The following is a 57,671-nucleotide window of genomic DNA, read 5'->3' as shown; positions in this document are numbered from 1 at the left end:
GATGGCTGGCGGTTTTCTCGATGCGCTTGAGCTCGGCCACATGGCCGACGTAGATCATCACCGGCAAGGTCTTGTGGAACTGGGTGACTTCCAGTGCCAGGTCGGTACCGCCGGCCAGCAGCCGCGCTTCGGGGTGCGAGCTGTACAGGTCGGCCAGGTCGGCCACGGTCAGTGGTACCAGGCAGCGCTTGTCGCCACTGTTCAGTTCGCCGGTCTGGGTTGGGGCAATGGCCTTGAGGCGGCTGATGGTCTGTGCCTGCTGGGCATCGAACTGGTCGCGGCAGGGCTGGCGGCAGCTCTGCTCGGCGGCGTCGAGGATCGGCCGGTAGCCGGTGCAGCGGCACAGGTTGCCGGCCAGGGCTTCCTGGGCCTGGTGCAGGTCGGGGCCGCTGCTGTTCTTCTGCAGGGCGAACAGCGACATGACGAAGCCGGGTGTACAGAAGCCGCACTGCGAGCCATGGCAATCGGCCATGGCCTGTTGCACGCTGTGCAGCTGGCCCTGGTGCTTGAGACCCTCGACGCTGATCAGTTGCTTGCCGTGCAGCGACGAGACGAAGGTCAGGCACGAGTTGAGGCTACGGTAGCGGATGCTGTCGTTGCCCTGGTCGTCCTGGGTCAGTTCGCCGACCACCACTGTGCAGGCACCGCAGTCACCACTGGCGCAGCCCTCCTTGGTGCCAGGTTTGCCCAGGTGCTCGCGCAGGTACTGCAGCACCGTCATGTTCGGGTCCAGGGCATGCTCACTACGCAGCTCCTGGTTTACGAGAAACTGGATCACGGGGATGGCCTCGCAATGGTTTTATTGTTGTTGGGCGGACTCTAAGCAAGAGCTGTCCAGCTGGTCAATATTTTTCTGACTCAAAGGTCAAGAAATTGCTCATGTCCAAGCCCGGCCGCACACATTGCCCATATTCCAAGCATAGATCGCGCCGGGCGTGTGGTTGCCTTGCAGGTCAAATAAACCGCCAGGCCCCTCTGCGCGATCAGCGGCCAAGTACGCTACAATCCGCTCCTTGTGCCCAGTTCAATGATTTTGAAGGAAAACCATGACGTTCAAGGCCCCGGACAGCCTCTCCGAGCAGATTGCCGATTACCTGGCCGAACGCATCATCCGTGGCGAGCTGGCGCCAGGCGAGCGTATCCAGGAGCAGAAGGTCACCCAGGCACTCAACGTCAGCCGCGGCTCGGTGCGCGAGGCGCTGCTGATCCTCGAACGCCGCCACCTGGTGGCGATCCTGCCGCGCCGGGGTGCCCATGTGACCGAGCTCGACGAGCGCAGTGTGCGCAGCCTGTGCGCACTGATGGGCGAGTTCTACATCCTGCTGGGTAACGCGGTTGCGCAAAAATGGCGCACCGATGCCGACCTGCGCCCGTTCCTGGAGATCCAGCAGCGCCTGCAGCGAGCCCATGACCAGCTGGACATCAAGGCCTTCGTCGCCGACAGCTTCGCAGTCATGCGGGCGGCCTACCCGTTCGCCGACAACCCGTTCCTGCAGGAAACCGTGGAAAACCTGCAGCCGGCGATGAGCCGTGCCTACTACCTGTCGCTGGACCAGCGCCAGGCCAGCATGATCGACTATCTGGACCTGTTCGCCCGCCTGCTCGACGCCGTGATCGCCCGTGACCTGCCGCGCATTCGCGAGGTGCTCACCGCCTATGGCCAGCGCAGCTGCGAACTGGTGCTGGCGGCGTTGGCCCGAGGCTGACCGATGCGCCTGAAGTGCATTCGCCTGGCCGGGTTCAAGTCGTTCGTCGACCCCACCACGGTCAATTTCCCCAGCAACATGGCGGCCGTGGTCGGCCCCAACGGCTGTGGCAAGTCCAACATCATCGATGCCGTGCGCTGGGTGATGGGCGAGAGTTCGGCGAAGAACCTGCGCGGCGAGTCGATGACCGATGTCATCTTCAACGGCTCCAGTGGCCGCAAGCCGGTCAGCCAGGCCAGCATCGAGCTGGTGTTCGACAACAGCGAAACCACCCTGGTCGGCGAATACGCCGCCTACGCCGAGATCTCGATCCGCCGCAAGGTCACCCGCGACGGGCAGAACAGCTACTACCTCAACGGTACCAAGTGCCGCCGGCGCGATATCACCGACATCTTCCTCGGCACCGGCCTGGGGCCGCGCAGCTACTCGATCATCGAGCAAGGCATGATCTCCAAGCTGATCGAGGCCAAGCCCGAGGAGCTGCGCAACTTCATCGAGGAAGCCGCCGGTATTTCCAAGTACAAGGAACGCCGCCGGGAAACCGAGAGCCGCATCCGCCGCACCCAGGAAAACCTGGCGCGCCTGACCGACCTGCGCGAAGAGCTGGAACGCCAGCTGGAGCGCCTGCACCGCCAGGCCCAGGCGGCCGAGAAGTACCGGGAATACAAAGCCCAGGAACGCCAGTTGAAGGCGCGCCTGTCGGCCTTGCGCTGGCGTGATCTGGACGAACGGGTGCGCCAGCGCGAGGCGGTGATCGGCGACCAGGATGTGTCCCATGAGGCGCTGGTGGCCGAGCAGCGCAATGCCGATGCCAGCATCGAGCGCCTGCGCGATGGCCATCACGAATTGTCCGAACGCTTCAACCAGGTGCAGGGCCGCTTCTACTCGGTGGCCGGTGACATCGCCCGGGTCGAGCAGAGCATCCAGCACGGCCAGCAGCGCCTGCGCCAGTTGCAGGATGACTTCAAGGAAGCCGAGCGCACGCGCCTGGAAACCGAGTCGCACCTCGGGCACGACCGCACCCTGCTGGCTACCTTGGGCGAAGAGCTGGCAATGCTCGAACCCGAGCAGGAAATGACCTTGGCCGCTGCCGAAGAAGCCGCTGCTGCCCTTGAAGAGGCCGAGCTGGGCATGCACGGCTGGCAGGAACAGTGGGACAGCTTCAACAGCCGTTCCGCCGAGCCGCGCCGCCAGGCCGAAGTGCAGCAGGCGCGTCTGCAGCAGCTGGAAGCCAGCCTGGAACGCCAGGCCGAGCGTCAACGTAAGCTGGGCGAGGAGCGCGAGCTGCTGGGCAGCGACCCGCAGGATGCGGCCATGCTCGAACTGGCCGAGCAGCTGGCCAGTAGCGAAATGTTGCTGGAAGAGTTGCAGTTGGCCGAAGAGCAGATGGTCGAGCGCCTGGAAGGCGCGCGTGAACAACTGCGGCAGGCTACCCAGGCTCAACAGCAGGCGCAGGGCGACCTGCAACGCCTGGGTGGCCGCCTTGCCTCGCTCGAAGCCTTGCAGCAGGCGGCCCTTGAGCCGGGTGCAGGTGCTGCGGACTGGCTGCAGGACCAAGGCCTGGAGCAACGGCCGCGGCTGGCTGAAGGGTTGCGGGTTGAGCCGGGCTGGGAGCTTGCGGTAGAAACCGTGCTTGGCGCCGACCTGCAGGCTGTACTGGTGGACGACTTCAGTAACCTGGATTTTGCCGGCCTGGAGCAGGGCGAGTTGCGCTTGCTGCTGGCAAGCGGTACCGGCTCGTCGCTGCCTGGCAGCCTGCTGGAAAAGGTCGAAGGCCGCGTCGACCTGGCGCCCTGGCTGGGCCACGTCAAACCCGCGGAAAACCTTGCCCAGGCACTGGCGCAGCGCGCCTCGCTCGGCGAAGGCCAGAGCCTGGTCAGCCGCGATGGCTACTGGGTCGGCCGACACTTCCTGCGGGTGCGCCGTGGCGGCGAAGCCGAAGGCGGCGTGCTGGCACGCGGCCAGGAGATCGAGCGCCTCGGCCAGGAGCAGCTGGAGCAGGATGCGGCGCTGGAGCAGTTGGAACAGCAACTGCAGGCCCTGCGCGAGCAGCAGCTGGACCTTGAAGAACAGCGTGAACAACTGCGCCGTCGCACCCAGGAAGAAAGCCGCCTGCATGGCGAACTGAAGGCCAACCTGTCGGCTGGCCGCGCACGTGCCGAGCAGGTCGAACTGCGCCGCCGGCGCCTGCAGGAAGAGCTGGCCGAACTGGAAGAGCAGCGCGCTCTGGAACATGAGCAACTGGGCGAAGCCCGCCTGCTGCTGCAGGAGGCCCTGGAGCTGATGGCCCAGGACACCGAGCAGCGCGAGCAGTTGATGGCCCGCCGCGACACTTTGCGCGAAAGCCTCGATCGGGTGCGCCAGGAGGCCCGTCAGCACAAGGATCACGCCCACCAGCTGGCTGTCCGCCTGGGCTCGCTGCGTGCCCAGCACGACTCCACCCGGCAGGCACTGGAGCGCCTGGAGCAGCAGGCCGCGCGCCTGATCGAGCGCCAGGAGCAACTGAGCCTGAACCTGGAAGAGGGCGAGGCCCCGCAGGAAGAACTGCGCCTGAAGCTGGAAGAGCTGCTGGAGCGGCGCATGAGCGTCGACGAGGAAATGCGCCAGGCCCGCCTGCACATGGACGAAGCCGACCGCGAACTGCGTGACGCCGAAAAGCGTCGTACCCAGGCCGAGCAGCAGGCCCAATTGCTGCGTGGCCAGCTGGAGCAGCTGCGCCTGGAGTGCCAGGGCCTGGATGTGCGGCGCAAGACCTTGCAGGAGCAGTTGCTGGCCGACGGCTACGACCTGCAAGGTGTGCTCGCCACTCTCGAGGCCGAGGCCAGCGAGCAGGGTACCGAACAGGAGCTGGAGCAGCTCGAGGCGCGTATCCAGCGCCTGGGGGCGATCAACCTGGCGGCCATCGAAGAGTACGAGCAGCAGTCCGAGCGCAAGCGCTACCTGGACGCCCAGGACGCCGACCTGGTCGAAGCCCTGGAGACCCTGGAAAACGTCATTCGCAAGATCGACAAGGAAACCCGCAACCGCTTCAAGGATACCTTTGATCAGATAAATGCCGGATTACAGGCACTTTTCCCAAAAGTTTTCGGTGGTGGCAGCGCTTATCTGGAACTGACGGGCGAAGATCTACTCGATACAGGGGTAACGATCATGGCGCGACCACCGGGCAAGAAGAACAGCACCATCCATCTGCTGTCCGGCGGCGAGAAAGCACTGACCGCATTGGCGCTGGTGTTTGCCATCTTCAAGTTGAACCCCGCACCGTTCTGCATGCTCGACGAAGTCGACGCGCCGCTGGACGATGCCAACGTCGGGCGCTACGCCCGCCTGGTCAAGGAAATGAGTGAAAGCGTGCAGTTCATCTACATCACCCATAACAAGATTGCCATGGAGATGGCGGATCAATTGATGGGGGTGACCATGCATGAACCGGGCTGTTCACGTCTGGTTGCCGTCGATGTGGAGGAGGCCATGGCCATGGTCGATGCCTGATGCTCGACGATAAGGGCATATTCCGTAGCGAAATGCCCCCGCCATGTGCGACAGACGGTGTAAAGTTGTCTTTGGTCGTGCTAGCTTAATGTCACTCGTTTTTTGCGTGGGTAAAACGCCTGTCAGAACATAGAGTTGGCGCCACGTGTTAAAGGGCTTTGAACCCTTTGTTTTCAAGCATATTTTTATAGAGGCACGGGATTACATGGAAATCGGTCTGCGCGAGTGGCTGATCGTCATCGGCATCATTGTCATTGCCGGGATTCTTTTCGACGGCTGGCGCCGCATGCGCGGCGGGAAAGGCAAGTTGAAATTCCGTCTGGATCGCAGTTATTCCAACCTGCCGGACGAAGAGGGCAATGCCGAAGTGCTTGGCCCGTCGAGGGTGCTGGATACCCACAAGGAGCCTGAGCTGGACGAAAGCGACCTGCCGTCGCTCAGTGCTTCTGCGCGTGATCGCGAGCGCGAGCCCAAGCCGGCCAAGGCTGCCAAGCGCGGCAAGCGCGCCACCGCTGCTGCGGATGCACAGCAGGGCGACCTGAACCTCAGCGCCGAGCCACGCGAGCCCGACCTGTTTGCCGACAGCGATGATGACTTTGCCGCAGAAAATACCCGCAGCAACGGTGCGGCGCCTGCCAGCAGCAGCGTCAAGGAGCTGCCGCCGGCCGAGGAAGTGCTGGTGATCAGCGTCATCTCCCGCGACGAGGGTGGCTTCAAGGGCCCGGCGCTGCTGCAGAACATTCTGGAAAGCGGCCTGCGTTTCGGCGAAATGGACATCTTCCACCGTCACGAGAGCATGGCCGGTCACGGCGAGGTGCTGTTCTCCATGGCCAACGCCGTCAAGCCCGGCGTGTTCGACCTGGACGACATCGACCACTTCAGCACCCGCGCGGTGAGCTTCTTCCTCGGCCTGCCGGGCCCGCGTCATCCGAAGCAGGCCTTCGACGTGATGGTGGCTGCGGCGCGCAAGCTGGCGCACGAACTGAACGGTGAGCTCAAGGACGACCAGCGCAGCGTGCTGACCGCCCAGACCATCGAGCACTATCGCCAGCGCATCGTCGAGTTCGAGCGCCGTGCGCTGACCCAGAAGCGCTGACAGATCCAGACGAAAGAGCAGCCTCAGGGCGTGCTGGTCGGTTCGGGTGTTGTTATCGCCTGTTCCGGCCCCTTCGCGGGTAAACCCGCTCCTACAGGGACACCACAGCCCTTGAGGTTTGTGGTGTCCCTGTAGGAGCGGGTTTACCCGCGAAGAGGCCGGCACAGGCAATAAATACCTCAAACCCCCGGCACCACCCCAGGCTGCTCTTTTGCTTTGCAAGAGAAGACAGATCCCATGACCGCCGAAACCCGTATCCACGAACTGCGTGCCGAGCTCGACCAGCACAACTACCGCTACTACGTGCTCGATGAGCCAAGCGTGCCCGATGCCGAATACGACCGCCTGTTCAACGAGCTCAAGGCGCTTGAAGCCGAATACCCGCACCTGGTAACCCCTGACTCGCCCACCCAGCGTGTCGGTGGCGCAGCCCTGGCCGCGTTCAGCCAGGTCCGCCACGAAGTGCCCATGCTCAGCCTCGGCAACGCGTTTGAAGAAGCCGACCTGCGTGAGTTCGGCCGCCGCGTGGTAGACGGCCTCGACCAGCCCGGTGCGGTCGACTACAGCTGCGAGCCCAAGCTTGACGGCCTGGCCGTGAGCTTGCTGTACCGCGACGGTCTGCTCGTACAGGGCGCCACCCGTGGCGACGGCACCACCGGCGAAGACATCAGTGCCAACGTACGCACCGTGCGCAACATCCCGCTCAGGCTGCAAGGCGAGGGATGGCCTGCGGTGCTGGAGGTGCGCGGCGAGGTGTACATGAGCAAGGCCGGTTTCGACCGTCTCAACGCCGCCCAGGCTGAAGCCGGCGGCAAGACCTTCGCCAACCCGCGCAACGCCGCCGCCGGCAGCCTGCGTCAGCTGGACCCGAAAATCACCGCCAGCCGCCCGTTGGAGTTCTGCTGCTATGGCGTCGGCCAGGTGTCCGCGAGCATCGGCGACAGCCACATCGGCATCCTCGAACAGCTCAAGGCCTGGGGGCTGCCGATCAGCCGCGAACTCAGGCATGCCGCCGGCATCGAAGAATGCCTGGCCTACTACCGCGACATCGGCGAGCGACGCAACAGCCTGCCCTACGAAATCGACGGCGTAGTGTTCAAGGTCAACAGCCTGGCCGCCCAGCGTGAACTGGGCTTCCGCGCCCGTGAGCCGCGCTGGGCGATTGCCCACAAGTTCCCGGCCATGGAGGAGCTGACCGAGGTGCTGGATGTCGAGTTTCAGGTCGGCCGCACCGGCGCGGTAACGCCCGTGGCACGCCTGAAACCGGTCAAGGTGGCCGGTGTGACCGTGTCCAACGCTACCCTGCACAACATGGACGAAATCGCCCGCCTGGGCCTGCGCGTTGGCGACACGGTGATCATCCGCCGCGCCGGTGACGTGATTCCGCAGGTGATGCAGGTGGTGCTGGAGCGCCGCCCGGAAGATGCGCGCCCGGTGCAGGTGCCGAGTGAGTGCCCGGTATGCGGCTCGCAGGTCGAGCGTACCCAGTTGGTCAAGCGTAGCAAGGGCAAGGAAACCACCAGCGAGGGGGCGGTGTACCGCTGCGTCGGTCGCCTGGCCTGTGGCGCCCAGCTCAAGCAGGCAATCATCCACTACGTGTCGCGCCGCGCCATGGACATCGAAGGCCTGGGCGAGAAGAGCGTCGAGCAACTGGTGGACGAAGGCCTGATCGGCTCGCCGGCCGACCTGTACAAGCTGGAATTCGACCAGATCGTCGGCCTGGAAGGCTTTGCCGAAGTGTCCAGCAAGAAGCTGCTGGATGCCATCGAAGCCAGCAAGCGCCCGGGCCTGGCGCGCTTCATCTACGCCCTGGGTATCCCGGACGTAGGCGAGGAGACGGCCAAGGTGCTGGCCCGTTCGCTGGGCAGCCTGGCGCGCGTGCAGCAAGCGCTGCCGCAAGTGCTCACCTACCTGCCGGACATCGGCCTGGAGGTGGCGTACGAGATCCACAACTTCTTCGAGGACGAGCACAACCGCAAGGTCATCAAGCAGTTGCTCGACAGCGGCATGCAACTGCAGGACGAAGGCGAGCTGGCTGCCGAGTTCGCCGCCAGCACCACCCTGGCCGGCATGATCGCCAAGCTCGACATCGCCTCGGTTGGCCCGACCGGTGCCGAGAAGCTGGTTGCCAAGCTAGACAGCCTGGACAAGATCATCGCCGCCGACGGTATCGACCTGCGCCAGGCCCTGGCGGCCAAGCAGGCCGAAGCCGTGCGCGAGTTCTTCAAGGATGAAGCCAACCAGAAGCTGGCCCGGGACATCGAGGCACAGTTGCTGGCGTTCGGCATGCACTGGAGCAGCGAGAAGAAAGTGGCCGAAGGCTTGCCGCTGGCCGGCCAGACCTGGGTGCTGACCGGCACCCTGGAGCGCATGAGCCGCGACATCGCCAAGGAAAAGCTGGAAAGCCTGGGGGCCAAGGTGGCCGGTTCGGTTTCCGGCAAGACCCACTGCGTGGTGGCGGGGCCGGGGGCGGGGTCCAAGCTGGCCAAGGCCAGTGAGTTGGGGGTGAAGGTGCTTGATGAAGATGCCTTCGTCACTTTCCTGGGCGAACAGGGCATCGCTGTCTAACGCCCTGCGCAATCCCCTGTGGCTTGCGCGGTCCTTGTGGGAGCGGGCATGCCCGCGAACACGGGCGAAGCCCGTGCCATCCACCGCGTTACCTGCTTCGCGGCGGTTCGACGCCTCGACACGCCCGCTCCCACAAGTCCTGCGCTGGTCTTGCTGTCAGCGTTAACCCTGTAGGAGCGGATTCACCCGCGAATTGGCAGCCCCAGACCACCCGGCCCGGACAAGTCATTGAGAAATGATGACTTTTTCTCCTCCAGAGGTTGTATCTGCCCCCAAGACCGGTACAATGGCGCCACTCGCTGTTCAGCGAGCCTTGTAGTGGTGGCCCCATCGGTCCCCCCGCATTGATTACCCGTTAACCTGGTCAGGCCCGGAAGGGAGCAGCCATAGCGGGAACATCGAGTGCCGGGGTGTGGCTGGTGGGGCCGCCTCCATTTCAGGTCCTTGAATTCTCAAGGATTTCTCGCATTACCCAACTTCGCTCTGGTTTGGCCGCCAGTCCTGCCGCGACCGCGCCGATGCAGCGGAGTAGGCGCTGTCGTCCTACCCGCATCGAAAGCCGCTATCAGCAGGCGTTCATTACTTCAAAGAAACCTGTCTGGTCTCAAGTTTGAGTTCCTTCAGGCGCTTCAGCAGCGTGCTGATATTTGTGCGTGCCGAACCTTCATTGGCCAGGCGCAGGCGCTTGATCGCGATAACGGAGTCGCCAACGCCAGCGGTAAAGGGCGTCCTGATGATCTCTCGGAAAATTACGGTGTTTGTAGCGGACTCGGTCAACGTATATTCAGCCTCGCAGGTAACTTCGAAGTCCAGGCCAAAAATGGGTTGGTCGACGCGTAGCAGGTTGGCGCGCAGGGTGTAGGCGGCAGGTGCTTCGCCAAGCAGGTCAGCACTGGCAAGTGATTGTTTGAGTGCAGCGCCAAAGTCCGGGCCGTCGATTTCCGAAGTCCAGAGCGGGTTGGTGGCGTCTCCGCCATTTACTTCGGTTACCTGAATATTGCGATGCAGGCGTTGATCGTAAAACTGCGCATCGGTCTGGTCGGATGCCACGGACATCCCGGAGATTTGAGCAGGCGAAGCGCACCCTGTGCAAAGGGCAATAAATACCGAGACCAGAAACACACGGAAGTAGGTCACTTTAATAATCCTTGAGTGAGATGCCGGTAGTGCAAGACGAAAGCCATACATCGTGTATGGCTTCAACTATGGAAAGGCCGAGCGTCGCGCTGTGCGGCAGATGCCCTTACAGGTTGTATTTCTCATCGATTCTGCGTTTGTCGAGCGTGTAGCGCTTGAGGTCGATCGAGTCGGATTCCAGCTTGGCATCGAGCTCGTCCATGTCGTGCTTTTTCAGCGTTACAACATGGGCTTTGGTGGCTTGGTAGTTGATCATCTCTGCAGCGTCATGCCCACTCACCGGGTCCCACAGAATGGAAAGCGGCCAGAACAGCAGGTTCACCACGCCAAAGCCATATGCGCGACCGTAGAACGAACCGCCACCGGGAAGCAGGCCAAGGCCGGCAGCAAGCCCTGGGCTTTTTTCTTCAACCGCGAGGTTTCTGGCGCGATAGCTGGCAAGTTCCGACTCTTGGGCCGAATTGAGGCCGGTAGCACAACCAGTGGTCAGCGCTATCAGTGCGGCAGCGGTCAGATTTCGAATTGTGGACATGCAACATTTCCTGAGTGTGAGTACTGTTCTCGGCGCACGGCTGGGCGCGGAGGCGCGTAACTCTACACTGAGTAGTGGCGTATTGATATCGTATTGCCATTACTCTATTCAGATGATGATGCATCCAGATGGTGGTTTTATCCTGGCCGCTTAAAGGCAACTGTTGAGCTGCCCTGTTTTTTCCCATGCCCTGCCGCCGACAGCTTCATCAGCCGCTGGAATTTCGGGCATTCCAGGTGATCTTCCTCAGGGCACTGCGCCGCATGCCGCAGGCCCTTGCTCATCGCCTGCAAGCGCCTGATCCGTGCATCCAGTTCGTCGGCCTTGGCGATCAGCATCTGCCGGTCGACTTGCAGGTCCACCAGCATCGTCCCCACTTCATCCAGCGAAAACCCCGCAGCCTGGCCCAGGGCGATCAGCGCCAGCCGGTCTGCAACATCGGCTGCGAACTGACGCCGCTGGCCAGGCCCGGCGAGTGACTTGAGCAGGCCTTTCTTCTCGTAGTAGCGCAGCGTCGAGGCGGGTACGCCTGTGCGTTTGGCGAGGTCGGCAATGTCCATTTCGGGCCCTTGACTTGAAGTTGACTTCAACTTCTATGCTGCGCGGCATGGTGATGACCGTCAATCTTCGAGGGCTTGTTCAATGACCTTTACTGCGATGTTTTCCGCTGCCTTGCCGATTGGTATCGGTGCCACGATGGTGATGGACTTGTGGGGGCTGCTGCTTAGGCGGATGGGTGTCGCCACGCTGAACTTCGCCATGGTCGGGCGTTGGGCGGGGCATTTGCTGCACGGGCGTGTGCGGCACCAGGCAATTGCCAAGGCAGAACCGGTGCGGCACGAGCTGGCGTTGGGGTGGGGGATTCATTACGCCATCGGCGTGCTGTTCGCGATGCTGCTGGTCATGATCGTGGGGGAGGGCTGGTTGCTGGCGCCGACATTGTTGCCTGCGCTGGTTGTTGGTGTGGTGACGGTGGTGGCGCCTTTGTGCTTCATGCAGCCGGCGATGGGCGCGGGTTTTTTTGCGTCGAGGACGCCGACGCCTGCGCGCAACTGCCTGAAGAGCCTGGCCACGCATTTTGTGTTTGGCGTGGGGTTGTTCTTGAGTGCGGGTTTGGTTGCGGCTGTGTGAGAGCGGCGAGGTGCAGGGCTTGAGGGGGCGACACATTCCTCAAGGCGAGCAATCGGTAGCAATAATGCGATCTGCTTTCAGGATGCTTCCTACAACGGTCAGGGCAATTTCCCGCTTTTTCTGTAGGAGGTGTCGAAATATCCTACGCACTCCGTCGACTCCCGTCTGATTGTCCCGGGAATCACCGCCCACTAGGCTTTTGCGGTCGCTGTCGGTTCAGCGATCGGGTGTGGAAGCCTGGGGTGTGGTGGCTGTCGTCATGACAGTTGTACGTGGGAGGCCTCCGGCCTGCCGGGCTCACCATACCCCTGGTCTTCCACCCCGCGTACAACTGTCGCCCTACGTGTGGAAGCGAAAGGGTGTTCTCAGCCCGGTATGGTGAACCCATGAAAAAACTAGTCCCCGATCCACCCCACGTTTTCGAGCTTCCCCAAGGTAAATCCCTTTCCCGCGCCATCAGCGAAGGCATCGTGCCGATGGAGTTCGCGTTGATGAATGTCACCCACTACCTGATGTTTGCCTATAGCGACAGCCGGCGGGCGCTGGAGCGTATCCAGGACGAGGAGACGCGGCAGTTGCTGGAGCACGGGTTGCGGGCCATGCAGATTGCCTGGGGGCAGGCGGATGCTGTGGCACTGGCAGTTGAGCGTAGAAGCCAGTGAAGTCGGCCTTGGAGTAAGTAGAGATAGCAGGGATATCAATTAACCCTGTGGGAGCGGGTTGACCCGCGAAGAACGTGACGCGATGGATGGCACCGGCTTTGCCGGTGTTCGCGGGTGAACCCGCACAGCGGGTGTGCAATTTTCGGGCGGGTTTGTCTTTCATCAGGTATGCGTGGCTCAGGGGCGAGCCACAGACATGGGTTCTTGGTTGCCCATCCCCCCATACCGCTGCACAATCCGCTCGATCTCCCCCGACTGCTTCATTCGCACCAGCGCCCGCAGCAGCCCTTGGGTCGGTATCGACGGGTCATTGCGTACCATGCACCCCAGGTCCTGTTCTTCCAGTACTGCCAGCGCCTGCAATTGCTGTTCGGTGGGCAGGCCCTGGTTGAACCACTGCAACGACAGCTGGTTGCTTACCGCATGCCGATAGCGCCCGGCTTGCAGCTTCTGCAGTACCAGCAACTGGCTGCGGCTGTCCTCGCGGTGCAGGCGACCCTGGGCGAGCAGCGGTTGCAAGGTCGAATAGGTGTAGCCAAGCACCGTACCGATGGCCTGGGCAGGCAATTGCTCCGGGGGCAGCGGAGTACTATTGCCAGCGCGTCCTACCAGCAGGTCTCGCTGGTGCAGCAGTGGAATGCTCCAGACAAAATCCCCTGGCCGGTCATTGAACCACTGGGTGCTGACATAGCAGCGTACATCGATATCACCGCTGTTCATCGCCTCCTGCAGGCGCAGGCGGGCCATGACGTGGTATTCAGGGCGGATGCCCACTTCCTTGGCCAAGGCCTGCATCAGGTCGTACAGCATGCCTTCCACCGGCTGGTCGCCTTCGATGCGCACCAGCGGCATGCTCCAGCTCTCGGCGACAGAAAAACGCACCACGGGCTGTTCAGCCTGGTTGTAGGTGCTCCACAGCAGCAACAGGGCCAGCAGTCTTCGCAAAGGCAATCCTCCCTGGATGGCGCGCCAGTTTCAAAGCTTAGACGACTTGCGCAGGGTGCAATTTTGCCCCCGCTCCGCTAGCATTAGCGATCTTCCGCTCGATCAGGCTGCGATGGTTTTTCGATGAGTTATCAGGTTCTTGCACGTAAATGGCGTCCGCGCTCGTTCCGCGAAATGGTCGGCCAGACCCATGTGCTCAAGGCCTTGATCAATGCCTTGGACAACCAGCGCCTGCACCATGCCTATCTGTTCACTGGTACCCGGGGTGTGGGCAAGACGACCATTGCCCGTATCATCGCCAAGTGCCTGAACTGCGAAACCGGCATCACCTCAACGCCCTGCGGTACCTGTTCGGTGTGCCGGGAGATTGACGAAGGCCGTTTCGTCGACCTGATCGAGATCGACGCCGCCAGCCGCACCAAGGTCGAGGACACCCGCGAACTGCTCGATAACGTGCAGTACGCGCCGAGCCGTGGGCGCTTCAAGGTCTACCTGATCGACGAAGTGCACATGCTCTCGACTCACTCGTTCAACGCCTTGCTCAAGACGCTGGAAGAGCCACCGCCCTACGTCAAGTTCATCCTCGCCACCACTGACCCGCAGAAACTGCCGGCCACCATCCTGTCGCGCTGTCTGCAGTTCTCGCTGAAGAACATGAGCCCGGAGCGGGTGGTCGAGCACCTCAGCCATGTTCTGGCCGCCGAGAACGTGCCGTTCGAGCCGGATGCCCTGTGGCTGCTGGGGCGCGCGGCCGATGGTTCGATGCGCGACGCCATGAGCCTGACCGACCAGGCCATCGCCTTTGGCGAAGGCAAGGTACTGGCCGCCGATGTGCGGGCCATGCTCGGCAGCCTTGATCATGGCCAAGTCTACGGGGTGCTGCAGGCGCTGCTCGAAGGCGATGCCCGGGCCTTGCTCGAGGCCGTGCGCAACCTGGCCGAGCAGGGCCCGGACTGGGCTGGCGTGCTGGCCGAGATGCTCAATGTGCTGCACCGCGTGGCCATTGCCCAGGCGCTGCCGGAAGCGGTGGACAACGGCCAGGGCGACCGTGAGCGGGTGCTGGCGCTGGCCTCGGCATTGCCAGCCGAGGACGTGCAGTTCTATTACCAGATGGGCCTGATCGGCCGCCGTGACCTGCCACTTGCGCCGGACCCGCGCGGCGGCTTCGAAATGGTCCTGCTGCGCATGCTGGCGTTCCGCCCCGCTGACACCGACGACGCGCCGAAGCCGGTACTAAAGCCAGTGGGGATCAGCCAGGCCACAGCTGATCCTGCAACACCGGTGGCAGCGCCGGCGGTTGCCGTGGCGCCGCCGGCCGCTGCTGTCGTGGCGCCTGTTGCACCGGTTGCCGAGCAGCAAGTGCAGGCGCCCGCACCGGTCGAACCAGCGCCACAGCCGGTTGTCGAGCCTGTGGTGGCAGCTGAGCCTGCCCCGGTCAGTGAACCTGAGCCAGCACCAGAACCCGTGGCAGAGGTGGTTGACCTGCCATGGGAAGAGCCCGCGCCAACGCCCGCACCGGTAGTGGCCGAGCCTGCGCCGGCTCCTGCACCGGCCGCTGCGCCCACGCCGGCACCTGCCGCCCCGGCGCACGATGACGAGCCACCCTTCGACCCGTCCGCCTATGCCGCCGTGGGCATGGACCGCGACGATGAACCGCCCCTGGACGAAGACTATTACGGCGGCGAAAGCGACCCAGTCGGCTTCAGCTACCTGGATGAACTGGCCGAACACGTCCAGGAAGAAGCACCCAAGCCGGCAGCCGAACCGCTGCTCGCAGCCAAGCCGGCCACCGGCCTGGCCCTGCAATGGCTGGAATTATTCCCACAGTTGCCTGTATCCGGGATGACAGGCAACATCGCGGCAAACTGTACGTTGATTGCCGTCGATGGCGACGACTGGTTGCTGCACCTGGACCCTGGCCAGGGTGCGCTGTTCAACGCCACCCAGCAACGGCGCCTTAACGAAGCGCTCAACCAGCACCTGGGGCGCACGCTGAACCTGCGCATCGAGCTGATCCTGCCCGAGCAGGAAACCCCGGCCCAGGCGGCGGCGCGCAAACGCGCCGAGCGCCAGCAGGACGCAGTCACCTCGATCGAGCAGGATCCGTTGATCCAGCAGATGATCAAGTTGTTCGGCGCCAAGGTGCGGCAGGATACTATTGAGCCTGTAGAAGCCCTGGTTAATCAGGGCCAGTAACGGATAACCATGCGGCCGGCCCGGTGCCGGGCCGCATCACATGACCCAATCGAGGTATACCCCCATGATGAAAGGTGGCATGGCCGGCCTGATGAAGCAGGCCCAGCAGATGCAGGAAAAGATGCAGAAGATGCAGGAAGAGCTGGCCAACGCCGAAGTCACCGGCCAGTCCGGTGGTGGCCTGGTGAGCGTGGTGATGACCGGTCGTCACGACGTCAAGCGTGTCAGCATCGACCAGAGCCTGATGTCGACTGATGAAGACGACAAGGAAGTGCTGGAAGACCTGATCGCTGCGGCACTGAACGACGCGGTGCGCAAGGTCGAGCAGAACAGCCAGGACAAGATGGGCAGCATGACCGCCGGCATGCAGCTGCCGCCGGGCTTCAAGATGCCGTTCTAAGGGCATTTGCGTTACCGAAAACCGCCGCTGATACCAGCGGCGGTTTTTTTGTGCGTTCCTGCAGCCTGCGCGGTCTTTGTAGGAGCGGCCTTGTGTCGCGAAAGGGCTGCGCAGCAGCCCCGGCAATCCATGCTGAGAAGCTGATAACCTGGGGCCGCTTCGCGCCCCATCGCGACACAAGGCCGCTCCTACAGGGACCGCGCAAGCCTTGCGATGTGCGCATGGCTGATTTGACGCCACTGCCCCCGCTGGGTATAAACCGCCTCTTATTGATTTGTCAGGCCTTTCCCATGAGCTTCAGCCCACTCATCCGCCAACTGATCGATGCCCTGCGTATTCTCCCGGGTGTCGGCCAGAAAACCGCCCAGCGCATGGCCCTGCAACTGCTCGAGCGTGACCGTAGCGGTGGCCTGCGCCTGGCACAGGCCTTGACCCAGGCCATGGAAGGGGTTGGGCATTGCCGTCAGTGCCGTACCCTGACCGAGCAGGAGCTGTGCCCGCAATGCGCCGACACGCGCCGTGACGATACCCAGTTGTGTGTGGTCGAAGGGCCGACCGATGTGTATGCAGTGGAGCAGACCGGCTACCGTGGTCGCTACTTCGTGCTCAAGGGCCACTTGTCGCCGCTGGACGGGCTGGGGCCCGAGGCGATCGGGATTCCGCAGCTGATGGCGCGGATCGAGGAGCAGGGCACCTTCACCGAGGTAATCCTGGCGACCAACCCGACGGTGGAAGGGGAGGCGACGGCGCATTACATTGCCCAGTTGCTGAGCGAGAAGGGCCTGGTGGCGTCGCGGATTGCCCATGGTGTACCGCTGGGCGGCGAGCTTGAGCTGGTGGATGGTGGGACCTTGGCCCATGCCTTTGCGGGGCGTCGGCCGATTTCGCTCTGATTCAGAATTGTTGGGGCCGCTTTGCGGCCCATCGCGACACAAGGCCGCTCCTACAGGCACCGCGCAATATTCAGGTATTCGCGGTCTCTGTAGGAGCGGCCTTGTGTCGCGATGGGCTGCAAAGCAGCCCCAAAACCCAACTCAGTACTCGCTAAGAGAAAACTCGGTCAGGCAGAAAGTCGGTACCCCGGCCGCCTGCAGCCGGCGCGACCCGTCCAGTTCCGGCAGATCGATGATCGCTGCCGCCTCGAACACCTGCGCACCGGTCCGGCGCACCAGGTTGGCCGCTGCCAGCAGCGTACCGCCCGTAGCAATCAAGTCATCGAAGATCAACACCGAATCCCCTTCGCACAGGCTGTCGGCGTGCACTTCCAGGAAGGCTTCGCCGTACTCGGTCTGGTAACCCTCGCTCAGCACATCAGCCGGCAGCTTGCCCTGCTTGCGGAACAGGATCAGCGGCTTGTTCAGTTGGTGCGCGATGATCGAGCCGATCAGGAAGCCCCGGGCATCCATGGCACCGATGTGGCTGAACTCGGCTTCGACATAGCGCTCGATGAACTGGTCGGCCACATAGCGCAGCCCGCGCGGCGACTGGAACAGCGGGGTGATATCGCGGAAGATCACACCCGGTTTGGGGAAATCCACTACCGGGCGGATCAGGGCTTTGAGGTCGAAGGCGTCGCTGTGCATTGTTGCGGGTATCCTGGGAAAACGAATGCCCAAGTATACCCGCTAAACGCCGGCCTCAGGCCTCCATCGCGCCACCGGCCAGCGCGCACAGCTGGATCGGGTCGAGAATGTGCACTTCCTTGCCTTCGGCGCGGATCAGGCCATTCTGCTGGAAGCGGGTGAACACCCGCGACACGGTTTCCACCGCCAGGCCCAGGTAGTTGCCGATTTCGTTGCGCGACATGCTCAGGCGGAACTGGTTGGCCGAATAGCCGCGGGCGCGGAAGCGTGCCGACAGGTTGACCAGGAAGGTGGCTATACGCTCGTCGGCGGTCTTTTTCGACAGCAGCAGCATCATCTGCTGGTCGTCGCGGATTTCCCGGCTCATTACCCGCATCAGTTGGCGGCGTAGCTGCGGCAGCTGCACCGACAGCTCGTCGAGGCGTTCGAACGGGATTTCGCACACCGAGGTAGTTTCCTGGGCCTGGGCCGATACCGGGTAGGCTTCGGTGTCCATGCCCGACAGGCCGACCAGCTCGCTGGGCAGGTGGAAGCCGGTGATCTGCTCTTCGCCGCTGTCGCTGAGGCTGAAGGTTTTCAGCGCGCCGGAACGTACCGCGTAGACCGAGCCGAAATTGTCGCCCTGGCGGAACAGGAACTCGCCTTTTTTCAACGGCCGCCCACGTTTGACGATTTCATCCAGTGCATCCATGTCTTCCAGGTTGAGCGACAGAGGCAGGCACAGGGGGGCCAGGCTGCAGTCCTTGCAATGGGCCTGGTTGTGTGGGCGCAGTTTGACTGGCTCGGACATTTTCATTCGATCCTTGTGGGAAAGCACACATAAGACGTAAGGGTAACTCACGGCATAGGTTGTAGGCCAGCGTGCGCTGTTGTGGTGCGAGCTGGCCCAGCCCCGGCGGGTGTGCGCCGGGGCCTTCGCTGTGCCCATGGTGTGCCTGGCAAGGAACTTTGTCCATGCGGTTGAACGACTCGGTTCAGATCACCCGCGAGAAGCGCTGGCGGTTGTGCATCGCCAGGTAAGCGTCGAACACCATGCATACCGAGCGCGCCAGCAGGCGGCCGGCCGGCAGGATGCGGATGCCTTTGTCGTCCAGGCGGATCAGGCCGTCGCGCTGCAAGGTCAGCAGTTCTGGCCAGAGGTCGTTGAAGTAGCCGCGAAAATCAATGGTGAATGCTTGTTCGATCGGCTCGAAATCGAGCTCGAAATGGCAGATCAGTTGCTGGATCACTGCACGGCGGATACGGTCGTCGTGGTTGCACAGCAGGCCGCGCTGGGTGGCCAGCTGGGCGTTGGACAGGCTGTCCTGGTAGGTGTTGAGGTCGCTGCTGTTCTGGCAGTACAGATCGCCGATCTGGCTGATGGCCGACACGCCCAGGCCGATCAGGTCGCAGTGCCCATGGGTGGTGTAGCCCTGGAAGTTGCGCTGCAGGGTGCCTTCTTCCTGGGCGATGGCGAGCTCGTCGTCGGGCAGGGCGAAATGGTCCATGCCGATGTAGCGGTAGCCGGCTGCGGTCAGCTGGTCGATGGTGGCGTGCAGCATCTCCAGCTTGGCGGCCGCGCTGGGCAGGTCATTGCTGTCGATGCGCCGTTGCGGCATGAAGCGCTCGGGCAGGTGGGCGTAGTTGAACACCGACAGGCGGTCGGGTTGCAGGCGGATCACTTCTTCGACAGTGCGGGCAAAGCCTTCCGGGGTTTGCTTGGGCAGGCCGTAGATCAGGTCGAGGTTGATCGAGCGGAACTGCAGGGTGCGCGCGGCTTCGATCAGGGTGCGGGTCTGCTCCAGGCTCTGCAGGCGGTTGACCGCGCGCTGCACGGCTGGGTCGAGGTCCTGCACGCCCAAGCTGACGCGGTTGAAGCCCAGTTCGCGGAGCAGGCCCATGGTCGACCAGTCGGCTTCGCGCGGGTCGATCTCGATGCAGTAGTCGCCGGAGTCGTCGTCCAGCAGGTGGAAGTGCTGGCGTAGGGTGGCCATCAGCTGGCGCAGTTCCACATGGCTGAGGAAGGTTGGCGTGCCGCCGCCGAAGTGCAACTGCTCGACACGCTGCTTGGGATCGAGGTGGCAGGCGATCAGCTGGATTTCCTGCTCCAGGCGCTGCAGGTAGGGCGCAGCGCGGGCGCGGTCCTTGGTGATGACCTTGTTGCAGGCGCAGTAATAGCAGATGTTGGCGCAGAACGGCACGTGCACGTACAGCGACAGCGGGCGCACGGCCCGACGGCTCTCGCGCAGGGCGTGGAGCAGGTCGAACGAGCCCACTTCGCTGTGCAGTTGCACGGCGGTCGGGTAGGAGGTGTAGCGAGGCCCGGCCAGGTCGTAGCGGCGGATCAGGTCGGTATCCCAACGTAGGTCGTCGAGCATGAGGGTGGTCCCCGGAAAGAGCAGCAGTGCCCCGGAGTCTATGGCTGTCTGCAGGAACCGGTGTTGATTTGTATCAAGGGCATAGGGGCTGCTATCAGCCGTTCGCAGGGCCCTGTGGGAGCGGGCATGCCCGCGAAGGGCCGCACGGCGGCCCCCATCAATGCCCCATCAACCAATGCTGATGCGGCCCGGGCAAGGTCCATACCCCAAACAGCATCACCAGCACCCCGCCAGCCACCCGCACACTGCGCCGTTTCAACAACCGGTTTACTCGCTCAGCCGCCAGCCCCGTGGCCAGTAGCACCGGCCAGGTCCCCACGCCGAACGCCAGCATCAGCGCCGCGCTGTACCCGGCATTGCCCTGACTGGCCGCCCACAGCAAGGTGCTGTACACCAACCCGCATGGCAACCATCCCCACAAGGCCCCCAGCAGCAACGCCCGGGGCATGCTGGACACCGGCAGCAAGCGCGACGCCACTGGCTGAATATGCCGCCACAGTCCCCGGCCCAGCGCCTCGATGCGGGTCAGCCCGCTCCACCAGCCGGCCAGGTACAGCCCCATGGCGATCAACAGCAGCGCCGCCACCACCCGCAGTGCCAGCGCAGCCGGGCTGCTGGCCACGGCCCAGCCGGCCAGGCCCAGCAGCAGGCCGGCACAGGCATAACTGAGAATGCGGCCAAGGTTGTACGCGAGCAGCAGGCGCATGCGCCGACCACGTTGTTCAGGCGGGATGGCAAGGGTCAGCGCGCCCATCAGGCCGCCGCACATGCCCAGGCAGTGGCCGCCGCCGAGCAAACCGAGGATCAACGCCGAGCCCAGCAGGGGCAGCAGGTCAGGCACGGGGCGGGTTTTCCTTGTCGGTGTCGGCCTTGCTGTCGTCAGGCTTCACCGCCGCCTGATGGCGCGGGTCCTGGTCGTCGAACAGGATGCTGTGGGCAGGGCTTTCCAGGTCGTCGTACTGGCCGCTGTCCACCGCCCAGAAGAAGATGTACACGGCCACGCCGACCAGCAGCAGGGCCGCGGGGATCATGACATAGAGGGCGGGCATGGCGACTTCCTCCCAGGCAGGGGCGCTTCGGTCGATGGCAAACCCGAAGCCGGGGGCAGGCGGGTCAGGCGCAGGGCATTGAGCACCACGATCAGCGAACTGACCGACATGCCGATGGCTGCCCATACCGGGGTGATCCAGCCGAGCGCGGCGAACGGCAACATCAGGCCATTATACAGGGTCGCCCACAGCAGGTTCTCGAGGATGTTGCGGCGGGTGCGGCGGGCCAGCTCGAAGGCCTGTACCAGCGCCTGCAAACGGTTGGACAGCAGCACGGCGTCGGCGCTGGTCTTGGCCAGGTCGGTGGCGCTGCCCATGGCGATGCTGATGTCCGCGGCGGCCAGTACCGGCACGTCGTTGACCCCGTCCCCCAGCATCAGCACCTTGCGCCCGGCCGCCTGCAGCGCCTTCAGCCGGTCCAGTTTGTCGTCCGGGCGCAGGCCGCCGATGGCCTGGTCGATGCCCAGCTGCGCGGCCACTTCGGCGACCATCGGCGAGCTGTCGCCCGACAGCAGCAGCGTGCGCCAGCCACGGGCCTTGCAGGCCGCCAGCAGGGCAGGGGCATCGTCGCGCAGGCGGTCGTCCAGGCCGAACCAGGCCAGTGGGCCCTGGCGGTCGCCCAGTAGCAGCCACTGGCCGCGCGGCTCTGGCACACCGGGGATTTCCGCGCCGCTCAGGGCGCAGACGAAGGTGGCCTGGCCAATGCGCAGGAGCTGGCCGTCGACCAGCCCTTCCAGGCCCAGGCCCGGTACGGTCTGCACCTCGTCAGCAGGCGTGGCGGTGCGGCCGAAGGCACGGGCGATGGGGTGTTCGGAGCGGTTCTCCAGCGCTGCGGCCAGGGCCAGGCAGCGGTCGGCGGGCAGGCTGCCGAGCGGTCGAATGCTGCGCAAGGTCAGGCGGCCTTCGGTCAGCGTTCCGGTCTTGTCGAAAATCACCGTGTCGATCTGGTTCAGGCCTTCCAGCACATGGCCACGGGTCACCAGCAGGCCGAGCTTGTGCAACGTGCCAGTGGCTGCGGTAAGCGCCGTTGGCGTGGCCAGGGACAGCGCGCAAGGGCAGGTCGCTACCAGCATGGCCAGCACGATCCAGAACGCCCGCGTCGGGTCCAGGTGCCACCACCACAGGCCGATGGCCGCGGCGGCCAGCAGCGAGAACAGCAGGAACCACTGCGAGGCCCGGTCGGCGATTTCGGCCAGGCGGGGTTTTTCGGTCTGGGCGCGTTCCAGCAGGCGGACGATGGCCGACAACCGCGAGTCGTGGCCGAGGGCTTCGACTTCCACGTTCAGAGTGCTTTCGACGTTCAGGGTACCGCCCGTGACCCGCTCGCCGACTCGCCGTGGTTGCGGCAGGTATTCACCGGTCAGCAACGATTCATCGACGCTGGAGCGCCCTTCGACGATGCGCCCGTCGGCGGGAATTACCGCGCCTGGCAGCACCTGTACCGTGTCACCGCGCTGCAGTTCCCTGAGCAGGATGCGTTCACTGCGGCCGACGGCGTCCAGGCGCAGGCACGAGGCCGGCAGCAGGTTGACCAGCTGCGCAGTGGCCGCGGCAGTGCGTTCGCGGGCGCGGCGCTCCAGGTAACGGCCAGTGAGCAGGAACAGTGCGAACATGCCCACGGTGTCGAAATACAGCTCGCCGCTGCCGGTGATGGCGGTCCAGATGCCGGCGCCGAACGCCAGGCCAATGGCCAGCGACACCGAAACGTCCATGGTCAGGTGGCGGGTACGCAGGTCGCGTGCCGCGCCCTTGAAGAACGGTGCGCAGCTGTAGAACACGATGGGGATGGTGAGAAATAGCGCCACCCAGCGCAGAATGGTGTGCAGTTCGGGCGACAGGTCGATGTTGAATTCCGGCCAGGTGGCCATGGTTGCCATCATCGCCTGGAACCACAGCAGCCCGGCCACGCCCAGGCGGCGCAGGGCGCTGCGGTTCTCGCGGGCCAGTTGCTCGGCGGCCTGGTCGGGCTGATAGGGGTGGGCGGCGTAACCGATCTGGCGCAGCTCGGCGAGCAGGCGCGAGAGCGGCAGTTGCTTGTCATCCCAGTTCAGCAGCAAGCGGTGGTTGGACAGGTTCAGGCGCGCCTCGGCGACGCCGGGCAGGTTACGCAGGTGCTTTTCGATCAGCCAGCCGCAGGCGGCGCAGCTGATGCCTTCGACCAGCAGGGTGGTCTCGGCCAGGTCGCCAGCATGGCGAACGAAGGTTTGCTGAACGTCGCTGCGGTCGTAGAGGGCCAGTTCGTCCTGTAGCTGCCTGGGCAGGGCCTCGGGGTTGGCGCTGTTGTCGCTGCGGTGCTGGTAGTAGTGTTCCAGTCCACCGGCGACGATCGACTCGGCCACTGCCTGGCAGCCGGGGCAGCAGAACTGCCGGGGCTGGCCGAGGACCACGGCGGTGAAGCGGCTGCCGGCGGGGACGGGCATTGCGCAGTGGTAGCAGGGGGTGGGCTGGGTCATCACATCATTGCCTTACACAAATCGGCTGGTTGGGCACGGCACCTGTGGGAGCGGGTTCACCCGCGAATGCGTCAGATCAGGCAATGATGTTTTCAGGTTAGACGCATTCGCGGGTAAACCCGCTCCTACAAGGAGCGGCGGAGGTGCGATTATTGGTGCTCGGCACCTTGCAGTGCTTCATCACCCAGCTGCAAGGTCACACCATGCTCCACCTTTTCTTCCTCGAACAAGCGCCAAACCTGGCCACCTTCGCTACCCAGCAGCTCAACGAAGCGCCGCCCGTCAACCTTGTCCTCCAGCTGCCCCACATAGCGCCCAGCCTCGACCCGGCTCAACAGTACCTTGCGGTCTTTCTCCGGCTGGGTTGGCGAGATCAGGTTCAGCTCCAGGCTCTGCGGGTCGCTGTTGCCGGTCAGGCGCACGTCCACTTCGCCGGTCAGCTCGTCCAGGTGCACGCCGGCCTTCAGGCCCAGCGTCTGCGCCAGCAGTTCTCGGTCCAGCGAGCGGTTGATGCCCTTGCCAGCCTCGTAGTAGTTGTCGTTCACCAGATTGTCCGGGTTGTGCACGGCGATGCTGACCATGGTCAGGCTCAGGCACACCGAGGTGGCGAGAATGCCGATGATGATCCAGGGCCAGAGGTGCTTGTACCAGGGGCTGGCGGCGGTGGCAGGCATTGTGGGTTATCTCTCTTAGCGGATCTGTGGGCCGATGAAGCGGCTCTTGGCTTCAACCTGGGCGTCGCTGTCATCGGCGCTCTTGAGGATGAAGGTAATTTCGTTGGTGGTCGATGGCAGTTTCTCGGGCGCGATCGACAGCTGCACCGGCAGGCTGACGATATCACCAGCGTCTACGCGGATCTCGCGCTGGCCTTCAAGCTTCAGGTCCGGCAGGCCGGTGGCGTCCAGCACGTAGACGTGGTCACGCTGGTCCTTGTTCATCACCTTCAGGCTATACACGTTCTCGATCCGGCCCTGGGCGTTCTCGCGGTACAGCACGCGGTCCTTGCTGACGTCGAAACCGACCAGCGAACGGGTGGCGAAGGCGGTGGCCAGGCCGACCATCATCACCAGCAGTACCACGGCATAGCCGATCAGGCGCGGGCGCAGCATGTGGGTCTTCTGCCCGGACAGGTTGTGCTCGGTGGTGTAGCTGATCAGCCCCCTTGGGTAATTCATCTTGTCCATGATGTTGTCACAGGCATCGATGCACGCGGCGCAGCCGATGCACTCGATCTGCAGGCCGTCACGTATATCGATGCCGGTGGGGCAGACCTGCACGCACATGGTGCAGTCGATGCAGTCGCCCAGGCCTGCGGCCTTGTAGTCCAGGTCCTTTTTGCGCGGGCCGCGGGTTTCGCCACGACGCGGGTCGTAGGAAACAATCAGCGTGTCCTTGTCGAACATCACACTCTGGAAGCGCGCGTAGGGGCACATGTACACGCACACCTGCTCGCGCAGCCAGCCGGCGTTGCCGTAGGTGGCGAGGGTGAAGAAGCCGACCCAGAAGTAGGCCCAGCCGTCGGCTTGGCCGGTAAAGAATTCGATGGCCAGTTCACGGATCGGCGAGAAATAGCCGACGAAGGTCATGCCGGTGACGAAACCGATCAGCAGCCACAGGCTGTGCTTGGCGAACTTGCGCAGGAACTTGTTGCCGCTCATGGGGGCTTTGTCGAGTTTCATGCGCTGGTTGCGGTCGCCCTCGGTGACCTTCTCGCACCACATGAATATCCATGTCCACACGCTTTGCGGGCAGGTGTAGCCGCACCATACCCGGCCGGCGAACACGGTGATGAAGAACAGGCCGAAGGCGGCAACGATGAGGATGCCCGAGAGCAATATGAAGTCTTGCGGCCAGATGGTAGCGCCGAAGATGTAGAACTTGCGCTCGGGCAAGTTCCACCACACGGCCTGGTGGCCGCCCCAGTTCAACCACACCGTGCCAAAGTACAGCAGGAACAGCACAGCCCCGCCGACCATGCGCAGGCGTCGGAACAGGCCGGTGAAAGCGCGGGTGTAGATCTTTTCCCGGGAGGCGTAGAGGTCGACGGAATCCTTCCCTTTGTTGGCAGGCGGGGTGACGTCATGTACCGGAATTTGCTTGCTCATCATCAAGTCCCACGGCAGTGGAGAAGTGCCGCAGCCAGTGCATGCCGGCCGCAGTCTCGCGCAATCTGCTAGCGCTCTGCGGCCCATGATACGCCGCTGATGGCAGTATGGGGCTGCACTGCGACCTTTAGTCGCGTTGGGTTCGTGGTATGAATCGTGTTATGGCAGGTGTCAATTGATCCAGGTCATGGGGCCTGCAACAAATGTGTTTTCAGTACCGGCCTCTTCGCGGGTGAACCCGCTCCCACAGGGATCGCACAGATCCTGACGCGAGCGCAGTACCTGTGGGAGCGGGTTTACCCGCGAAGAGGCCTGGCCTGCTTACTCGGCCTTGGCCGGTGCCTGGTCCTGCTGCGACAGGCTGTACACATAAGCCGCCAGCAAGTGCACCTTGTCATTCCCTTGCAGCTGCTCCTGGGCCGGCATCTGCCCCTGGCGACCGTAGCGGATGGTCTGTTGCAACTGGGCAAAGCTCGAGCCGTAGATGAACGCCTGCGGATGGGTCAGGTTCGGCGCGCCCATGGCTGGCGTGCCCTTGCCCTCGGGCCCGTGGCAGGCCACGCAGTTGGCGGCGAAGATCTTCTGACCGTTTTCGGCATCGGCTTTCACGCCCTCTGGCAGGGTGCGGCCATCGAGCTTGCTGACCACGAACGCAGCCACGTCGGCCACGCTCTGCTCGCCGATCACTTCGGCCCAGGCCGGCATCACTCCGTGGCGACCGCCCATGATGGTTGCCTTGATGGTGTCCGGCTCGCCGCCCCAGCGCCAGTCGTTGTCGGTAAGATTGGGGAAACCATAGGCACCTTTGGCGTCGGAGCCGTGGCACACCGAGCAGTTGGAAGCGAACAGCCGCGCGCCCATCTTCAGGGCCTGCGGGTCCTTGGCCACCTCGGTGATGGGCATGGCGGCGAACTTGGCGAAGATCGGCCCGAAGCGGGCGTCGGCCTTGGCCATTTCCTTTTCCCACTCGTGCACGCCGGTCCAGCCCGGCTGGCCGTTGGAAAACTCGGTCTGCTTGTCGTTATCCAGGTATGAGTAGCCTGGCAGGACGCCTTTCCAGTTGCCCAGGCCCGGGTACAGCACCAGGTAGCCGAGGGCGAAGATGATGGTGCCGACGAACAGCCAGAACCACCATTTCGGCAGCGGGTTGTCGTACTCCTCGATGCCATCGAAGGCATGCCCGACGGTTTCGTCGGTGACCTCTTCGCGCTGGCCCTTGCGGGTCGACAGCAGCAGCCAGGTCAACGAGAAGATGGTGCCCAGGGTCAGGACGGTAACGTACAGACTCCAGAAGGTTGTCATTGTTTTTTGCTCCCAGAAGCTTTTGCGTGCTCTTGCTCGACGTGGCGGCAGGCCTCGGGGTCATCCGCGAAGGGCAGTTGGGTCGCTTCGTCGAAGTCCTTCTTGCGCCGTGGGTTGAACACCCACAGCGCCAGGCCCACGAAGGCCACCATCACCACGACGGTGCCCAGGCCGCGAATCATCCCGATATCCATCAGCGTCACCGTTTGCTCTTGATGATGGTGCCAAGACCCTGCAGGTACGCGACGATGGCGTCCATTTCGGTCTTGCCCTTGACCGCGTCGCGGGCCCCGGCGATGTCGGCGTCGGTGTATGGCACGCCGAGGGTGCGCAGCACTTCCATCTTCTTCGCGGTGTCCTTGCCGTCGAGCTTGTGCTCGACCAGCCACGGGTACGACGGCATCTTCGATTCCGGTACCACGTTGCGCGGGTTGTACAGGTGCGCACGGTGCCAGTCATCGGAGTAGCGGCCACCGACCCGCGCCAGGTCCGGCCCGGTACGCTTGGAGCCCCACAGGAACGGGTGGTCCCACACGCTCTCGCCAGCCACCGAGTAGTGGCCGTAGCGCTCGGTTTCGGCACGGAACGGGCGGATCATCTGCGAGTGGCAGCCCACGCAGCCTTCGCGGATATAGATATCGCGGCCTTCAAGCTCCAGCGCGGTGCGCGGCTTCATGCCTTCCACGGGTTTGTTGGTGACGTCCTGAAAAAACAGCGGGACGATCTGGGTCAGGCCACCGACGCTCACGGCGATGACCATGAAGAAGGCCAGCAGGCCTATGTTCTTCTCGACGGCTTCATGCTTCATCAGTGCGCTCCCACGACGACGATCTTGGCGGCTTCCTCAGCCTGTGCCGGGTTGGCGGCACGTACGGTACGGAACACGTTGTAGGCCATCAGCAGCATGCCGGTGGCGAAGAACGCACCGCCCAGGGCGCGGACGATATAGCCAGGGTGGCTGGCCTGCAGGGCTTCGACGAAGGAGTAGGTGAGGGTGCCGTCGTCGTTGATGGCGCGCCACATCAGGCCCTGGGTGATGCCGTTTACCCACATCGAGGCGATGTACAGCACGGTACCGATGGTAGCCAGCCAGAAGTGCGCGTTGATCAGGCCGACGCTGTGCATCTGCTCGCGGCCATACAGGCGCGGGATCATGTGGTACACGGCGCCGATCGAGATCATCGCCACCCAGCCGAGGGCGCCGGCGTGGACGTGGCCGATGGTCCAGTCGGTGTAGTGCGACAGCGAGTTCACGGTCTTGATGGCCATCATCGGGCCTTCGAAGGTGGACATGCCGTAGAACGCCAGCGACACCACCAGGAAGCGCAGGATCGGGTCGGTGCGCAGTTTGTGCCAGGCACCGGACAGGGTCATCATGCCGTTGATCATGCCGCCCCAGCTTGGCGCCAGCAGGATGATCGACATCACCATGCCCAGCGACTGCGCCCAGTCAGGCAGGGCGGTGTAGTGCAGGTGGTGCGGACCGGCCCAGATGTACAGGGTGATCAGTGCCCAGAAGTGCACGATAGACAGGCGATACGAGTAGATCGGGCGTTCGGCCTGCTTCGGTACGAAGTAGTACATCATCCCCAGGAAGCCGGTGGTCAGGAAGAAGCCCACGGCGTTGTGGCCGTACCACCACTGGATCATCGCGTCGGTGGCGCCGGAGTAGGCCGAGTACGACTTGAACAGGCTTACCGGCAGCGAGATGTGGTTGACGATGTGCAGCATCGCGGTAACCACGATGAAGGCGCCGTAGAACCAGTTGCCGACATAGATGTGCTTGGTCTTGCGTTTGACGATGGTGCCGAAGAACACCAACCCGTAGGTGACCCAGACGATGGCCAGCAGGATCGCCAGCGGCCACTCGAGCTCGGCGTACTCCTTGGTGGTGGTGTAGCCCATCGGCAGGGTGATCAGCGCCCCGACGATCACTGCCTGCCAACCCCAGAAGGTGAAGGCGGCCATGCTGTCGGAGATCAGCCGGGTCTGGCAGGTGCGCTGCACCACGTAGTAGCTGGTGCCGAACAGCGCACAGCCCCCGAAGGCGAAGATCACCAGGTTGGTGTGCAGCGGGCGCAGGCGGCCGAAGCTGGTCCAGGGCAGGTCCAGGTTCAGTTGCGGCCATACCAGCTGCGAGGCGATGAAGACGCCGAGGCCCATGCCAAGGATCCCCCAGACCACCGTCATGATGGCGAACTGGCGGACGACCTTATAGTTATAAGCAGTCGGACTGATTGCTGTGCTCATTGCTAAGGTTCCACGGTTTTGATGTTCTTGTTGGTCGAAAAATCGGCGCCAGTATTGATAACCACCGGGGTTACTGCAACGCAACTTTGGTACGCCGACCCGTGCCCGAGCCCGTTCACTGATGTCCCGCAGCGATCGGGTCTGGACGATTGTACACAAATAAATATTTGTAATGTGTACCGTTTTTCGCTTTTTTCTGATCGATCGGTCAAGCTTTTTATCGGGACGGCGACAGGCTACGCGCCGCGTCTGCTTCGGTCCTTTCGGAGCGAGGCCCACTGAGGCAACAAGCTTAGTTGTGTTCGGAGGGGGTGCAAGGAGGGGTAGAGCGGGGAGAGGGGCTGCTTTGCAGCCCGTTCGCAGCACAAGGCTGCTCCTACAGGGTGGCGTAATCTTGCGCGGTACCCTTGTAGGAGCAGCCTTGTGCTGCGAACGGGCCGCAAAGCGGCCCTTGGGCGGTATTACTTGGCAGTCACGGTTTCAGCAGCACCATCCTGCGACAGGCTATACACGTATGCCGCCAGCAGGTGCACCTTGTCGTTGCCCTGGATCTCCGCCTGCGCCGGCATCTGACCCTGGCGACCATAGCGAATGGTCTGCTGCAGCTGGGCAAAGCTCGAACCGTAGATGAACGCCTGCGGGTGGGTCAGGTCTGGTGCGCCCATGGCCGGGGTGCCTTTGCCTTCAGGTCCGTGGCAGGCCACGCAGTTGCCGGCAAAGATCTCCTTGCCCTTGGCGGCGTCAGCCTTGACCCCTTCCGGCAGGCTGCGGCCATCGAGGTTGGTGAGCACGAATGCGGCCACATCCGCCACGCCCTGCTCGCCGATCACTTCGGCCCAGGCCGGCATCACGCCGTGACGACCGTTCATGATCGACGCCTTGATGGTTTCCGCCTCGCCGCCCCAGCGCCAGTCCTTGTCGGTGAGGTTGGGGAAGCCATAGGCACCCTTGGCGTCCGAGCCGTGGCACACCGAGCAGTTGGAGGCGAACAGGCGGCTGCCCATTTTCAGCGCCTGCGGGTCCTTGGCTACTTCTTCCACGGGCATGGCGGCGTACTTGGCGAAGATCGGACCGAACTTGGCGTCGGCCTTCTCCATCTCCTTCTGCCATTCGTTGGCGCCAGTCCAGCCATTTTCATAGCCCGGCAGGATGCCCTTCCAGTTGCCCAGGCCCGGATAGAGGATCAGGTAGCCGACCGAGAACACCAGGGTGCCGACGAACAGCCAGAACCACCACTTGGGCAGCGGGTTGTCGTATTCCTCGATGCCGTCGAAGCTGTGGCCCATGGTCTGGTCGGTGGTGTTGCTGCTCTGGCCCTTGCGGGTGGCGAGCAGCAGCCAGGTCAGGCCAATCAGGCTACCGATGGTCAGTACGCAGATGTACGTACTCCAGAAGGTGGTCATTGCCCGTTACTCCTTTTTGCAGCAGGTTCCTGTCCGGCAGAGGGCAGGCGGTCGTCGACGAAGGGCAGCAGGCGCGCTTCGGCGAAATCACGGTCGCGGCGGCGGTTGAATACCCACAGGGTGAGGCCGATGAAGGCGATCATCACCACCAGTGTGCCCAGGCCGCGGATCATGCCGATGTCCATTCCCATCGCATTCACCTCTTGTTCTTGATCGCGGTGCCGAGCACCTGCAGGTAGGCGACCAGGGCGTCCATCTCGGTCTTGCCCTTGACCGCGTCGCGGGCCCCGGCGATGTCATCGTCGGTGTACGGCACGCCCAGGGTGCGCAGGGTGCGCATCTTGGTGTCGGTATGGCTGTTGTCGACCTGCTGGGCGACCAGCCATGGGTACGACGGCATCTTCGACTCCGGTACCACGTTGCGCGGGTTGTACAGGTGCGCACGGTGCCAGTCGTCCGAGTAGCGGCCACCGACCCGGGCCAGGTCCGGCCCGGTACGCTTGGAGCCCCACAGGAACGGGTGGTCCCACACGCTTTCACCAGCCACCGAGTAGTGGCCATAGCGCTCGGTTTCGGCGCGGAACGGGCGGATCATCTGCGAGTGGCAGCCTACGCAGCCTTCACGGATGTAGATATCGCGGCCTTCCAGCTGCAGCGCGGTGTAGGGCTTCATGCCTTCCACCGGCTTGTTGGTGACGTCCTGGAAGAACAACGGGACGATCTGGGTCAGGCCGCCGATGCTGACGGCGAACACCATCAGCAGGGCCAGCAGGCCGACGTTTTTCTCGATGACTTCATGTTTCATCAGGCAGGTCTCCTCAAGCCAGCTGGGCGTTCGCAGGGGCGACATCGAGCGCCGGCGAACGCACGGTGCGCCAGGTGTTCCAGGCCATCAGGAACATGCCGCTGAGGAAGATCGCACCGCCGACGAAGCGCACGATGAAGCCTGGGTGGCTGGCCACCAGGGTTTCCACGAACGAGTAGGTGAGCGTGCCGTCGCTGTTGACCGCGCGCCACATCAGGCCCTGGGCGATGCCGTTGACCCACATCGAGGCGATGTACAGCACGGTGCCGATGGTGGCCAGCCAGAAGTGCGCGTTGATCAGGCCGATGCTGTACATGCGCTCCTTGCCGAACACTTTCGGGATGGTGTGGTACAGCGCGCCGATCGAGATCATCGCCACCCAGCCGAGGGCGCCGGCGTGCACGTGGCCGATGGTCCAGTCGGTGTAGTGGGACAGGGCGTTGACCGTCTTGATGGCCATCATCGGGCCTTCGAAGGTGGACATGCCGTAGAACGCCAGCGACACCACCAGGAAACGCAGGATCGGGTCGCTGCGCAGTTTGTGCCAGGCGCCGGACAGGGTCATCATGCCGTTGATCATGCCGCCCCAGCTTGGTGCCAGCAGGATCAGCGACATCACCATGCCCAGCGACTGCGCCCAGTCTGGCAGGGCGGTGTAGTGCAGGTGGTGCGGGCCGGCCCAGATGTACAGGGTGATCAGCGCCCAGAAGTGCACGATCGACAGGCGATAGGAATACACCGGGCGTTCGGCCTGCTTGGGCACGTAGTAGTACATCATCCCCAGGAAGCCTGCGGTCAGGAAGAAGCCCACGGCGTTGTGGCCGTACCACCACTGCACCATGGCATCGGTGGCGCCGGCATAGACCGAGTAGGACTTGGTCAGGCTGACGGGCAGTTCCAGGTTGTTGACGACGTGCAGCATCGCCACGGTGAGGATGAAGCCGCCGAAGAACCAGTTACCGACGTAGATGTGCTTGGTGTTGCGCTTCATCAGCGTGCCGAAGAACACGATGGCGTAGCTCACCCAGACGATGGTGATCAGGATGTCGATCGGCCATTCCAGTTCGGCGTATTCCTTGGAGCTGGTGTAGCCCAGCGGCAGGCTGATGGCCGCCAGCAGGATCACCAGTTGCCAGCCCCAGAAGGTGAACGCGGCCAGGCCCGGTGCGAACAGGGTGGTCTGGCAGGTGCGTTGCACCGAATAATAGGAGGTGGCGAACAGCGCACAGCCGCCGAAGGCGAAGATCACCGCATTGGTATGCAGGGGGCGCAGGCGGCCGAAGCTGGTCCAGGGGAGGTCGAAGTTGAGGGAGGGCCAGGCGAGCTGGGCGGCGATGAAGACGCCGAGCCCCATCCCGACGATTCCCCACACCACCGTCATGATGGCGAATTGGCGGACCACCTTGTAGTTATAGGCGGTACTGCTGGTTGTGTTCATGTATGGGTTCCCATCCACGGTTATTTGGCAGGCTTTACAGCGAGGCAAGCATGATTAATGGGCAAAGTGCCGGTATTGACGGGGATCAATGGGCGAAGGTCGGAAATGTCCCAGGCTTGCGCTGCGATCCCCCGCACCTTCGGGGCAAGGACGGCTACAAGGGCTGCCTGATCCTGGCCCATGGCGCAGGTGCGCCGATGGACAGCGGGTTCATGGACGAAATGGCGCAAAGGCTTGCGGCGCTTGGGGTAGCGGTAGTGCGCTTCGAGTTCCCGTACATGGCCGAGCGCAGGGTTGCCGGCGGCAAGCGGCCGCCGAACCCGCAGAAGGTGTTGCTGGAATGCTGGCGCGAGGTGTACAGGCAGGTGCGACCTTTGGTCGCGGGCAAGTTGGCGGTGGGTGGCAAGTCCATGGGCGGGCGCATGGCCAGCCTGCTGGCCGATGAACTGGAAGCGGATGCACTGGTGTGCCTGGGCTATCCGTTCTATGCAGTGGGCAAACCGGAAAAGCCACGGGTCGAACACCTGGCCGAATTGAAGACGCCGACGTTGATCGTGCAGGGCGAGCGGGATGCACTGGGTAACCGCGAGGCGGTGGCAGGGTATGCGTTATCGCCGGCGATCGAGGTGAGCTGGCTGGTGGCGGGGGACCATGACCTGAAGCCGCTGAAGGCCTCGGGGTTCAGCCATGAGCAGCACTTGCAGGCGGCGGCTGAGAAGGTTGCGGCATTCCTGTCGCAATAGTGCTGGATTCTTCGCGGGCTTGCCCGTTCCCACAGGTTCACTACAGGTCTGAAACTTGTGCAGCACCTGTGGGAGCGGGTTTACCCGCGAAGAGGCCGGACCAGGCTGACGCTTAGTCGCGGTACTCGCACAGATAAGCGGTATCCACCTTCACCTGCAGCTGGAACTTGCTGTCAGCCGGCACGTTGAACTTGTCGCCCGCCTTGAAGGTTTCCCAGTTGTCGCTACCTGGCAGCTTCACGGTCAGCGCACCCGAAACCACGTGCATGATCTCGCGCTTGGCAGTGCCGAACTCGTATTCGCCCGGGGCCATCACACCGACAGTGGCCGGGCCTTCTTCGCCCGCGAATGCGATCGACTTGACGGTGCCGTTGAAGTACTCGTTGACCTGGAACATGGGCGACTCCTGAAAGGGGGGATGAAAAAGGGCTGGCCAGTATGCCCAAGCCCACCGGCCCCGTCATCTGCTTTCAGGTAGCGTCTGCCGGCAGGCTCAACGGCAGCAGCCGCGCGGTATTGCGTGCATCTTCCAGGGCCCGGTGCTGCTGCCCGCAAAAGTGCATGCCGGCCAGCTGCAGTGCACCATTCAGGCCAGCGGGGCGCTGCAGGTGGCGGGCCTTGGCGAAGCGTTGCTTGAGGTTGATGTGCGGCAGGGTCCGCAGCAGGCTGTCCAGCCCATGCTGCTGCCATTCCTGGTGCAACTGCTGGCGGTCGTAGTCGCCCCAGCTGACCCAGGCCTGAAGCTGCCCGCGGTGGTGCCCGAGCCAGCGCTCGAAGCTTGCCCATACCTCGCGGAACGACGCGGCACTGTCCACGCTGGCCTGGCTGATGTGGGTCAGCTCACGGCAGAACGGGGTCAGCTGCGGCCGTCGCCGAGGCTTCACGAAGCGCTGGAAGTGGTCGACCTCGCGGCCATCGCGGGTAACCAGGCTTGCGCCGATTTCAATGACTTCCATCTCTGTGACCGGCCACCCACCATCGTCGGTGGTGGCTTCCAGGTCGATCACCAACCAGTGGCCCATACCAGGCTCCCTTGCAGATCCTGCTAGAGCGTAGCGAAACTCCGGGCATCCGGCATCCCCTGGCAGTTTGCCCGCAGCTTTGGCGCAAAGTGCCACTAACCGGCAGTTGTGTCCGGCCCGGAAAACGCCTAGCTTAGGCGGACCCCGGCATGAACCGTGATGAGTGTCCGTCTTGACTCCAGCGACCGGCCTGAAGGCCCTGTCTTCCCTGATGCTGCTAGCCGTGTTCTGGCTGGCGGCGCCGGCATGGGCTGCCGATGCCGTCGAGGTAAAGATTGGCGCTGCGCATTTCCCTCCGTACACGGTACGCCCGGAGCAGGGCGCCGACAGCGGCCTGCTGCGGCAGTTGGTCGACGCGCTCAATCGCGCGCAGCAGCGCTACCACTTCGTCGTGGTGCCCACCTCCATCCAGCGGCGTTTTGGTGACCTCCAGCAAGGCCGCACCGACATGGCCATTTTCGAGAACCCGGCATGGGGCTGGCAGCAGATTGCCCACCAGAGCGTGGACATGGGCCTGGAAGATGCCGAGGTGTTCGTCGCCCGCAAGGCCAGTGGCCGTGACCCGCATTACTTCGACGACCTGCGCGGCAAGCGCCTGGCGCTGTTCAACGGCTACCACTATGCGTTCGCCGGCTTCAACTCCGACCCCGACTACCTGCGCAAAGCCTACAACGCGACTCTGACGTATTCCCATGACAGCAACCTGCTGATGGTGCAGGCCGGCCGCGCCGACATCGCCTTGGTCACGCGTTCCTACCTCAGCGATTTCCTGGCGCGCAACCCGGCCAGTCGGGAGCAGTTGATGCCCTCGCAGCGCATTGACCAGGTCTATCATCACTACGCCTTGCTACGCCCTGGGGCACCCATCGGTGAACAATCGTTCGCGGCGCTGCTGCGTGCCCTGCGCGACAGTGGTGAGCTGGCGCGTATCTTCGAGCCATACCGCATCACGGTGGCGGCCCCGCGCGACTAAATTCCCGTGATGCGGCAACGTTCTCAGCAGTGAGCCTTTTCTTCATTGCCGCGAGTCAAGCCCATGCCGTTCGATGCCGCATCACAGCCCCAGTCAGCGCCACGCTGGCGCAGCCTCAGTGCCGAGGAGGGTGACAGCTGGCTGAGCCTGTCCCTCGAAGGCCGCGCGTTGATCCAGTTGCGCCTGGAGATGGGTGCTACTCTGCATGTCCACCTCGAGCGGCTGTGCCCCGAGCGCCCCTATGTGGCCTTGTGGGCCGCCTGTTATTGGCTGCTGGCCCGCGATGCGGCCTGCCAGCGTCTTGCCTGGCACCTGCCCGAGCCGTTGCCTCAGGCATTGACCAGTGGCCTGCTGCTGGCCGGCGACCAGCCTGGCCAATACCTGTGCGAGCGGGCGCTGTTCTGGCAGCTGCCACAGCCGTGGCTGGGCGAGTCGGCCAGCGTGGCCTACCCGCAGCAGATGCAGATCAGCAACGGCAAGCGCCACCCACGCCGCGCGCCCAAGCCTCGTGGCGAGGTGTACCGGCGCTTCGATACGCGCCTGGGCAGTTGGGTATCGCTGCGTACCTTGGAGATCGAGCATGACCTGGAGCGCTTCAACCGCTGGCAGAACAACCCGCGGGTGGAGGCGTTCTGGCAGGAGGGTGGCACCCTTGCGCAGCATCGCGAATACCTGGGCAAGCTCGAGGCCGACCCGCATGCCCTGACGCTGATCGGTTGCTTCGATGACCAGCCGTTTGCCTACTTCGAGGCGTACTGGGCCAAGGAAGACCGCATTGCGCCGTTCTACCCGGCCGATGACTACGACCGTGGCATCCACATGCTGGTGGGGGAGGAGAGCCACCGCGGGCCGCACAAGGTGGCCAGCTGGCTATCGGCGCTGGTGCACTACCTGTTCCTGGATGACCCACGCACCCAGCGGGTGGTGGCCGAGCCGCGTGCCGACAACGGCAAGATGATCGGCTACATGCACGACCAGTGCTTCCATTGCGACAAGGAGTTCGACTTCCCGCACAAGCGTGCGGCGTTGATGATTCTGGGGCGGGAACGGTTTTTCGATAAGTGTAAATTGGCTTGAGTGCCAGGGGGCCGCTGTGCGGCCCTGTGGGAGCGGGTTTACCCGCGAAGAATGCGACATGGTGCATGGCACCGGCTATGCCGGTGTTCGCGGGTAAACCCGCTCCCACACGTGCCCTCAGCAACCTTGAAGGTTCAGGCCTGCCGACTGGCCGTCTTGCGGCAATGCACCAGCGCATCGCGGATCATGAAGTTGACCAGCGTCGGCGACACTCCCAGCTCCTTGGCAATGTCCTTCTGCGGCACGCCATGCAGGCGGTACATCTCGAAGGCATAGCGGGTGCGCTGGGGCAGTTCGTTCAGCGCCTCGGCAATGTCATCCAGCGCGGCAAGGTTGATGTGGGTGGCTTCGGGGGAGGTATTTTGCACGACCACGTTCAGGCCTTCTTCCTCGCTGCCGGAGTATTTCAGCTCCATGGCCTGCTTGCGGTAGTGATCGATGGCCAGGTTGCGCACGATCTGGAACAGGTAGCTCAGCTGCGCCTTGAACGATGATGTTATCTGCGGGGCGGCGCTGAGCCGGAAAAAGGCGTCCTGCACCACATCTTCGGCGCGCGATCGGCAGCCGGTAATGCGGGCAGCGATCTTGACCAGAATGCTGCGGTTGTCGACGAAGGCCTGCAGTAATGGTGAATCGCACTTACTTGTGGATAGTTGTTCCGCCATGGAAATCACCTTGTCACAGAGGGGAAAGGACGCACCCAAATTTGGGAAGCTTCCTACGACGGGCGACAAGCTATTCAGAATGATAATGATTGTCAAATGCGAAATGTAATTGGTAACCGTGCATTCCGGTTCTAAGCCTGTGGCATCGGGCTTGCCCGCGAAAGGGCCTGCGTGGTGCCCTTGCCGGTGCCGTGACACGCTAATTTCTCCCCCCGCCCATCCGTCCCCTGTGTACACCTCAGGCCGCCACATGCCGCTGCGCCCACGTTCGCGCAGCAGCCGGCCCGACCCAACCAGACACTGGCAGGAACACCCCATGACGGACGCCTTCGAACTCCCGCTCTCGCTGGTCCAGGCCCTGGCGCAGCGCGCCGTGCAGACCCCGGACAAAGTCGCCTTGCGCTTTCTGGCCGACGCTCCCGGCGAGCAGGCCGTGCTCAGCTACCGGGACCTCGACCAGCGCGCACGCACCATCGCTGCTGCCTTGCAAAGCCGGGCCGGTTTCGGCGACCGCGCAGTGCTGTTGTTCCCCAGCGGGCCAGACTATGTGGCGGCATTCTTCGGCTGCCTGTATGCCGGTGTGATTGCGGTGCCGGCCTACCCGCCGGAGTCCGCGCGCCAGCACCACCAGCAGCGCTTGCTGTCGATCATCGACGACGCCGAGCCGCGCCTGCTGCTGACCGTCGCGGCCCTGCACGACAGCCTGCAGGGCCTGGAAGCCCTGACAGCGGCCAACGCCCCCGAACTGCTGGCGGTGGATGGCCTGGACCCGGCACTGGCTGCAAACTGGCGCGAGCCCGTGCTCAAGGGTGATGACATCGCCTTCCTGCAATACACCTCCGGCTCCACAGCACTGCCCAAGGGCGTGCAGGTCAGCCATGGCAACCTGGTGGCCAACGAACAACTGATCCGCCAAGGCTTTGGCATCGACCTCAACCCCGACGATGTGATCGTCAGCTGGCTGCCGCTGTACCACGACATGGGCCTGATCGGCGGCCTGCTGCAGCCGATCTTCAGCGGCGTGCCCTGTGTGCTGATGTCGCCGGGCTACTTCCTGGCCCGGCCGCTGCGCTGGTTGCAGGCCATCAGCGAATACGGCGGCACCATCAGCGGCGGCCCCGACTTTGCCTACCGGTTGTGCAGCGAGCGGGTCAGCGAGGCCTCCCTGGCCGGGCTCGACCTCAGCCGCTGGCGGGTGGCCTATTCCGGCTCCGAGCCGATCCGCCAGGACAGCCTGGCGGCCTTTGCCGACAAGTTCCAGGCCTGCGGCTTCGACCCGCAGAGCTTCTTCGCCAGCTACGGCCTGGCCGAGGCGACCCTGTTCGTCAGCGGCAGCCGCCGTGGCCAGGGCATCGCCGCGCTGGAGCTGGACGCCGAAGCCTTCGCCGCCAACCGTGCGGAGCCTGGCAAGGGCAGTGTGCTGATGAGCTGTGGCTACCCGCAGCCCGGGCATGCCGTGCGCATTGTCGAACCACAACGCCTGCAGGTACTGGGCGACAACCAGGTGGGCGAGATCTGGGCCGCCGGCCCGAGCATCGCCCTGGGCTACTGGCGCAACCCTGAGGCCAGCGCCCGCACCTTCGTCGAGATGGGCGGCCAGACCTGGCTGCGTACCGGCGACCTGGGCTTCATGCGCGAAGGCGAAGTGTTCGTCACCGGCCGCCTGAAGGACATGCTGATCGTGCGCGGGCAGAACCTGTACCCGCAGGACCTGGAAAAAACCCTCGAGCGCGAAGTGGAGGTGCTGCGCAAAGGCCGGGTGGCAGTGTTCGCCGTCGAGCAGCAAGGCGAGGAGGGTATTGGCGTGGCGGTGGAAATCAGCCGCAACGTGCAGAAGGCGATCAAGCCCCAGGCGCTGATCAAGACCCTGCGCCAGGTGATTGCCGACGCCTGCCGCCAGGCCCCGGCCGTGGTCCTGCTGCTGAACCCGGGGGCGCTACCCAAGACCTCCAGCGGCAAGCTGCAGCGTTCGGCCTGCCGCCAGCGCATGGACGATGGCAGCCTGGACTGCTATGCCCGCTTCCCTGAGGTGGGCGAGCCCGTTGCCACGGATGCCGCCGGCAATGAACTGCTGGCGCGCATCGCCGGTGTGTGGCGCGACATCCTCAAGGTCGAGGCGGTGGCGGCGGACGACCACTTCCTGCTGCTGGGCGGCAACTCCATCGCCGCCACCCACGCCACCGCACGCCTGGCCGATGAACTGGGCATCGAGCTGGGCCTGCGCACCCTGTTCGAAGCGCCGATACTGGCTGACTACGCCAAGGCCGTGGCCGCGATCATCGCCGAAGGCGGTGGCCGGGTCGGTGCCATCGCTACACTGAAACGCACCCAGGCGCTGCCCCAGTCGCTGGCGCAAAACCGCCTGTGGTTGCTGTGGCAGTTGGACCCGCAGTCGGCAGCCTACAACATTCCGGCCGGCCTGCAGTTGCGCGGTGAGCTGGACGAAAACGCACTGGAAGCGGCCTTCCAGGCGCTGGTGGCGCGCCATGAATCACTGCGTACCCTGTTTGCCGAAGAGAACGGCCAGGCCCTGCAGCGCATCCAGGCGCAGCAGCCGTTCGACCTTCGCCGCCTGGACCTCGAAGGCCAGGCCGCCGAACAGGTCGCCGCCCAACGTGAAACCGAAGCTCGCCAGCCGTTCGATCTGACCCAGGGGCCGTTGCTGCGGGTGACCCTGGCGCGCCTGGACGATGAACACCATCAACTGTGGGTGACCCTGCACCATATCGTCGCCGACGGCTGGTCGCTGAACATCCTGCTCGACGAATTCGCCAAACTGTACGCAGCCCATTGCCAGGGCCTTGAGGCCAACCTGGCACCGCTGACCCTGGGTTATGCCGACTACGGCACCTGGCAGCGACAGTGGCTGGCCGCAGGCGAAGCCGAGCGTCAGCTGCAGTACTGGCAGGCGCGTCTGGGGGATGAACTGCCGGTGCTCGACCTGTGTACCGACCACCCGCGCGCCAGCCAGCGCGACCACCGCGCCACTCGCTTCAACCTCAAGGTACCGGCCAGGCTCACCGAAGCGCTCAAGGGCCTGGCCCGCGAACAGCAGGCCAGCCTGTTCATGGTACTGCTGGCCGGCTGGCAGGCGCTGTTGCACCGCTACAGTGGCCAGGCCGATATTCGTGTCGGCGTGCCCAACGCCAACCGCCCGCGCCTGGAAACCCAAGGCATGGTCGGCTTCTTCATCAACACCCAGGTGCTGCGTGCGCAGCTCGACGGCCGCCTGCCGTTCGACCAGTTGCTGGCCCAGGTGCGCCAGGCCACCCTGGATGCCCAGGCCAACCAGGACCTGCCGTTCGAGCAACTGCTCGAAGCCCTGCCCGAGGCTCGCGAGCAAGGCCTGTTCCAGGTCATGTTCAACCACCAGCAACGTGACCTGTCTGCGCTGCGCCGCCTGCCGGGCCTGCTGGCCGAAGAGCTGCCGTGGCACAGTCGCGAAGCCAAGTTCGACATGCAGCTGCACAGTGAAGAAGACCACCAGGGCCGCCTGAGCCTGGCCTTCGACTATGCCGCCGAATTGTTCGATGCCAGTACCGTCAAGCGCCTGGCCCAGCACCTGTTGGCCCTGCTCGAGCAGGTGTGTGCCGGGCCGCAGCGGGCGCTGGGCGAGGTGCAACTGCTCGACGAGCCTGGCCGCGCGCAACTGCTGAGCTGGGGCGAGGCACCCGCTGCGCCGCCGCAACGCCTGCTGGTCGAGCAGCTCAATGAACAGGCACGCCTGACCCCGCAGCGCACCGCCCTGGTGTGGGACGGTGGCAGCCTGGATTACGCCGAGTTGCACCAGCAAGCCAACCGTCTGGCCCACTACCTGCGTGACAAAGGCGTGGGCCCGGACACTTGCGTGGCCATCGCCATCGAGCGTTCGCCGCAGCTGCTGGTGGGCCTGCTGGCCATTCTCAAGGCCGGTGGTGCCTATGTGCCGCTGGACGTCGATTACCCGGCCGAGCGCCTGGCCTACATGCTCGCCGACTGCAACGCTGGCCTGTTGCTGAGCCACAGCAGCCTGCTGGGCAAGCTGCCACAGGTTGATGGCGTCAGCGCCATCGCCCTCGACCAGCTGCACCTGGACAGCTGGCCAAGCCATGCCCCCGGGTTGCATCTGCATGGCGACAACCTGGCCTATGTGATCTACACCTCCGGCTCCACCGGCCAGCCCAAGGGCGTGGGCAATACCCACGCGGCACTGGCCGAGCGCCTGCAATGGATGCAGGCCAGCTATGTGCTGGACGACAGCGACGTGCTGATGCAGAAGGCGCCGATCAGCTTCGACGTTTCGGTGTGGGAATGCTTCTGGCCACTGGTGACCGGTTGCAAGCTGGTGCTCGCCGGCCCTGGCGAGCACCGCGACCCGCAGCGCATCGCCGCGTTGGTGCAGGCCCATGGCGTGACCACGCTGCACTTCGTGCCGCCGCTGTTGCAGGTGTTCGTCCAGGAGCCGCAGGCGGGTGCCTGCAGCAGCCTGCGCCGGCTGTTCTCCGGTGGCGAAGCGCTGTCCGCGGCACTGCGTGACCGCGTGCTGCAGGTGCTGCCACAGGTGCAGTTGCACAACCGCTATGGCCCGACCGAAACTGCCATCAACGTCACCCATTGGCACTGCCAGGCCACCGATGGCGAACGCTCGCCGATCGGCCGCCCGCTGGGCAATGTGCTGTGCCGTGTGCTGGACGACGAGCTGGAACTGACCGCCCCCGGTGTGCCCGGCGAGCTGTACCTCGGCGGTGCAGGCCTGGCCCGTGGCTACCTGGGCCGCCCGGGCCTCACCGCCGAGCGCTTCGTGCCCCAGGCTGACGGCAATGGCGAGCGCCTGTACCGCAGTGGCGACCGCGCCCGCTGGCAGGTGCAGACCGAGGCGCTGGAATACCTTGGCCGCCTAGACCAGCAGGTCAAGGTGCGTGGCTTCCGTGTCGAACCCGAGGAAGTCCAGGCCTGCCTGCTGGCGCAGCCGGGGGTCGAACAGGCGCTGGTGCTGATTCACAAGGATGCCGTAGGTGCGCAACTGGTCGGCTACTACAGTGGCAGCGCTCAGCCTGATGCATTGCTGACGGTGCTGGCTGAACAACTACCGGCCTACATGGTGCCGGCACAACTCATCCCGCTGGCGCAGATGCCACTTGGCCCCAGCGGCAAGGTCGACCGAAAGGCATTGCCCGCCCCGGTGTGGCAGCAGCGGCAGCACGTCGAGCCGCAAACCGAGTTGCAGCAGCAGGTCGCCGCCATCTGGCGCGAGGTGCTGAACCTGCCGCGCATCGGCCTGCAGGACGACTTCTTCGCCCTCGGCGGCCATTCGCTGCTGGCCACTCAGATTGTCTCGCGCACGCGTCAGGCCTGCGATGTCGAACTGCCGCTCAAGGCCCTGTTCGACGCCAGCGAGCTGGGCGCCTTCTGTGCCGAGATCACGCGTATTCGTGCTGCCGGTGAGCGCAACCTGCAAGGCGCAATCACCCGCGTCGACCGCCGCCAGGCGGTGCCGCTGTCGTACTCGCAGCAGCGCATGTGGTTCCTCTGGCAAATGGAGCCGGGCAGCCCGGCGTACAACGTCGGCGGCATGGCGCGCTTGCGCGGCACCCTGCATGTGGATGCCTTCGAGCGAGCGTTGCAGGCGCTGGTGGTGCGCCACGAAACCCTGCGCACCACCTTCCCCAGCATCGATGGCGTGCCGTATCAGTGCGTGGCCGAAGACAGCAGCCTGCACCTCGACTGGCAAGACTTCAGCGCCTTACCCGCAGATGCCCGCCAACAACACCTGCAGCAACTGGCCGACGACCAGGCGCACCAGCCGTTCGACCTGGAGCGCGGCCCGCTGCTGCGTGCCTGCCTGGTCAAAGCCGAAGAGCGCGAGCATTTCTTCGTGCTGACCCTGCACCATATCGTCACCGAGGGCTGGGCCATGGACATCTTTGCCCGCGAACTGGGCGAGCTGTACGAGGCCTTCGTCGATGACCGCGAATCGCCGCTGGCGCCGCTGCCAGTGCAGTACCTGGACTACAGCGTGTGGCAACGGCAATGGCTGGAAAGCGGCGAGGGCGCCCGCCAACTGGCCTACTGGCAGGCCCGCCTGGGCGATGAGCACCCAGTGCTGGCGTTGCCTGCCGACCGCCCGCGCCCGGCAGTGCAGAGCCACCGTGGCGAGCTGTACCGCTTCGAGCTCGACCCGGCGCTGGTTGCCCGCGTGCATGCCTTCAACAGCCAGCGCGGCCTGACCCTGTTCATGACCATGACTGCCACCCTGGCCGCCTTGCTGCACCGCTATAGCGGCCAGCGTGACCTGCGCATTGGCGCGCCGGTGGCCAACCGCATCCGCCCGGAAAGCGAAGGGCTGATTGGCGCGTTCCTCAACACCCAGGTGCTGCGTTGCGAGCTGGACGGCCAGATGAGCGCCGCGCAGTTGCTGGAGCAGGTACGCCAGGTTGCTATCGAAGGCCAGTCGCACCAGGACCTGCCGTTCGACCAGCTGGTGGAAGCCCTGCAGCCACCGCGCAGCAGCGCCTACAACCCGCTGTTCCAGGTGATGTGCAACGTTCAGCGCTGGGCCTTCCAGCAAAGCCGCCAGCTTGCCGGCATGCAGGTGGATTACCTGGTCAACGACGCCAGCGCCACCAAGTTCGACCTGTACCTGGAGGTGACCGACCTCGACGGCCGCCTGGGTTGCTGTCTGACCTATAGCCGTGACCTGTTCGACGAACCACGCATCGCACGCATGGCCGAGCACTGGCAGCAATTGCTGGTGGGCCTGCTCGACAACCCGCAACAGCGCCTGTGCGAGCTGCCGATGCTGAGCAGCGCCGAGCAGCAGTTGCTGGCTGGCCAGTTGCAGGGCGAGCAGGGTCTCGCTCTCGACCAGACCGTGCATGGCCTGTTCGCCGCCCAGGCTGCGCGTACGCCACACGCTGGCGCGTTGACCTTCGCCGGCCGGCACATGACCTATGCCGAACTCGACCAGCAGACCAACCGCCTGGCCCGCGCCCTGCGCGAGCGTGGCGTCGGCCCGCAGGTGCGTGTGGGCCTGGCGCTGGAGCGTTCGCTGGAAATGGTCGTCGGCCTGCTGGCCATCCTCAAGGCCGGTGGCGCCTATGTGCCGCTCGACCCCGAATACCCGCTCGACCGCCTGCGCTACATGATTGAAGACAGCCGCATCGGCCTGCTGCTCAGCCAGCGCGCGCTGCTGCAAACCCTGGGGCAGCTGCCCGAAGGCGTGGTGCGCTGGAGCCTGGAAGACGACAGCGCCAGCCTGTCGGCCTACAGCGATGCGCCGCTGGACAACCTCAACCTGCCGCAGCACCAGGCCTACCTGATCTACACCTCCGGTTCCACCGGCAAGCCCAAGGGCGTGGTAGTCAGCCACGGCGAGTTCGCCATGCATTGCCAGGCGGTGATCGACGCGTTCGGCATGCGCAGCGATGACTGCGAGCTGCACTTCTATTCGATCAATTTCGACGCCGCCAGCGAACGCCTGTGGGTGCCGCTGCTGTGTGGCGCCCGCGTGGTGCTGCGTGCCCAGGGGCAGTGGGGTGCCGAAGACATCTGCCAGCTGGTGCGCGAGCAGCAGGTGAGCATCCTCGGCTTCACGCCAAGCTACGGCAGCCAGTTGGCCCAGTACTTGGCCGGGCAGGGCGAGCAGTTGCCAGTGCGCCTGGTCATTACCGGTGGTGAGGCGCTGACCGGCGAACACTTGCAGCGCATCCGCCAAGCCTTTGCGCCGCAGCAGTTCTTCAACGCCTACGGGCCGACCGAAACCGTGGTCATGCCGCTGGCCTGCCTGGCACCACAGACACTGCCGGCGGAGCTGGGCAGCGTGCCGATCGGCCGTGTCATCGGTAGCCGCACGGCCTACATCCTCGACGAAGACCTTGCCCTGTTGCCGCAAGGCGGTGTTGGCGAGCTGTATGTCGGCGGTGCCGGCCTGGCCCAGGGTTACCACGACCGCCCGGGCCTAAGCGCCGAGCGCTTCGTCGCCGACCCGTTCGGCAGTGAAGGCGGGCGCCTGTATCGCACCGGTGACCTGGTGCGCCTGGGCAGCGATGGCCTGGTCGAGTACGTCGGCCGCGCCGACCAGCAGGTGAAGATTCGCGGTTTCCGTATCGAGCTGGGCGAAATCGAAAGCCGCCTGCAGGCGCATGCCGATGTCGACGAGGCTGTGGTGCTGGCCCTCGACCTGCCGGGCGGCAAGCAACTGGTGGGTTACCTGGTGTGCAGGCAGGCCGCTGCCGACAGCGAGGCCCAGGGCCTGCTGCGCGACGCGGTGAAAGCCGATGCCCGCCAGCACCTGCCGGACTACATGGTGCCGGCGCACCTGGTGCTGCTCGACAGCCTGCCGCTGATGGGCAACGGCAAGCTCGACCGCCGTGCGCTGCCGCTGCCGGACCTGGAACAGGCACGCCAGCAGTACCAGGCGCCTGGCAACGAGGTGGAAGCGCAACTGGCGCAGATCTGGCGCGACGTGCTCAACATTGCCCGGGTCGGCGTGCAGGACAACTTCTTCGAACTGGGCGGCGACTCGATCCTGTCGATCCAGGTGGTCAGCCGTGCTCGTCAGGCCGGCTTGCAGTTCACCCCGCGCGACCTGTTCCAGCATCAGACCATCCAGACCCTGGCCGCCATCGTTCAGCGCAGCGAAGCCGCCAGCAGCATCGAACAGGGCCTGCGCCAGGGCCAGGCCGGCCTCACGCCGATCCAGCACTGGTTCTTCGACAGTGAAGTGCCACAGCCGCAGCACTGGAACCAGGCTGTTCTGCTGGAGGCACGCAAGCCGCTGGATGAGGGGGTACTGAAGCGAGCCTTGGCCGACCTGGTGCAGCACCACGACAGCCTGCGCCTGCGCTTTGGCCAGGCCCGGGGCCGCTGGCAGGCCGAATATGCTTCGCCTGCCACCGGGCAATTACTGTGGACAGCCACGGTCGCCGACTTCGCCGATTGCCAACCGCTGTACACCGACCTGCAACGCAGCCTCGACCTGGAACAGGGCCCACTGTTGCGCGCCTTGCTGGTAAATGACGGCCAGGGCGGCCAGCGCCTGTTGCTGGCGATCCATCACCTGGTGGTCGATGGCGTGTCGTGGCGCGTGCTGCTGGAAGACCTTCAGGCGCTGTACCGAGGCCAGCCGCTGCCGGCCAAGACCCACGCCATGGGCGACTGGGCCGCACGCCTGGCCAGCTATGCCGGCAGTGATTCGCTGCGCGACGAGCTGGGCTGGTGGCAAGGCCAGTTGGGTGGTGTGCGCCGTGAACTGCCATGTGATCACCCGCAGGGCGGCAACCTGCACCGCCACGCCCGTACCCTGGCCATCGGCCTGGATGTGGCGCAGACCCGGCAGTTGCTGCAGCAGGCCCCGGCGGCCTATCACACCCAAGTCAACGACCTGCTGCTGACCGCGCTGGCGCGTGCCCTGTGCCGCTGGAGCGGTGATGAAGAAGTGCTGGTACAGCTTGAAGGCCATGGCCGTGACGGGCTGTTCGAAGACATGGACCTGACCCGCAGCGTCGGCTGGTTCACCAACGCCTACCCGCTGAGCCTGCGCCCGCTGCCAGGCGAGGACGATGCAGCGCGGGCAGGCTCGATCAAGCGCATCAAGGAGCAACTGCGCCAGGTGCCGCACAAAGGGCTGGGTTATGGCGTGTTGCGCTACCTGGCCGATACGACCGTGCGTGAGCAGATGGCGGCCCTGCCGCAGGCACGCATCACCTTCAACTACCTGGGCCAGTTCGACCAGCAGTTCGACAGCACAGCCCTGTTCCAGCCGCTGGACGCCCCGGCCGGCCTGGCCCACGACCTCGATGCACCGCTGCCCAACTGGCTGAGTGTCGATGGCCAGGTGTACGGCGGCGCCCTGCAACTGCGCTGGACCTTCAGCACCGAACGCTACGACGAGCGGACCATCGCCTGCCTGGCCGAGGCCTATCGTCAGGAGCTGCTGGCGCTGGTCGAGCATTGCCTGGCTGATGGCAACGGCAGTTTCACTCCATCGGACTTCCCGCTGGCGCACCTGACCCAGGCGCAGATCGACGCGCTGCCGGTACCGGCCGCGCAGATCGAGGACGTCTACCCGCTGACGCCGATGCAGGAGGGCATGCTGTTGCACACCCTGCTGGAGCCGGGCAACGGCCTTTACTACATGCAGGACCGCTACCGCATCAACAGCGCGCTCGACCCCGAACGCTTCGCCCAGGCGTGGCAGGCGGTGGTGGCACGCCACGAGGCGCTACGCGCATCGTTCAGCTGGAACACCGGCGAGGCGATGCTGCAGATCATCCACAAACCGGGCAACATGCCGGTGGACTATCAGGACTGGCGTGGCCTCGACGACGACGCCCAGGAGCAGCGCCTGCAGGCCCTGCACAAGCAGGAACGCGAGGCTGGTTTCGCCCTGCTCAGCGAGGCGCCGTTCCACCTGCGCCTGGTGCGTGTGGCCGACGAGCGCTACTGGTTCATGATGAGCAACCACCACATCCTCATCGATGCCTGGTGCCGCTCGCTGCTGATGAACGATTTCTTCGAGATCTACCAGGCCCTCGGCGAGGGGCGCCAGGCCCGCTTGCCGGTGCCACCGCGCTACCGCGACTACATCGGCTGGCTGCAACGCCAGGGCCTGGACGACGCGCGAGCCTGGTGGCAGGCCAACCTGGCCGGCTTCGAACGCGCCACCACGATCCCCAGCGACCGCCCGCTGCGCCACGACCATGCCGGTAGCGGCATGATCGTCGGCGACTGTTACACCCGCCTGGCGGTGACCGACGGCGTGCGCCTGCGCGAACTGGCCCAGGCCCACCAGCTCACCGTCAACACCTTCGCCCAGGCGGCCTGGGCACTGGTGCTGGCGCGCTACAGTGGCGACCGCGACGTGGCCTTTGGCGTGACCGTGGCCGGGCGCCCGGTGAGCATGCCGCAGATGCAGCGTACCGTCGGCCTGTTCATCAACAGCGTCGCCCTGCGCGTGCAATTGCCTGTGGCGGGTGAGCGCTGCAGTGTGCGGCAGTGGTTGCAAGGCCTGTTGGAGCACAACATGGAGCTGCGCGAGTATGAATACCTGCCGCTGGTGGCCATCCAGGAATGCAGCGAACTGCCCAAGGGCCAGCCGCTGTTCGACAGCCTGTTCGTGTTCGAGAACGCGCCGGTGGAAACTGCCGTGCTCGACCACGCCCAGCACCTGAATGCCAGCTCCGACTCGGGCCGTACCCACACCAACTTCCCGCTGACAGCGGTGTGCTACCCGGGCGATGACCTTGGCCTGCACCTGTCGTTCGACCAGCGCTATTTCGACTACCCGACCGTCGAGCGCCTGCTGGCCGAGTTCAAGCGCCTGCTGCTGGCGCTGGTGCAAGGCTTTGAAGGGGAGATGAGCGCACTGCCGTTGCTGGGTGCGGAAGAGCAGCGCTTCCTGCTGGAAGACTGCAACCGCACCGCGCGCGCCTATCCGTTGGAACAGAGTTACATCGCGCAGTTCGAGGCGCAGGTGGCCGCGCATCCGCAACGTACCGTGGCCCGCTGCCTGGACGCGTCCTACGACTACGCCGGCTTGAACCTGGCGGCCAACCGTCTGGGCCATGCCTTGATCGCGGCGGGTGTGAACGTGGACCAGCCGGTGGCACTGCTGGCCGAGCGTGGGCTACCGCTGCTGGGCATGATCGTCGGCAGCTTCAAGGCCGGCGCCGGCTACCTGCCACTGGACCCGGGCCTGCCGGCGGCGCGCCTGCAAAGCATCATCCAGCTCAGCCGTACACCCGTGCTGGTGTGCAGCGCGGCCTGTGCCGGGCAAGGGCGGCAGTTGCTGGACCAGCTTGCGTTGGCGGCACGGCCGCAGCTGCTGGTCTGGGAAGACATCCAGGCCAGCCCGGTGGCCAGCCACAACCCCGGCATTCACAGCGGGCCGGATAACCTCGCCTATGTGATCTACACCTCAGGCTCCACCGGCCTGCCGAAGGGGGTGATGGTCGAGCAGCGCGGCATGCTCAACAACCAGCTGAGCAAGGTGCCGTACCTGGCGCTTGGCGAGCACGACGTGATCGCCCAGACGGCCTCGCAGAGCTTCGACATTTCGGTGTGGCAGTTCCTTGCCGCACCGCTGTTCGGCGCCAGGGTGGAGATCGTGCCGAACGCCATCGCCCATGACCCGCAGGGCCTGTTGGCGCATGTGCAGGCCACCGGCATCAGCGTGCTGGAGAGCGTGCCGTCGCTGATCCAGGGCATGCTGGCCAACGACCACCAGGCCCTCGAAGGCCTGCGCTGGATGCTGCCGACCGGCGAAGCCATGCCTCCGGAGCTGGCGGCGCAGTGGCTGCAGCGCTACCCGCAGATCGGCCTGGTCAACGCCTACGGCCCGGCGGAGTGCTCCGATGACGTGGCGTTCTTCCGCGTCGATGCCGCCTCGACCCGTGGCAGCTACCTGCCGATCGGCACGCCGACCGACAACAACCGCCTGTATCTGTACGGCGAGGACCAGACGCTGGTACCACTGGGTGCGACAGGTGAGCTGTGCGTGGCTGGCACCGGCGTGGGCCGTGGCTATGTCGGCGACCCGGTGCGCACGGCGCTGGCGTTCATTCCCCATCCTCATGGTGCACCGGGCGAACGCCTGTACCGCACCGGAGACCTGGCGCGGCAGCGCCCGGACGGGGTGCTGGAGTATGTCGGGCGCATCGACCATCAGGTGAAGATTCGCGGCTACCGCATCGAACTGGGCGAAATCGAAGCCCGCCTGCACGAACAGCCAGAGATCCGCGACGCTGCCGTTGGCGTGCAGGAGGGCGTCAATGGCAAGCACCTGGTGGGTTACCTGGTGGCGCATCAGGGTGTTGCAGCCGACGCTGCGTTGCTGGAACAGCTCAAGCTGCGCCTGCGTGCCGAGTTGCCGGAGTACATGGTGCCACTGCACTGGGGCTGGTTCGACAGCCTGCCGCACAACGCCAACGGCAAGCTCGACCGCAAGGCCTTGCCGGCCATCGACATCGGTGGCCAGCACAGCCAGGCCTACAAGGCGCCGCGCAATGAGCTGGAAGAGGTACTGGCAGGTATCTGGGCCCATGTGCTCAAGGCCGAGCGGGTCGGGGTGCACGACAACTTCTTCGAGCTGGGCGGGCATTCGCTGCTGGCCACGCAAATCGCCTCGCGGGTGCAGAAGCAGCTGCAACTGAACGTGCCGCTGCGGGCGATGTTCGAGTGCAGCACGGTGGAGGAGCTGGCGGTGTATGTGCAGGGGCTGCAGGGCAGTGTGCTGGATGACGACAAGGTCGACCGGCTCAGTGACCTGATGGCCGAACTGGAGGGGTTGTGACCTTAGCAGGTGAGGCCTGCACCGCCCCTGGATTGGTGCACAAAAGTTGAAATTGCTGGGGCCGCTATGCGGCCCTTTCGCGACACAAGGCCGCTCCTACAGATACGGCGTTGTTCTCGAGGTTTGGCGCTGCACCTGTGGGAGCGGGCATGCCCGCGAACACCGGCGCAGCCGGTGCCATACCTGCAACCCCACCTTTCCCATGGTTCTTCGCCGTCATGATGCAGCCCCGATTTCTTCCTGCGACATCGACGCATTGATGAATGCTTCATCAAAAGAGTTCGCATGGTAGCGAGCGAGAAACTCATGAGCATTCTCAAATGGCTCGAGGTGTTGATGAGCGAGCATGTAGAAACGATGGCAGTTTGTGGCAATTTCCTCGGTATAGTGAGATGAAATCAAAACACCAGCCCCGTTTTTGCACGCGTTCTTTATACCTAGCCATATGTGGTGTCTGAATTCTGGGTCTACCCCCGCAGTAGGCTCGTCGAGGATGATCAGGTCGCTGCCCATTAGCAGTAGCGTCAGTGTGACAAAACTCCGGACTTCGCCATAGCTGCAAGTAGATGCCTTTTTCTTGTAGATTTCAGCATACCGTTTCGACAGGGAAGGTGACCATTCAGAGAGGCGTGAAAGCACCTCGCAGTGATCCGGTGCTGATCTGGAGTTTAAATGTGTAATCAGTTGGTAGACTTCGCTCATCCTGAGCAAGGGCGGTGGTGTCAGTACTTGAGTCAGATAAGCCTGCTGTCTGGATGAGTTTATGATTGTGCCGTTGCTTGGTTTTCTGATGTTGCAGATCAGGTCGAAAAGCGTGGTCTTTCCTGCTCCGTTACTGCCCAGTACGCCAACGGCTTCTCCTTTTTTCAACTGTAGCGTGATGTTCTGTAGTAGAGGGCTGCTGTTGTATGAAAAGTCCAGGTTTTTGATGGTGAGAAGGTGCATTTTAATAGCGGCTCCATATGGGGTGGATTCTGAATAGCTTTCCTGTTGCATAGAGTCCCGCTGTTGAAATGACAAAGGCTGTCAGAAAACTAATGGTGAATGGTATCTCTCCGGTAATTATTCTTGTGCTCAGGTGCAAGGGGTTGATCAACGTTGACCAGTGGGTCAGTTCGTCTTGTGTGGTACCCAAATAGCCGGAAAGTAACATCAGGAACGAAAGAAGCGAAAATAGCGTGCCGGCTGTGCTGAATTTGATGGGCATCGCTGCGATCGCCAAGCCTATGCAGGAGAATATCAGGTAACTCGTATAGAACGCGGCTGTAAGGTACAGGAGTTCTGATAGCGAGTAGGAACCGTATAGAGGCTTGGAGATGAAGTAGAAAAAGCTAGAGTACACGACACTGACCAATGTGTAGCTGACGGCGTGCGATATGAGGAAAAGTGCATTGCCTCGCGTTGGTAAATGAATGACCGGACGAAGCCACTTTCTCGTCGCCCGATTAGATAAAAGCCGAGGCCGAAGAAGGCAACGTTTGCAGCGATGTAGGCGTAGAACCACGCAGCAGAGGATATATAGAGAGAGTCTGGTGGCGCTGCAAGGGAACGGCTTTGCCTCAGTAGTATGAACATCAAGCAAGGCGCCGCCGCTGTCCACAGCAACGCAGTGGGTTCTCGCAGGTGTTCCAGGATCAACACCTTGGTGATCATGAGGATCTGTTTTGTTCGCGTTATGGGGTATGGCTTTTTGTTCATTTTTCTCGCCTTTAGTGTGTTCGCGAATGCAGGGGGTAAGGGTTTTATATTCAGGCTGCATGTGCGTCAAGTTTGATGGAGGCGATGTGTTGGCGGGGGTGTAATCTAGTTGTTTGAATTGCAGTTGGTGTTGTGGGATTTATCTGAGGGGTATGTCTGATCGCGATCTGTTCACTGATCATGGGAGTGAAAAAGACTTCTGTTTTTTGTAGGGCGGATCTGAAGTTGTTGTGGGATCGTTATGTGTTTTATTGCCGGGCGTTGTTTCCCGATGATCGGTTCGGAAAGGTGTTTGTCGCCTTAGGTGGTATAACTTAGTGTTGCCAAATGTAAACTTGGCCATTGGCTGGCATCGGGGCCGATGTGCTCAAGGACGAGCTGGAGGGGTTGTGACCTAAGCAGGTGAGGCCTGCATCGCCCCGTGTAGGAGCGGCCTTGTGTCGCGAAAGGGCTGCACGTCAGCCCCAGCAATTTCAGCTTTTATGCAGCAATTCTGGGGCCGCTATGCGGCCCTTTCGCGACACAAGGCCGCTCCTACAGATATGGCGTTGTTCTCGAGGTTTGGCGCAGTACCTGTGGGAGCACAGCCAGGCCTACCAGATACCGCGCAACGAGCCGGAGGAAGTAATGGCAGGATTTTGGGCCGAAGTGCTTAAGGCCGAGTGGGTTGGGGGCACGACAACTTCTTCGAACTGGGCGGGCATTCGCTGCTGGCTACGCAGAGGGCCTCGCGGGGCCTGCAGGGCAGTGCGCTGGAAGACGACAAGGTTGACCGGTTCAGTGACCTGATGGCGGAGCTCGAAGGGCTATTGAAAGCAGGGGGCGCTTTGCGCCCCTTTCGCCGGCAAGCCGGAACAGGCAACCGGGTAATCAGCGCTTGCCAAGAATCTTCCCAAGCTACTCTGGCCGGGATGCAGTGTTGACCTTCCTTATTAGGATGCCCGTGACCAGCCCCCCGCGTTGATGGGGTACGTATGGGATATATCATTGATGGGTTGATGGACAAAAAACCATCGCGGTATACCACCTATTTCTACCAGTTCCTCAATCTCTGCAAGGGGCTCACAGTGGGTAGCAGTGTACTCTATTCACTCCGGACATCAGGGGCTTCAATCATGAACAGTTCATCGAGCAGGTCGTTTGTCTTCTACCAAGGGGATAAGCTCATAACGTTGAAGCATGATGACCGGCATCGCGCCGTTTTTCGCACGCCTGATCTGCCTTTGGCCGAGCAACGAGTCGCTGGCGGTGAGGCATACGGTTTGTTCGCGACAGACGCAAAGGCCTCGGTACTGTCGGTGCAGGAAACTGACAAAGGGGAGCATCACGCATACTCTGCTTACGGCCATGACCCGAAACTACCGTCATCACTCACATTACTTGGCTTCAATGGCGAAGCATTCGCTCTGGTTTCGGGCGGCTATGCACTAGGCAACGGCTATCGATCATTCAACCCCGCCATGATGCGATTCATCTCGCCTGACAGGTTGAGCCCGTTTGGAAAGGGGGGGATAAATGCGTACTGCTATTGCAGTTGCGATCCCGTCAATAACGTCGACCCCAGCGGCCAGATGAAACACATGCTACATCCTTCCGCTCAGATATCGCAACCGGCCACTTCCATTACTTCCATAAATGAACCCGACATATTCTCCAGAATCGTCAGATATCTAGACCTGAGAAGCGCTGGCGCATTTTCAAGAGCCAATAAACACCTTTACCGTATGACCAGGCCAGCCTTCCAAAAGATCGAGCGTTCGCTGGGTCATCCTGGACAACTAGTCGATGCCGCGCTTGAAGGCACTGTCGGCCCGGCCCTTGGCCACTCCCATGAGCTTTTGGTGAAAAGACCAGATATAACGCTCCCTCCCCAATCACGTCCTGATGGCGCGAGGGACCAACTTATCCGTGATATCCAGGCCAGCAGAAAATTCCGGGAGGCTCAGCGAACGAGATTACCTTCGAGCGACACATCATCGGAGTCGGACTCTGATGATGAAATTAGTCGCATTAACGCTGGAATACGTAAAGCACTGAATGGCCCACAGTTGTAGGAATAATCGCGAATTTCTTCGGTATGCCTGCATCGATGAGCCTGTGGCCGAGGGATTACCCGCGAAGAGGCCCGAACACGTTCGGACAATTGCGTCCGGCGATTTCACATCAGCGCTTGCCGAGAATCTTTCCAAGCAACTCCGGCCGCGGTGCGCCTTGCTGGCTTTGCAGGTTGCCCTGGTCATCCTGATAGAAGATCGCCGGGGTCGCCTGCAAGCCCATTTCTTCCATCAGCGCCATGTTCGCCGCCAGCTTTTGCTGCACCGCCTCCGGCACCTGCTCCAGTGCCTTCAACTTGCTGGCCTTGCCGGCCTTTTCATGTTCCTGCAGTGCCTTGGCCGGGTCTTCCGCCGCCAGCAGCGCCGCCGATTTGCCCGGGCTGTCCTCGCGGATGATGCCGACCATGATATGGCGCAACTGCACCTTGCCCGACTCTACCCATGGCCGTGCCTGCTCCCAGAACATGTTGCAGTACGGGCAGTTGGGGTCGCTGAACAGGTACACCTTGCGCGGTGCATCGTCCTTGCCGTCGGCGATCCAGGAGGTTTTCTCCATCTTCGCCCAGATTTCCTTGCTCATCGGCGCATACACCAGCTTTTTCAGCGGCTCGGCACTGAGGTCGTTGCCCTGTTCGTCGAACAGGCTGCCGACCAGTACATGCTTGCCGTCAGGGGTGAGGTACAGCGCCAGGCCGTTGTTCTGGTATTCGGCGGCATACCCGCGCAGGCCGTTGGGGGCGTCGAAGCTGCCTTTGATCACGGCGCCCTTGGCTTGCAGTTGCGCAATCGCCTTGGGCAGCTCTTCGGCCTGCAGGGGAGGGGCAGCTAGCAGAGCCAGGGACAGGGGCAGCAGTGCAGTCAGTCGCATGTCAGTTTCCTTGTGCGGCAGGGGCGGGCGCGGTGGCCCGGTCGAAAGGCTCCAGGGCGTGGCGCAGGCTGGCCCGGGACAGCTCGCCCAGATGGCTGCCGACCAGGCGCCCGTCGGCGTCGTAGAACAGGGTGGTGGGCAGGGCCATGGAGCCGACGCGCTGGGCCAGCAGGCCGGTGCCGTCGAACAGCACGTGGGTCAGGCTCAGGCCGGTGGTGGCGAGGAAGGTGCTGACGTTTTCCGGGGTCTCGCCCTGGTTGACGAACAGGAAGGTCACGTGCGGGTAAGCGCTTTGCGCCTGTTGCAGCACCGGCATTTCGCGTCGGCAGGGTGGGCACCAGGTAGCCCAGATGTTGATGACCAGCGGTTTGCCGCGGTAGCTGTGCAACGCCACGGATTGGCCGTTGGCCTTGCGCAGACTCAAATCGGGCAGTTCGGTGCCCTTGCTGTACAGGTGGCCCCCGAGGCTGGCCAGGCCCCAGAACAGCGCGCCGCTGAACAGCGCCCAGCCCAGCGGGCGGCGCAGGCCCGGATGGCGCCAGCCTTGCCACAGGGCGCCGAGCACGATGCCGGCAAGGCCCGACCAGAACAGGAAGCCGCCATCACGGATATCGATGATCTGCAGCGGGTCGTCCTGGTACATCGGCCAGTACGCCAGCACGAAGCCGGCGCGTGCGCACAGCAGGCCGATCAGGAACAGGTTGAACAGTGCCGATTCCGGGCTCTCGCCGCCACGCCGGGCGACCCACCAGCCGACCATGCTGGCGATCACCAGGGCGGTGAGCATCAGCAGGTGGTTGAGGGCCATGGTCAGTGGCCCGAGGGTTACGGTCAGCATCAGCCTTGGCTCCTGGTCTGGGTCCAGTGTTGCAGGAAGGCGGCCGCATCCACTTCACCGGTGATGCGCCGCGCGCGGCGTTCGTCGCCTTCCGGGCCGACCCAGATGATGCTGGGCGGGCCGGGTACCTGGTAGCGCTGCAGCAAGGCCTGGCTGGCCGGGGTGTCGGCGGTCACGTCCAGGCGCAGCAGGTGCACACCGGCCAGGCCGGCCTGCACGTCGCTGCGGGCGAACACCTGTTTTTCCATGACCTTGCACGACACGCACCAATCGGCATAGTAGTCGAGCATCACCCACTGGCCACGGGCCTTGGCCGCATCCAGTTCGCGTTGCAGGTCTTCGGGGCGGCTGACGGTGACGAAGGCGTCCTCGGTGTGCTGGTCGGTGGCCGGCGTAGCGCCGCTACCGGCGAACGGGCGCAGCGGCTGCCAGAGGTCGTCGCCACCGGCTGCCGCCCCCACCAGCAGCAGGCCGCCCCACAGGGCACCCAGCAGTGGCAAGGCGCGCAATGCCGGCAACCGCTGTAGGGCCGGCCAGGCAGCCCAGGCCAGGGCAATCAGCAAGGCGCCGCTCAGGGCCAGCAGCAATGCTGCGGGCAGCAGGCTGCGCAAGGTGTATAGCGCCATGCCCAGGAACACGAAGCCGAACACGCCCTTGACCCGGTTCATCCAGGCGCCCGGTCGGGGCAGGTAGCGGTTGCCCAGGGTTACCAGTAACAGCAGCGGCACGCCCATGCCCAGGCCGAGGCTGAACAGTACCAGCGCCCCTTGCAGCACGTCGCCGCTCTGGGCGATGTACAGCAGCGCGCCGGCCAGCGGCGCGGTCATGCACGGGCCCATCAGCAGGCCGGACAGCGCGCCGAGCAGCGCCGCGCCATACAGGTTGCCGCCGCGGGTGCCTTGCCCGGCGCGGTCGAGGCGGTCACGCACGGCGGCGGGCAGTTGCAGTTCGAAGGCGCCGAACATCGGCAGGGCCAGCAGCACGAACAGCCCCGCCAGGCTGCCCAGCAGCCAGGGTTGCTGCAGCCAGGCCTGCAGGCTGGCACCCAGCAGTGCGGCGACCACGCCCAGGGCGGCATACACCAGGGCCATGCTCAGTACATAGACCCCGGCCAGTATCCAGCCGCGCCGGGCACTGGCGCCATTGCCCAGCACCAGCCCGGCGAGGATCGGCAGCATCGGCAGCGAGCAGGGGGTAAAGGCCAGCAACAGGCCCAGGCCGAAGAACGCGAGCAGGCTCCAGACCAGGTGGCCTTTTTGCAGGTCGCTGGCCAGGGCCTGGTCACTGGCTTGTTCGGCCGCCGACGCCACACTGCCACCCAGGTCGACCAACGTGGTTTGCGGGGGGTAGCACAGGCCGGCGTCGGCACAGCCCTGCCAGCCCAGGCGCAGCTGGCCCTGGGCATCGGCCGGGAGCAGCAGTTCGAGCTGGTCGCGGTACACCGCACTGTCGCCGAAGAACTCGTCGTGGTGGTTGAGAGCGGCCGGCAGTTGCGGGTGCTGTTCGGCAGGCAGGCCGTCGAATTTCAGGCGCTTCTGATACAGGTAGTAGCCAGGCTGGATCTGGAAGAACAGGCGCATCTGGCCGTCGGCCTGGCGGTCGTGGGTAAGCACGAAGGCCTGGTTGACCGGCAGGAAGTCCGGTTTGACATCGAACGGGTTGGCCTGCAACGGGCCGGCCAGCAGCAGTGTCAGGAAGAGCAGGAGGACGCGCATGTCTTCGCCTTGGCAGTACGTTGAAAGGGTCATGCTGGCTTGGGTCGATTAACCCAAGGTTAACTCTGGTTTTTGGTCAGGGGCGCGCATCAGGGCTTGCAGGTGTTTACCGCGGGATTGTCTGCGCCTGGGAGATCG

At 63.9% G+C, this 57,671-nt stretch carries 43 protein-coding genes, 1 other RNA gene and 1 pseudogene (1 of these 45 running past the window's edge); 16 read left to right on the top strand and 29 right to left on the bottom strand.

The features are described 5' to 3' along the window. Positions 1–778: the 5' portion of a xanthine dehydrogenase small subunit gene (xdhA, locus tag RR51_RS19590; protein ID WP_015271156.1), read on the bottom strand. It extends 677 nt beyond the left edge of the window; only the first 778 of its 1,455 coding nucleotides appear in the window; it begins with the start codon at positions 776–778; its stop codon lies beyond the left edge, outside the window. A gap of 268 nt (positions 779–1,046) precedes the next feature. On the opposite strand from xdhA, the gene RR51_RS19585 reads away from it, so the two are divergent. From RR51_RS19585 to ffs, 5 genes are all read left to right on the top strand, one after another. Further along, positions 1,047–1,706, top strand: coding sequence for a GntR family transcriptional regulator (locus RR51_RS19585; protein WP_013973522.1), 660 nt, complete (start codon positions 1,047–1,049; stop codon positions 1,704–1,706). Positions 1,707–1,709: 3 nt separating this feature from the next. After that, a complete protein-coding gene (gene smc, locus RR51_RS19580; RefSeq protein WP_039614438.1) occupies positions 1,710–5,198 on the top strand; it encodes a chromosome segregation protein SMC in 3,489 nt (1,162 codons plus the stop codon). Between the two features lie 205 nt (positions 5,199–5,403). Beyond that, on the top strand, positions 5,404–6,294 hold the full coding sequence (gene zipA, locus RR51_RS19575) for a cell division protein ZipA (RefSeq protein ID WP_015271153.1): 891 nt from the start codon (positions 5,404–5,406) through the stop codon (positions 6,292–6,294). A 237-nt stretch (positions 6,295–6,531) separates the two neighbouring features. Continuing rightward, positions 6,532–8,862, top strand: coding sequence for an NAD-dependent DNA ligase LigA (ligA, locus tag RR51_RS19570; protein ID WP_039614437.1), 2,331 nt, complete (start codon positions 6,532–6,534; stop codon positions 8,860–8,862). Positions 8,863–9,190: 328 nt separating this feature from the next. Continuing rightward, an RNA gene (gene ffs, locus RR51_RS28690) (signal recognition particle sRNA small type) lies at positions 9,191–9,287 on the top strand. Positions 9,288–9,441: 154 nt separating this feature from the next. Here ffs and RR51_RS19565 read toward each other — a convergent pair. The 3 genes from RR51_RS19565 to RR51_RS19555 form a co-directional block, all read right to left on the bottom strand. Then, positions 9,442–9,999: a hypothetical protein gene (locus tag RR51_RS19565; RefSeq protein WP_236693282.1), complete on the bottom strand. Its 558-nt coding sequence runs from the start codon at positions 9,997–9,999 to the stop codon at positions 9,442–9,444. A gap of 106 nt (positions 10,000–10,105) precedes the next feature. Then, on the bottom strand, positions 10,106–10,531 hold the full coding sequence (locus RR51_RS19560; protein WP_039614435.1) for a hypothetical protein: 426 nt from the start codon (positions 10,529–10,531) through the stop codon (positions 10,106–10,108). A 137-nt stretch (positions 10,532–10,668) separates the two neighbouring features. After that, positions 10,669–11,091 (bottom strand): helix-turn-helix domain-containing protein, encoded by a 423-nt coding sequence (locus RR51_RS19555; protein ID WP_039614434.1) that lies wholly within the window; start codon positions 11,089–11,091, stop codon positions 10,669–10,671. Positions 11,092–11,173: 82 nt separating this feature from the next. Here RR51_RS19555 and RR51_RS19550 point away from each other — a divergent pair, with 82 nt between their 5' ends. Continuing rightward, a complete protein-coding gene (locus RR51_RS19550) occupies positions 11,174–11,662 on the top strand; it encodes a DUF2938 domain-containing protein (RefSeq protein ID WP_039614433.1) in 489 nt (162 codons plus the stop codon). Between the two features lie 386 nt (positions 11,663–12,048). Then, positions 12,049–12,324, top strand: coding sequence for a hypothetical protein (locus RR51_RS19545; RefSeq protein WP_013973508.1), 276 nt, complete (start codon positions 12,049–12,051; stop codon positions 12,322–12,324). A 177-nt stretch (positions 12,325–12,501) separates the two neighbouring features. Here the strand turns inward: RR51_RS19545 and RR51_RS19540 are convergent, their stop codons facing one another. Further along, positions 12,502–13,269, bottom strand: a complete 768-nt coding sequence (locus RR51_RS19540; protein WP_039614432.1) for a substrate-binding periplasmic protein — start codon at positions 13,267–13,269, stop codon at positions 12,502–12,504. Positions 13,270–13,392: 123 nt separating this feature from the next. On the opposite strand from RR51_RS19540, the gene dnaX reads away from it, so the two are divergent. The 3 genes from dnaX (at position 13,393) to recR (ending at position 16,758) form a co-directional block, all read left to right on the top strand. Continuing rightward, positions 13,393–15,465 carry a DNA polymerase III subunit gamma/tau gene (gene dnaX / locus RR51_RS19535; protein ID WP_039614431.1) on the top strand — a complete coding sequence of 691 codons (2,073 nt, stop codon included), beginning with the start codon at positions 13,393–13,395 and terminating at the stop codon, positions 15,463–15,465. Between the two features lie 64 nt (positions 15,466–15,529). Then, entirely contained in the window at positions 15,530–15,865 is a 336-nt protein-coding gene (locus RR51_RS19530) for a YbaB/EbfC family nucleoid-associated protein (RefSeq protein WP_003259671.1), read from the top strand. 290 nt (positions 15,866–16,155) lie between these two features. After that, on the top strand, positions 16,156–16,758 hold the full coding sequence (gene recR / locus RR51_RS19525; protein ID WP_003259670.1) for a recombination mediator RecR: 603 nt from the start codon (positions 16,156–16,158) through the stop codon (positions 16,756–16,758). Positions 16,759–16,899: 141 nt separating this feature from the next. Here the strand turns inward: recR and RR51_RS19520 are convergent, their stop codons facing one another. The 16 genes from RR51_RS19520 to ccoN (RR51_RS19445) all read right to left on the bottom strand — a co-directional run bounded on the left by RR51_RS19520 (position 16,900) and on the right by ccoN (RR51_RS19445) (position 32,610). After that, positions 16,900–17,448 (bottom strand): adenine phosphoribosyltransferase, encoded by a 549-nt coding sequence (locus tag RR51_RS19520; protein ID WP_009683910.1) that lies wholly within the window; start codon positions 17,446–17,448, stop codon positions 16,900–16,902. Between the two features lie 55 nt (positions 17,449–17,503). After that, entirely contained in the window at positions 17,504–18,238 is a 735-nt protein-coding gene (fnrA, locus tag RR51_RS19515; protein ID WP_015271145.1) for a Crp/Fnr family transcriptional regulator FnrA, read from the bottom strand. A 184-nt stretch (positions 18,239–18,422) separates the two neighbouring features. Further along, positions 18,423–19,805, bottom strand: coding sequence for an oxygen-independent coproporphyrinogen III oxidase (gene hemN / locus RR51_RS19510; protein WP_039614430.1), 1,383 nt, complete (start codon positions 19,803–19,805; stop codon positions 18,423–18,425). Positions 19,806–19,962: 157 nt separating this feature from the next. Further along, positions 19,963–20,646 (bottom strand): sulfite exporter TauE/SafE family protein, encoded by a 684-nt coding sequence (locus tag RR51_RS19505; protein ID WP_013973502.1) that lies wholly within the window; start codon positions 20,644–20,646, stop codon positions 19,963–19,965. Then, complete coding sequence (gene ccoS, locus RR51_RS19500; RefSeq protein ID WP_013973501.1) at positions 20,639–20,854, bottom strand: cbb3-type cytochrome oxidase assembly protein CcoS; 216 nt, start codon at positions 20,852–20,854, stop codon at positions 20,639–20,641. The genes RR51_RS19505 and ccoS overlap by 8 nt, the downstream gene beginning before the upstream one ends. After that, a complete protein-coding gene (locus RR51_RS19495; protein ID WP_039614429.1) occupies positions 20,833–23,307 on the bottom strand; it encodes a heavy metal translocating P-type ATPase in 2,475 nt (824 codons plus the stop codon). The genes ccoS and RR51_RS19495 overlap by 22 nt, the downstream gene beginning before the upstream one ends. 149 nt (positions 23,308–23,456) lie before the next feature. After that, the gene (locus RR51_RS19490) at positions 23,457–23,981 is read right to left on the bottom strand and encodes a FixH family protein (protein WP_003259657.1); all 525 of its coding nucleotides are present in this window, start codon (positions 23,979–23,981) and stop codon (positions 23,457–23,459) included. Between the two features lie 15 nt (positions 23,982–23,996). Beyond that, positions 23,997–25,412, bottom strand: coding sequence for a cytochrome c oxidase accessory protein CcoG (ccoG, locus tag RR51_RS19485; protein WP_015271140.1), 1,416 nt, complete (start codon positions 25,410–25,412; stop codon positions 23,997–23,999). A 321-nt stretch (positions 25,413–25,733) separates the two neighbouring features. Next, positions 25,734–26,714 (bottom strand): cytochrome-c oxidase, cbb3-type subunit III, encoded by a 981-nt coding sequence (gene ccoP, locus RR51_RS19480; protein WP_039614428.1) that lies wholly within the window; start codon positions 26,712–26,714, stop codon positions 25,734–25,736. Further along, entirely contained in the window at positions 26,711–26,908 is a 198-nt protein-coding gene (locus RR51_RS19475; RefSeq protein WP_015271138.1) for a CcoQ/FixQ family Cbb3-type cytochrome c oxidase assembly chaperone, read from the bottom strand. The genes ccoP (RR51_RS19480) and RR51_RS19475 overlap by 4 nt, the downstream gene beginning before the upstream one ends. 5 nt (positions 26,909–26,913) lie before the next feature. Then, a complete protein-coding gene (ccoO, locus tag RR51_RS19470) occupies positions 26,914–27,522 on the bottom strand; it encodes a cytochrome-c oxidase, cbb3-type subunit II (RefSeq protein ID WP_013973496.1) in 609 nt (202 codons plus the stop codon). Continuing rightward, a complete protein-coding gene (gene ccoN, locus RR51_RS19465) occupies positions 27,522–28,964 on the bottom strand; it encodes a cytochrome-c oxidase, cbb3-type subunit I (protein ID WP_015271137.1) in 1,443 nt (480 codons plus the stop codon). The genes ccoO (RR51_RS19470) and ccoN (RR51_RS19465) overlap by 1 nt, the downstream gene beginning before the upstream one ends. A 461-nt stretch (positions 28,965–29,425) precedes the next feature. Further along, positions 29,426–30,367 (bottom strand): cytochrome-c oxidase, cbb3-type subunit III, encoded by a 942-nt coding sequence (ccoP, locus tag RR51_RS19460; RefSeq protein ID WP_039614427.1) that lies wholly within the window; start codon positions 30,365–30,367, stop codon positions 29,426–29,428. Further along, complete coding sequence (locus RR51_RS19455; RefSeq protein WP_023661030.1) at positions 30,364–30,558, bottom strand: cbb3-type cytochrome oxidase subunit 3; 195 nt, start codon at positions 30,556–30,558, stop codon at positions 30,364–30,366. Before RR51_RS19455 ends, ccoP (RR51_RS19460) begins: the two co-directional genes overlap by 4 nt. Positions 30,559–30,563: 5 nt before the next feature. Further along, positions 30,564–31,172, bottom strand: coding sequence for a cytochrome-c oxidase, cbb3-type subunit II (ccoO, locus tag RR51_RS19450; RefSeq protein ID WP_013973492.1), 609 nt, complete (start codon positions 31,170–31,172; stop codon positions 30,564–30,566). Between the two features lie 13 nt (positions 31,173–31,185). Beyond that, positions 31,186–32,610 carry a cytochrome-c oxidase, cbb3-type subunit I gene (gene ccoN / locus RR51_RS19445; protein ID WP_013973491.1) on the bottom strand — a complete coding sequence of 475 codons (1,425 nt, stop codon included), beginning with the start codon at positions 32,608–32,610 and terminating at the stop codon, positions 31,186–31,188. Between the two features lie 50 nt (positions 32,611–32,660). On the opposite strand from ccoN (RR51_RS19445), the gene RR51_RS19440 reads away from it, so the two are divergent. Then, a complete protein-coding gene (locus RR51_RS19440; protein WP_039614426.1) occupies positions 32,661–33,353 on the top strand; it encodes an alpha/beta family hydrolase in 693 nt (230 codons plus the stop codon). A 112-nt stretch (positions 33,354–33,465) separates the two neighbouring features. Here RR51_RS19440 and ppnP read toward each other — a convergent pair whose 3' ends face one another. Both ppnP and RR51_RS19430 read right to left on the bottom strand, forming a co-directional pair. Continuing rightward, the gene (gene ppnP / locus RR51_RS19435; protein ID WP_003259920.1) at positions 33,466–33,750 is read right to left on the bottom strand and encodes a pyrimidine/purine nucleoside phosphorylase; all 285 of its coding nucleotides are present in this window, start codon (positions 33,748–33,750) and stop codon (positions 33,466–33,468) included. 73 nt (positions 33,751–33,823) lie between these two features. Then, positions 33,824–34,375 carry an exonuclease domain-containing protein gene (locus tag RR51_RS19430; RefSeq protein ID WP_003259919.1) on the bottom strand — a complete coding sequence of 184 codons (552 nt, stop codon included), beginning with the start codon at positions 34,373–34,375 and terminating at the stop codon, positions 33,824–33,826. Between the two features lie 172 nt (positions 34,376–34,547). Between RR51_RS19430 and RR51_RS19425 the strand changes: the two genes are divergently transcribed. Further along, a complete protein-coding gene (locus tag RR51_RS19425) occupies positions 34,548–35,348 on the top strand; it encodes a substrate-binding periplasmic protein (RefSeq protein ID WP_039614425.1) in 801 nt (266 codons plus the stop codon). 63 nt (positions 35,349–35,411) lie between these two features. Further along, positions 35,412–36,425 carry a GNAT family N-acetyltransferase gene (locus RR51_RS19420; protein WP_039614424.1) on the top strand — a complete coding sequence of 338 codons (1,014 nt, stop codon included), beginning with the start codon at positions 35,412–35,414 and terminating at the stop codon, positions 36,423–36,425. 134 nt (positions 36,426–36,559) lie between these two features. Here RR51_RS19420 and RR51_RS19415 read toward each other — a convergent pair whose 3' ends face one another. Continuing rightward, positions 36,560–37,090, bottom strand: coding sequence for an RNA polymerase factor sigma-70 (locus tag RR51_RS19415; RefSeq protein ID WP_003259914.1), 531 nt, complete (start codon positions 37,088–37,090; stop codon positions 36,560–36,562). A 316-nt stretch (positions 37,091–37,406) separates the two neighbouring features. Here RR51_RS19415 and RR51_RS19410 point away from each other — a divergent pair, with 316 nt between their 5' ends. Further along, a complete protein-coding gene (locus RR51_RS19410; protein ID WP_039614423.1) occupies positions 37,407–50,360 on the top strand; it encodes a non-ribosomal peptide synthetase in 12,954 nt (4,317 codons plus the stop codon). Between the two features lie 216 nt (positions 50,361–50,576). Here RR51_RS19410 and RR51_RS19405 read toward each other — a convergent pair whose 3' ends face one another. Together RR51_RS19405 and RR51_RS19400 are read right to left on the bottom strand one after the other, a co-directional pair. Further along, on the bottom strand, positions 50,577–51,305 hold the full coding sequence (locus RR51_RS19405; protein ID WP_039614422.1) for an ATP-binding cassette domain-containing protein: 729 nt from the start codon (positions 51,303–51,305) through the stop codon (positions 50,577–50,579). Between the two features lies 1 nt (position 51,306). Beyond that, positions 51,307–52,119 carry a hypothetical protein gene (locus tag RR51_RS19400; protein ID WP_236693281.1) on the bottom strand — a complete coding sequence of 271 codons (813 nt, stop codon included), beginning with the start codon at positions 52,117–52,119 and terminating at the stop codon, positions 51,307–51,309. A 524-nt stretch (positions 52,120–52,643) separates the two neighbouring features. On the opposite strand from RR51_RS19400, the pseudogene RR51_RS32000 reads away from it, so the two are divergent. Both RR51_RS32000 and RR51_RS29515 read left to right on the top strand, forming a co-directional pair. Next, positions 52,644–52,981, top strand: a pseudogene (locus RR51_RS32000) (phosphopantetheine-binding protein); the annotation flags it as partial. 51 nt (positions 52,982–53,032) lie between these two features. After that, positions 53,033–54,112, top strand: a complete 1,080-nt coding sequence (locus RR51_RS29515; RefSeq protein WP_082044725.1) for an RHS repeat-associated core domain-containing protein — start codon at positions 53,033–53,035, stop codon at positions 54,110–54,112. Positions 54,113–54,221: 109 nt separating this feature from the next. Here RR51_RS29515 and dsbG read toward each other — a convergent pair whose 3' ends face one another. The 3 genes from dsbG to dsbD are packed head-to-tail and all read right to left on the bottom strand — an operon-like array spanning position 54,222 to position 57,533. Next, complete coding sequence (gene dsbG, locus RR51_RS19390; protein ID WP_039614420.1) at positions 54,222–54,980, bottom strand: thiol:disulfide interchange protein DsbG; 759 nt, start codon at positions 54,978–54,980, stop codon at positions 54,222–54,224. Position 54,981: 1 nt separating this feature from the next. After that, positions 54,982–55,818: a TlpA disulfide reductase family protein gene (locus RR51_RS19385; RefSeq protein WP_039614419.1), complete on the bottom strand. Its 837-nt coding sequence runs from the start codon at positions 55,816–55,818 to the stop codon at positions 54,982–54,984. Further along, on the bottom strand, positions 55,818–57,533 hold the full coding sequence (gene dsbD / locus RR51_RS19380) for a protein-disulfide reductase DsbD (protein WP_039614418.1): 1,716 nt from the start codon (positions 57,531–57,533) through the stop codon (positions 55,818–55,820). The genes RR51_RS19385 and dsbD overlap by 1 nt, the downstream gene beginning before the upstream one ends. Positions 57,534–57,671: the final 138 nt, after the last annotated feature.

The sequence above is a fragment of the Pseudomonas sp. C5pp genome (assembly GCF_000814065.1).
Taxonomy (GTDB): Bacteria; Pseudomonadota; Gammaproteobacteria; order Pseudomonadales; family Pseudomonadaceae; genus Aquipseudomonas; species Aquipseudomonas asiatica.
This window is presented reverse-complemented; position numbering and strand designations above follow the sequence as displayed.

Bases quoted from the DNA above. Each gene is read 5' to 3' on its own strand.
- RR51_RS19430 (WP_003259919.1), bottom strand. From the start codon at position 34,375: ATGGGCCACTGGTTGGTGATCGACCTGGAAGCCACCACCGACGATGGT.
- RR51_RS19400 (WP_236693281.1), bottom strand. From the start codon at position 52,119: ATGCAGCCTGAATATAAAACCCTTACCCCCTGCATTCGCGAACACACT.
- ccoO (WP_013973492.1), bottom strand. From the start codon at position 31,172: ATGAAACATGAAGTCATCGAGAAAAACGTCGGCCTGCTGGCCCTGCTG.
- fnrA (WP_015271145.1), bottom strand. From the start codon at position 18,238: ATGTCCGAGCCAGTCAAACTGCGCCCACACAACCAGGCCCATTGCAAG.
- recR (WP_003259670.1), top strand. From the start codon at position 16,156: ATGAGCTTCAGCCCACTCATCCGCCAACTGATCGATGCCCTGCGTATT.
- ccoS (WP_013973501.1), bottom strand. From the start codon at position 20,854: ATGCCCGCCCTCTATGTCATGATCCCCGCGGCCCTGCTGCTGGTCGGC.
- ccoN (WP_015271137.1), bottom strand. From the start codon at position 28,964: ATGAGCACAGCAATCAGTCCGACTGCTTATAACTATAAGGTCGTCCGC.
- hemN (WP_039614430.1), bottom strand. From the start codon at position 19,805: ATGCTCGACGACCTACGTTGGGATACCGACCTGATCCGCCGCTACGAC.
- RR51_RS19405 (WP_039614422.1), bottom strand. From the start codon at position 51,305: ATGCACCTTCTCACCATCAAAAACCTGGACTTTTCATACAACAGCAGC.
- RR51_RS19455 (WP_023661030.1), bottom strand. From the start codon at position 30,558: ATGGGAATGGACATCGGCATGATCCGCGGCCTGGGCACACTGGTGGTG.
- RR51_RS19410 (WP_039614423.1), top strand. From the start codon at position 37,407: ATGACGGACGCCTTCGAACTCCCGCTCTCGCTGGTCCAGGCCCTGGCG.
- RR51_RS19385 (WP_039614419.1), bottom strand. From the start codon at position 55,818: ATGCTGACCGTAACCCTCGGGCCACTGACCATGGCCCTCAACCACCTG.
- dsbD (WP_039614418.1), bottom strand. From the start codon at position 57,533: ATGCGCGTCCTCCTGCTCTTCCTGACACTGCTGCTGGCCGGCCCGTTG.
- RR51_RS19475 (WP_015271138.1), bottom strand. From the start codon at position 26,908: ATGGATATCGGGATGATTCGCGGCCTGGGCACCGTCGTGGTGATGGTG.
- ccoN (WP_013973491.1), bottom strand. From the start codon at position 32,610: ATGAACACAACCAGCAGTACCGCCTATAACTACAAGGTGGTCCGCCAA.
- RR51_RS19495 (WP_039614429.1), bottom strand. From the start codon at position 23,307: ATGACCCAGCCCACCCCCTGCTACCACTGCGCAATGCCCGTCCCCGCC.
- RR51_RS19530 (WP_003259671.1), top strand. From the start codon at position 15,530: ATGATGAAAGGTGGCATGGCCGGCCTGATGAAGCAGGCCCAGCAGATG.
- RR51_RS19420 (WP_039614424.1), top strand. From the start codon at position 35,412: ATGCCGTTCGATGCCGCATCACAGCCCCAGTCAGCGCCACGCTGGCGC.
- zipA (WP_015271153.1), top strand. From the start codon at position 5,404: ATGGAAATCGGTCTGCGCGAGTGGCTGATCGTCATCGGCATCATTGTC.
- RR51_RS19415 (WP_003259914.1), bottom strand. From the start codon at position 37,090: ATGGCGGAACAACTATCCACAAGTAAGTGCGATTCACCATTACTGCAG.
- ccoP (WP_039614428.1), bottom strand. From the start codon at position 26,714: ATGACAACCTTCTGGAGTCTGTACGTTACCGTCCTGACCCTGGGCACC.
- RR51_RS19550 (WP_039614433.1), top strand. From the start codon at position 11,174: ATGACCTTTACTGCGATGTTTTCCGCTGCCTTGCCGATTGGTATCGGT.
- RR51_RS19555 (WP_039614434.1), bottom strand. From the start codon at position 11,091: ATGGACATTGCCGACCTCGCCAAACGCACAGGCGTACCCGCCTCGACG.
- RR51_RS19545 (WP_013973508.1), top strand. From the start codon at position 12,049: ATGAAAAAACTAGTCCCCGATCCACCCCACGTTTTCGAGCTTCCCCAA.
- dnaX (WP_039614431.1), top strand. From the start codon at position 13,393: ATGAGTTATCAGGTTCTTGCACGTAAATGGCGTCCGCGCTCGTTCCGC.
- ligA (WP_039614437.1), top strand. From the start codon at position 6,532: ATGACCGCCGAAACCCGTATCCACGAACTGCGTGCCGAGCTCGACCAG.
- RR51_RS29515 (WP_082044725.1), top strand. From the start codon at position 53,033: ATGGGATATATCATTGATGGGTTGATGGACAAAAAACCATCGCGGTAT.
- ccoG (WP_015271140.1), bottom strand. From the start codon at position 25,412: ATGAGCAAGCAAATTCCGGTACATGACGTCACCCCGCCTGCCAACAAA.
- smc (WP_039614438.1), top strand. From the start codon at position 1,710: ATGCGCCTGAAGTGCATTCGCCTGGCCGGGTTCAAGTCGTTCGTCGAC.
- RR51_RS19490 (WP_003259657.1), bottom strand. From the start codon at position 23,981: ATGCCTGCCACCGCCGCCAGCCCCTGGTACAAGCACCTCTGGCCCTGG.
- RR51_RS19560 (WP_039614435.1), bottom strand. From the start codon at position 10,531: ATGTCCACAATTCGAAATCTGACCGCTGCCGCACTGATAGCGCTGACC.
- ccoO (WP_013973496.1), bottom strand. From the start codon at position 27,522: ATGAAGCATGAAGCCGTCGAGAAGAACATAGGCCTGCTGGCCTTCTTC.
- dsbG (WP_039614420.1), bottom strand. From the start codon at position 54,980: ATGCGACTGACTGCACTGCTGCCCCTGTCCCTGGCTCTGCTAGCTGCC.
- RR51_RS19585 (WP_013973522.1), top strand. From the start codon at position 1,047: ATGACGTTCAAGGCCCCGGACAGCCTCTCCGAGCAGATTGCCGATTAC.
- RR51_RS19440 (WP_039614426.1), top strand. From the start codon at position 32,661: ATGATTAATGGGCAAAGTGCCGGTATTGACGGGGATCAATGGGCGAAG.
- ccoP (WP_039614427.1), bottom strand. From the start codon at position 30,367: ATGACCACCTTCTGGAGTACGTACATCTGCGTACTGACCATCGGTAGC.
- ppnP (WP_003259920.1), bottom strand. From the start codon at position 33,750: ATGTTCCAGGTCAACGAGTACTTCAACGGCACCGTCAAGTCGATCGCA.
- RR51_RS19520 (WP_009683910.1), bottom strand. From the start codon at position 17,448: ATGCACAGCGACGCCTTCGACCTCAAAGCCCTGATCCGCCCGGTAGTG.